The sequence below is a fragment of the Novosphingobium sp. genome (genome assembly GCF_036820275.1).
GTDB lineage: Bacteria > Pseudomonadota > Alphaproteobacteria > Sphingomonadales > Sphingomonadaceae > Novosphingobium.
The window spans coordinates 189,141-245,072 of sequence record NZ_DAISLT010000004.1; the positions used below are offsets into that span (position 1 = coordinate 189,141).

Sequence of the window (55,932 nt, forward strand, 5' to 3'; positions counted from 1 at the left end):
CGGGACGATCCTGCGCAACGCCGCCGGCGGGCTGATCCCGACGCTCGGCCGTGAGGGCACGCTGACCGCGTTCTACGGCAATCCGCGCCAGGTCTTCGTTACCGGGACGCTGGAATTCTGATCACGCCGGACGGGTCTCACCCGGGGAAGGTGAGGCCCGTCATCCGGTCTCTTGCGGGCCGAAAGGACAATGCTCGCCATGGAATATCGCCTCCATCGCTACCGCAGCGCCTGCGGGAGGCTCGATCTCGTCGCGCGCGACTATGCTGCGGCGGAGGCCGGGGTGCCGGTCCTGCTGATGATGCACGGGCTCACCCGCAATTCCGCCGATTTCGAGCCGCTCGCGGCGCATCTCGCGGGGCGCTACCGGCTCATCGTGCCAGATCAGCGGGGGCGGGGTCTGTCCGAATGGGACCCGGACCCGGCGCAGTACCGGCCCGATGTCTATGCGCAGGACATGCTGGCGCTGCTGGACGGCCTCGGCATTGCGCGGGTCTGCCTGATCGGCACCTCGATGGGCGGGCTGATGGCCATGGTGATGAATGCGCTCCGGCCGGACCTCGCCAGCGGCTTCGTGTTCAACGACATCGGCCCGGTGCTCGATCCTGCCGGTCTGGCGCGCATTCAGGGCTATGTCGGGCCGGGTGCGGTCATGGCTTCGTGGCAGGAGGCGGCGGCGCGCTGCCGGACGGTCAACGCGGCGGCTTTTCCGGACTTCGGCGAGGCGGACTGGCTGGCCTTCGCACGGCGCACCTGCCGGGAGAATGCGGATGGAACCGTGTCTTTCGCCTACGATCCGGCCATTGCGCAAAGCATCGGCGGTGATGCGCCGCAGACGGTTCCGGCCGACCTCTGGCCCTTGTGGGACCTTCTGGACGCAGCGCCGGTGCTGGTCGTGCGCGGGGCGCTGTCCGACCTCCTCTCCGCCGCAACGGTGCGGGAGATGGCCCAGCGCCATGCCGGGTTTTTCTCGGCGGTGGAGGTTCCCCGCGTGGGCCATGCGCCGATCCTCGACGAATTGCCCGCCGTGGCGGCGATTTCGGCCTTCCTGAGAGAGCATATGCCGTTATCCCGGACCTGATCCGGAACGACGCAATGGGGCGAATAGGATGAGTGATGCAAAGGTGACCGGATCGAGATCGCCCCGGCTGGTGCTGGCGATGCTGCTGCTGGTCTATATCTTCAACTTCGTGGACCGCCAGATACTCGCGATCCTGGCCGCGCCGATCCAGCAGGAACTGGGCCTTGACGATGCGCAGATGGGCATGCTGGGCGGCCTGGCCTTCGCGATGCTCTATTCGACGCTCGGCGTGCCGCTGGCCTGGGTGGCGGACCGGACCAGCCGCTCCTGGGTCATCACCGGGTCGCTGGTGGTCTGGAGCCTGTTCACCGCGCTCTGCGGCGCGGCGACGGGGTTCTGGCACATCTTCCTCGCACGGCTCGGCGTCGGCGTGGGGGAGGCGGGCGGCGTCGCGCCTTCCTATGCGGTGATCGGCGACCACTTCCCCAGCGAGCGGCGGGCTTTCGCGCTCTCGGTCTATTCGCTGGGCATTCCGCTCGGCTCGGCGGCAGGCGTGCTGGCGGGCGGCTATGTCGCGACGCGGGTGGACTGGCGCGCGGCTTTCGTTGTCGTGGGCCTCGCCGGACTGCTGATCGCGCCGCTGTTCAAGCTGGTGGTCAAGGACAAGTCCAAAGGGGGAGGGATCGGCCCCGCGACGACCGCCCCGACGATCCGCTTCGGCGAAGTCGCCGCGCTGCTCGCCCGCAAGCGCGCGTTCTGGCTGCTGAGCTTTGGTGCTGCGTCCAGTTCGATGCTGGGCTACGGTCTCGCCTTCTGGCTGCCGAGCCTGCTCCAGCGCAGCTTCAAGCTCGATCTCGTCGAGACATCCTGGTTCCTCGGTGCGGTGCTGCTGATCGGCGGGACCGTGGGCGTGCTGATGGGCGGGCTGCTGGCGGACCGTCTCGGCAAGGCCGACCGCGCTTGGTACGGCCGGGTCCCGGCCATGGCCTATGTCGTGGCCGTGCCGCTCTTCGCGGGCGGAATCTGGACCTCCAGCGTGCCGCTCGCCTTCCTGTTGTTCCTGGTTCCGCAGGCGCTTGCCTATGTCTGGCTGGGGCCGGTGACGAGCGCGGTCCAGCACTTGGTCGAGCCGCCCGCGCGGGCGACGGCTTCGGCGCTGTTCCTGCTCATCAACAACCTGATCGGGCTGGGCGGCGGCATCTATGCGCTGGGCGCGCTGTCGAAGGCATTGGCGCCGGTCTACGGCGCGGAATCGCTGCGCTATTCGATGCTGCTGGGGCTGGGCCTCTATCTGCTGGCGGCCTTGCTGATGAGCCTCGCCGGTCCTGCCCTGCGCCGCGAGTGGGTTGCGGAGCGTACCTAGCCGGGGGCAGATCAGGGAGATATTGCGCAGCCCCCGGCAATTGCCGATAGGACATGTCCCAGCCATCAGACGCTTCAGGGACGAACAGGACGCAATGCCGAGCCAGACCGAGACCGAACCGACGGGCCTGCTGGAACGCCGCTTCGCGCTGAGCGCACGCGGCACCGATGCCCGCACCGAAGTCCTCGCAGGCGCGACGACGTTTCTGACGATGGCCTACATCGTGCTGGTGAACCCGGCGATCCTCGGCGCGGCGGGGATGCCGGTGGCCTCGGTGGCGGCGGTGACCTGTTTCGCGGCCGCCTTTGCCTCGATCCTCATGGGTCTCGTCGCCAATACGCCGCTGGCACTGGCGCCGGGCATGGGTCTCAACGCCTATTTCAGCTTTACCGTCGTCCAGCAGATGGGCGTGCCCTGGCCGGTGGCGCTGGGCTGCGTGTTCCTTTCGGGCGTGGCCTTCCTGGCGCTGACGGTAACCGGCGTACGGCAGCTGATCATCTCCTCGATCCCGCAGTATCTCTTTGCGGCGGTCGCGGGCGGGATCGGGCTGTTCATCGGCTTCGTCGGCCTCAAGAGTGCCGGCATCGTCGTGGCCGATCCCGCCACGTTCGTCGCGCTGGGCAACCTCAAGGCCCCCGGCGCCGCATTGGCGCTGTTCGGGCTGGTGCTGATCGGCGCGCTTTCCGTGTGGAACGTGCGCGGGGCGATGCTGATCGGGATCCTCGCCACGACCGCGCTGGGCTGGCTCTGCGGTCTCGTCTCGGTGCATCCCGAGCCCTATTCGCTGGAGGCCCTGACCGGCACCGCCCTCAAGCTGGACCTTGCGGGCGTGTTCGGCCTCTCCGGCAGCCACGGCCTCGGCCTGTTCGAGATCCTCTTCGTGTTCCTGTTCGTCGACCTGTTCGACAATATCGGCACACTCGTCGCCGTCACCAAGCGGGCCGGGCTGATTGACCGGGACGGGAAGATCCCGCGCCTCAACCGCATTCTCGTGACCGACGCCGCCGCCACCATCGTCGGCTCGATGGCGGGCACCAGCACGGTGACCAGCTATGTCGAGAGCGCGGCGGGCGTGCAGGCGGGCGGCCGCACCGGCCTGACCGCGGTGGTTACCGGCCTGCTGTTCCTCGCGACCCTGTTCGTCGCGCCCTATGCCCAGATCATTCCGCTGGCGGCGACTGCCCCCGCGCTGATCGTCGTCGGCGGCCTGATGCTGCTGCCGCTGACCGAAGTGCAGTGGGAAGATCCGCTGGCGGCGATCCCGGCCTTCCTGACCGTGGCAATGATCCCCTTCACCTTCTCGATCGCCAACGGCCTCGCTTTCGGCATTACCGCCCATGCTTTGCTCAAGCTGGTGCGCGGCACGATCGAGCGGAAGGACTGGTTCCTGCTGGTGCTTGCGCTGGTCTTCGTCGCGCGCTTCGTGTGGCTCGCTGGCGGATGATCCACGCCTTTCGCGCCGAAATCCTCTCGGTTTCCCGCGATCCCACGGATGACCCCAAAGCGGTCCGCCACGAGCCGGACGGGCTGCTGGTCGTGGAAGACGGCATTATCGTCGCGCGCGGGCCTTATGCCGAACTTGCCGGACGCTTCCCGCAGGTCCCGGTGGAAACGCTGCCCGGCCTCGTCGTGCCCGGCTTCGTCGATGCCCATGTCCACTACCCCCAGACCGACCGCATCGCCGCACACGGCGAACAATTGCTCGACTGGCTGGAGCGGCACATCTTCCCCGCCGAGAAGGCCTTCGCCGACAAGGCCCACGCCGATGCCGTCGCCGCCTTCTTCCTTGACGAACTGCTGAGGAACGGCACGACCAGCGCGCTCGTCTTCCCGACCGTCCACGCGCAGTCGGTGGATGCCCTGTTCGAGGCGGCGCTGGCGCGGGACATGCGGGTGATCTCCGGCAAAGTGCTGATGGACCTCGGGCCGGAAGGGCTGAGCGACACCCCCGCCTCGGGCCGCGCCGAAAGCGAGGCGCTGATCCGCCGCTGGCGCGGCCGCGGCAGGCTCGGCTATGCGGTGACGCCGCGTTTCGCGCTTGCATCGTCGGATGCGCAACTGGCCGATGCCGGTGCGCTGCTGGCCGGGCATCCCGACGTGCTGATGCACACCCACCTTGCCGAAAACCGCCGCGAATGCGCCGCCGTGGCGGAGCGCTTTCCCGAAGCGGCGGACTACCTCGACGTCTACGACCGCTTCGGCCTCGTCACCCCCCGCTCGGTCTTCGCGCACGGCATCCATCTGCCGGACCGCTCCTGCCGGCGCCTGCACCAAACCGGCGCCGGGATCGCGGTATGCCCGAGTTCCAACTTCTTCCTCGGTTCCGGCTGCTTCGATTTCGCGCAGGCGCAGCGCCACGCCTTACGCCTCGGCCTCGGCACCGACGTCGGCGCGGGGACGACGTTCTCGCTGCTGCACACCCAGGGCCTCGCCTATCAGGCCGCGCAGCTGAAGGAACTGGCCCTCGATCCCTTCCGCGCGCTCTGGCTGGCGACGGCGGGCAGCGCAGATCTTCTGCACATCGGTGACCGGGTGGGCCGCCTCGAACCGGGGCAGGAGGCCGATTTCGTGGTGCTCGATACGGCCGCCACGCCGCTCCTCGCACGCCGCACCCGCGACACCGACCTTGCGCAGCGCCTCTTCGCGTTGCAGGTGCTGGGCGACGACCGCGCCGCGATGCGCACATATCTGCTGGGCAAATGCGCCTGGAACAGGAACATGACATGACCGACCTCGACACCTTCATCGCCGGCCTGCCCAAGGCGGAGCTTCACCTCCACATCGAAGGCAGCCTCGAACCCGAACTGATGTTCGCACTGGCGGAGCGCAATGGCGTCTCGATCCCCTTCGCCACGGTGGAAGAGGTGCGCGCGGCCTATGATTTCTCGAACCTCCAGGATTTCCTCGACATCTACTACGCCGGCGCAAACGTGCTGCTGACCCGGCAGGACTTCCACGACCTCGCCGCAGCCTACTTCGCGCGGGCCGCGGCGGACGGGGTTGTCCACGCGGAACTGATGTTCGATCCCCAGACCCACACCGATCGCGGCGTGCCGTTCTCCGAAGTGATCGAGGGCCTGCTCTCCGCCATGGAGGCCGCCCGCGCCGAGCACGGCATGTCGAGCAGCCTGATCCTCTCCTTCCTGCGCCACCTGTCCGAGGACGCCGCCTTCGCCACCCTGGCCGAAGCCGAACCCTGGCTCGACCGGATCGAGGCCGTGGGGCTGGACTCCTCCGAACTGGGCCATCCGCCCGAGAAGTTCGCCCGCGTCTTCGCCGCCGCGCGCGAAAAGGGCCTGCGCATCACCGCCCACGCCGGCGAGGAAGGCCCGCCCGAATATGTCCACCAGGCGCTCGACCTACTCGGCGTCCACCGCATCGATCACGGCAACCGCGCGCTCGAAGACCCGGCCCTGATCGAGCGGCTGGTGCGCGAGGAAATGACCCTCACCGTTTGCCCGCTCTCCAACCACAAGCTCTGCGTCGTGGACGACCTCGCCGACCACCCGATCGACGCGATGCTCGCGCAGGGCCTGAAAGCCACCGTCAACTCCGACGACCCCGCCTACTTCGGCGGCTACGTGGCCGACAACTACCGCGCCATCGCCGCCGCGCGCGGGCTGGACCGCGATGCCCTCGCCACTCTCGCGCGCAACAGCTTCACCGGCTCGTTCCTGCCCGCCGAAGCCGTGGCGGAGCACCTCGGCCGTCTAGACGCCTACCTTGAGACCCACCGCTGACCGACTGGCAGGCGGCACTGGCGGCGAGCGGCGTCCTGACGCGGCTCGCCCGCTTCGATCCCCATGTGGCCGGAACTTTCCCGCTCGGCCTTGCCGTGCCCGGAAGCGATATCGACGTGCTCTGCCACGCCCCCGATGCTCAGGTTTTCGCCGAGGCCCTGTGGGAGACCTGCCGCGACTTCGAACATTTCGCGATGTGGCAGTGGCAGAAGGCGGCTCGCCCGGTGGTCGCGGCGTTTTCGGTCGCGGGCACCCCGTTCGAGGTCTTCGGGCAGGCCCTGCCGGTGCAGGAGCAGCACGGCTGGCGGCACTTCGCGGTCGAGGCGCGGCTGCTGGAGCTGGGCGGTGAAGGGCTGCGCGCGGCAGTCATGACGGCGCGGCGGGCAGGGGCCAAGACGGAGCCTGCTTTCGCGCAGGTGCTCGGGCTTGAGGGAGATCCGTACCGGGCGATGCTGGCGCTCGCGGATCGAGATGATGAAGAGTTGAAAAGGATTTTGAAGAGAAGAGGAAGTCCTGGGGGATGATCCCCCAGACCCTCGGAATGTCGACCTCGCGCGCTACCTGGCCGGTGGTGCGCTCCCTGCGGCGCAGCCAATAAGTCTCCCGGCGCAGCCATGGGTGCGCAACGGCGTTGGTCCGCGTGACCTGGACGGTAATGGGGTGCAGGGGTGTTAACCCCTGCGTCTTTCCTTAAACTTCAAACCTTAAACCTTCAGGCCAACCGCTCCGGCACCGAAAGCGCCTCTTCGACGATGCTCTCGCGCGTGCCGACCGACTCCCACGGGAACACGAACCAGCGCTTGTCGTCGGCCCGGTCGATCACGTCTGCCCAGACATCGACTTCGACCTTGGAGCTCTTGTTGTTGATGACCACCGCGAAGCGCAGGTTGTCGTGATCGCCGCCGCCCTGGGTCAGCTGGCTGCGGATATATTCGATGGTGCCGCCGGTGTCGTTGATGTCGTCCACGAACAGCATGCGCGTGCCTTCCGCGCTCATCGCCGCGACTCTGGCCAGCAGTTCGTCGGCGAAGCCGGGGATCTTGGCGGAGTGGTCGATCGACAGCATCGGCAGCGAAAGCTGGTGCGAGATATAGACCGCCGGAACCAGTCCGCCGCGGCCCAGGCCGATGATGAAATCGGGCTGCCAGTCGTTATTCTGCACCTGCCGCGAGAGCTGGCGGACTTTGGCGAGGAAGTCTTCGTAGTATTCGAGAAAATGGAGCTGCGGCTCGGAAGCTTCACTCATAGCGGGCACGTCCTGAACGGGAATGTGGGGAGGAAGCGCCTCCGCTTATCGGTTTTGCCCGAAATCTGCAATTGCGCGAAGCGCGGGGGCGGATGCGTCCGGGCGCGCGTGGGGCTAAGTGCCTGAAACCGAATGACCGAGCTGGGCGAAGCCGGTCTCGAATTCGCCCAGTACCATGGCGGCGGCGTAGGACGGGGTTCGGGCCGTGGCGGTGCAGAGCGCCAGCGTCATGGGGCGCAGCAGCGAATCGGAGATGCGGGTGAAGGCGAGCAGGCCGCGCTGCACTTCGGTCCGCACGTCGAGCGAGGTTAGCACGCCGATCCCGGCGCCTTGCAGGACGAGGGCGGTGATCGTCTCGATATTGTCCGAACTGGCCCGCCGGTCGAGCGTCACCCCGGTCGCACCTTCGAGCACGGCGATCTGCTGGTGGACCGCGAGCGGCGCGGCGGGGACGATCATCGGCTCTTCGGCGCAGATCGAGAAGCGTGCGGCGGGCGCTTTTGCCAGCCGGTGATCGGGCGGGGTGACGAAGCCGAGCACGACTTCGGTGAAGGCGCGGACCGAAAGTTCGCGGTAGGACTGTGGCTCGAACAGAATGCCGAAATCGACTTCGCCGTCGATCACGGCGCGGCGCACCGCGTCGTTGCCGAGAACGCGCACGCCCATGGTGATGCCGGGATAGCGCTGCTGGATCGCGTGGATCGTGGCCGGGACGTGTCCGCGCGCCAGCGAATCGATCACGGCGATGTCGACATGACCGCGCTTGAGGCCGCGCAAGTCCTCCACCCGTGCCCGCAGTCCCGCGAGATCCTGCTGCCATTGCACGCCCGAGGCCATCATCATCTCCCCGGCGGCGGTGAGGCGCAGTCCGGTCGGCAGGCGCTCGAACAGGGGCAGGCCGAGCTGGGCTTCGGCATTGAGGATCTGGCGGTCGATCGCGGAGGCCGAGACGTTCAATTCGTCCGCCGCCCGGCGGATCGAGCCGAGGCGGCCGACGGCCAGGAAGTATCGAAGGAAGCGTGAGAATACCGGCATGAATCGGGCGCTCTGGACCTGCTCTAATTTTTGCAACGCTTCGGCGAATTCATTGCGTTTGCGCGTATCGTGTCAGGACTTTACGCATAGGGCAACGCCGAAACGTGCAATGCGATACCGGAAGCGATTTCTCCTCCCAACGAGGTCGCGGAAGGTTCGTCGTTGCATGACGGCTGGGGGCGCATTCCTGCGGACGGGTGTAAAAAGGGACCCCGCTCGCAGTGGCGCCCCCGCTTGCAGGATGGGGCCTGCAAGGGGTCATATTGACGGGGTTGCAAGACACTATCGGACTTGTCGCACCACCCACGAAGGGTGGGCGGCCGGATCGAATCTCGAGGTTCAGGGCCTGGGAAGGGAAAGGCTGGCAGCGACGATCTCCAGCGTCGTGGTCAGTCTTTCCTTTGCCTCTTCGGGCAAGGCCGTGTCGCGAACCACACCCAGTCTGCGTTTCAATCCATAACCGACGATCCCGGCCGTTGCCGTTCCCGCAGGCGCGAGCGAACGCGGTGCCACCGTCACGCCGAGGCCCGCCGCAACCATCCTCATGCAGCGGTCCTCGTTCTCGCTGCGCAGCGCAAAGCGCGGGCGCACTCCGGCATCGGTGAAGAAACGGCTGGTCCTTTGCAGCACCTCGCAGGACCGCCGCGCGATCATGATGTCTCCGGCGAGATCCTGCGGCGAAACCTCCTTCATTCCGGCAAAGCGGTGCGCGGCGGGCATGACGAGGACGTAAGGTTCCTCCAGCAGTGGATGGACGTTTTCGTCCCCGTCGCTGTCGTCCAGCAAAGTCAGCGCGAGCTGGATCTTGCCGCTGGCGAGTTGGCTGCGCAGATCCCGGTCGTCGCCTTCGACCAGCTCGATCCCGAAATCGCGCGAGAGTTCGCGGGCCACGCATTCCAGCATCGGCCCGGAAATCGTGGGGATCACCCCAAGTCTGAGGCCCGGCCACTGTTCCTGCACGGGGCGGCCGAACTGGTCTGCGCGGCGGAAACCGGCCTCGAGATCGCGGGCGATCGGCAGAAAGGCGCCGCCCGCCTCGGTCAGCCGCACATGGCGCCGGTCGCGCACGAACAGCGGGGAGCCGACCAGCTTTTCCAGTTCCGCGATGCTCGTCGAGACGGTCGGCTGGGTCACATGGAGCCGCGCCGCCGCCTGCTTGAAGCTGCCGGAATCGGCAACCGCCAGGAAATGCCGGATATGCGCGCGCTTTATCATTGGGAAAATCTATTCAAAGGTCGTGTAAGTTTCAATTTGTTTGCGTCATGGGGTTCCGATAATCTCTCCAGGAAAGGCCGCAGGAACGCGGGCCGTGCGTTTTGGGAAGAAGAGATGAAAGCCACCCCCGACTTCGATTTCGCACTGGGCGAAAGCGCCGAGATGATCCGCGAAAGCGTCGCCCGCTTCGCCGACGAGCAGATTGCCCCGCTCGCCGCCCGCGTGGACGCCGAGGACTGGTTCCCGCGCGAACTCTGGCCCGCCATGGGCGAACTCGGCCTCCACGGCCTGACGGTCGAGGAAGAGTGGGGCGGCACCGGCCTGGGCTATCTGGAGCATGTGATCGCGGTGGAGGAAGTAAGCCGCGCTTCGGCCTCGGTAGGGCTGTCCTACGGCGCGCACTCCAACCTCTGCGTCAACCAGATCCGCCGCTGGGGCAACGACGCGCAGAAAGCGAAGTATCTGCCGAAGCTGATTTCCGGCGAACACGTCGGCAGCCTCGCCATGTCCGAAGTCGGCGCAGGCTCCGATGTGGTCAGCATGAAACTGCGCGCGGATGCGGTCGAGGGCGGGTTCCGGCTCAACGGCACCAAGTTCTGGATCACCAACGGCACTTATGCGGAGGTGCTGGTCGTCTACGCCAAGACCGATGCCGAGGCCGGTTCGAAAGGTATCACTGCCTTCCTGATCGAAAAGGATATGCCCGGCTTCTCGATTGGCCAGAAGATCGACAAGATGGGCATGCGCGGATCGCCCACCTGCGAACTGGTGTTCGACGACTGCTTCGTGCCTGCGGAAAACGTGATGGGTCCGCTGCATGGCGGCGTGAAAGTGCTGATGAGCGGCCTCGACTACGAGCGCGTGGTGCTCGCAGGCTTGCAGATCGGCATCATGCAGGCCTGCCTCGACACCGTGATCCCCTATGTCCGCGAGCGCCGCCAGTTCGGCACCGCCATCGGCACGTTCCAACTGATGCAGGCCAAAGTGGCGGACATGTACGTCGCGCTGCAATCGGCGCGGGCCTATGTCTACGCGGTCGCGAGGGCCTGCGATGCCGGACAGACCACGCGCTTCGATGCGGCGGGGGCGATCCTGCTCGCCAGCGAGAACGCCTTCCGGGTCTCGGGCGAGGCGGTGCAGGCGCTCGGCGGCGCGGGCTATACCAAGGACTGGCCGGTCGAGCGCTATCTGCGCGACGCCAAGCTTCTCGATATCGGTGCGGGGACGAACGAGATCCGGCGGATGTTGATTGGGCGGGAGTTGATCGGGGCTTAAGACGAAGAGAAGATTCCGGGGGATGATCCCCCGGACCCTCGGAATGTCGACCTTGCGTGCCACCTACCCGGTGCGCATTCCTTGCGGCGCAGCCAATATGTCTTCCGACGCAGCCATGGGCGCACGAGGCTGCCGGTCCGCGTGACCTAGACGGTAACGGGGTGCAGGGGCGATGGCCCCTGCTTTTCCCTTGTCCTTCAATGCCGCAAATTCTTCGCCGCGACCGGCTCGCCCGGAAAGATTCCCGCAATCGCCATCGCCGCGCCGAGCTTGGAGAGCGTCTCCAGCATGTCGCCCACGCTGTCTTCCGAGATGACCATCTCCAGTGTGTCGCGTGTCTGCTGGGGGCCGCGGTCGCGCAGGGAGGTGATGAGTTCGAGAATCACCGCCTCGTGCTCGGATACGTGGCTGCATGCCATGGGGCAGAAGGCGAAGGTTTCCAGCGCGTCGCGGTTGAACAGCAGCATGGAGCGGTGGAAGGGCCGGAGTCCGCCGATCATCCGCCACTTGGCGAAAGCGGGCGCCAGCGCCTCCGCGGGGCACTGGCGGCGGCCCAGAGTCGTGACCCAGGCCCGCATGGACCAGACCAGGAAACGGCATCCCTCGTCGAGCGAATTAAGCGGGCGATCGACATATTGATACATGCCTGTTCTCCATGGGCTTGCACTTGAGAATGATTATCATTAGCTATGTCTACGCAGCTTGTCTTGCCCGTCAAGTCTGCACCAAGGACCTAGGGCCGGCGCTTGTCATGGGGCGCCGTCCTGCCCTTCCTGTCGACTGGGCCGGGGCGATCTCACGCTAAGCGCGAGAGAGCGCCCCGGCCCACTTTTTCCCCGAAAATCCAGTGGTTTTGCTGAGGTTATACCGGAGTTGTGCCGGATTTACCCACAGCGCTTGCGCGCCTGCGGGCCGGCGAACCGTGCAGAAAAAAGGGCGACATTTTTCCCCCGGAAAGGCGGTCGGCCATGGAATGACGGCCATCCGGACAGGATCGAATCGGGTCGATTCGAATCGGCGATTCGGAGGCTATCTCTGCCCGGCGAATCGCTCGGTGCGGGATTCAGCGGTAGTCGAACCCGCCTTTCGGCTGAATTTTCAGGGAATTCTGCTGCATCGCCGTCATCAGATAGGCGCCGACCAGCATCGGCACTTCAAGCATCTGCTTCTCGTTCCAGGTCCTCGCGAGGATATCCCAGGTCGAATCGCTCATGCAGTGGTCGGCCACGAGTTCCTCCACGGCGCGCAGCATCGCCGATTCGTGCTCGCTCCAGTCGGGCGCGGCGGAACCGGCGATCACCCGTTCGATTTCCTCGCCGGTAATGCCGAAGGCCTTGCCGATATCCACATGTTCGCACCACTCGAACGGCGCGCGGGCGAGGAGGGCGAGGCGCAGGATCATCAGTTCGCGCTCGCGCCCCGGAATCGCGCCTTTGGCGGCCAGTTCGATTCCCAGCACCATCTGGCCCTTGAACATGCCGGGATGGCGCAGGGTTATGAGGCTGACGTCGGGGAAGGGGCGGCTTTCGGGGATCTGAAAGGCGGCGCGAATCGCATCGACCTGTTCCTGGCCCTCGGGGCTTACTTCATCGAGGCGCAGCGGCGCATAGCGAGGGCCGCCCGCGATCGTCTGTGCCTCTCGCGCGGCCGTGTCGAACTTCACCGGGCCTGAAATTACCTCGATCATCGCCATTACCCCTCGTCCCGATAAGCGTCCGGCTTTGCGGATCCGAGGGCACTATGGTCGGCATGGCGAGGCTGGGCCAACCGCCTCGGCGATAAAACGCTTCCCGCTCAGCCTCTCGCCGCGCGTACGGCAGCGCCGCCCGCGAAAGGCGCGATGGCAAGCAGGACGAGGCTGGCGGCGGCGGTCAAGGCGAGGCCGCTCTCGCCGCCGGTGCCGAGGCTTCCGGCGCCGAAGATCAGGACTGGGACGGCCATCGGGATGACCAGCAGTCCGCCCAGCGCGGCGCCGCCGCGCAGCCCTGCCGTCAGCGCCGCCACCGTCACGCCGAGCGCGGCGAGGCCGGGGGTTCCCGCCAGCAGGCCGATCTCGACGGTGAGCAGGCTATGGCCGTCCAGCCCGAGCAGGGCGGCGGCGGGAAGGGCGGCCAGCATCAGCGGCGGACCGAAGCTCAGCCAGTGGGCGAGCACCCGCACCGTGATCACCAGTTCCTCGGAAATGCCGCGCAGGGTCCACTGATCGAACAGGCCGAGATCGATGTCGGGTTCGACGAGTCGGTCGAGTGGCAGGATCGCGGCGAGCAGTGCGGCCACCCAGATCACCCCGCCGCCGGTTCGGGCAAGCAGCGCTGCGTCGGGGCCGACTGCGAAGGGGTAGAGCATCGCCACGCAGAGGAAGAACAGGATCGGCAGCAGCGCCCCGCCGCCCCGTCCACCAAGCAGCAGGCGGGCAAGGTCGCGCTTCAGCAGCGGCCAGAATTGGCCGGTCATGCCGCGTGCTCCGCGAGCGCAAGCGTCTTCATGCCCGCCAGCGAGAAGGGCTGGTGCGAGGCGATCAGCGCGATACCGCCCTCGGCGCAGTGTTCGGCGGCCAGCGTTTCGGCGAGGGTCACGGCATGGGTGTCGAGGCCGTTGAGCGGTTCGTCCAGCAACCAGATGTCTGCCCTCTGTCCGAGCAGGCGGGCGAGCGCGGCGCGTTTCTTCTGTCCGGTCGAAAGGTAGCGCACGGGAACGTCGAGCAGGCCTTCGAGGCCGAGCCGGGCGAGATGGCGGTTCTCTTCCTCATCCCCGTCGATCCGGCGCCAGAATGCGAGCGCCCCACCCAGCGTCAGCGACGGATCGAGCGCCGGGCGTTCGTCCACGAGGCCGATCGCACCTTCGCTGGCCACGGTTCCGGCAAAGGCAGGGGCAAGACCGGCGACGATCCGCAGCAGGCTCGACTTGCCGATGCCGTTGCGGCCGGTGATCTGGAGGGCCTGTCCCGCTTCCAGTCGCAGCGAGACGCCGCGAAACAGCAGCCGGTCGCCGCGCCGACAGGCGAGATCGTCGATGGCGATGGAGGCCCCTTGCATGGGAGGAGGCGATAGTGGAAAGCCGCCGAGGTGCCAAGCTGGCCGCCGCTTTACGGAGTGATCCCATGTCGATAGCCCGCCTTACCGATGCCCAGCGCGCAGAAGCACTGGCCGCACTGCCCGCCTGGGACTTGCGCGAGGATGGCCTCGCCCTGGTGCGCAAGCTCAAGTTCGCGGACTTCAACGCGGCCTTCGGCTTCATGACCCGCGTGGCGATCCAGGCCGACAAGGTCGATCACCACCCCGAGTGGTTCAACGTCTACAACCGGGTCGAGATCACGCTGACCACGCACGATGCCGGTGGCGTCAGCCAACGCGACCTCGACATGGCCCGCTTCATCGACGCGATCGCGCCCGACGCCTGAAAACCGGAACCTGAAACCGGCGCGCCTCAGAGCGCGGGGTTGTTGTAGCAATGCCAGGTGAAGATCGCCGCCGCGCCGCGATAGGGGCGCCAGGGTTCGGCCAGATCCCGTGCTTCCTTCTCGCTGGGCCTTGCCTCCAGCGCGAAGATCTTGTGCAGCCCGGCCTGAACCGCGAGGTCTCCGGCAGGCCAGATGTCGGTCCGGCCTTCCGCGAACAGCAGATAGACCTCTGCCGACCATCGGCCGATGCCCTTGATCCGCACGAGCTGGGCGATTGCCTCCTCGTCGTCTTCGGGGAGATTTTCCAGGTCTAGCGTCCCGGCGGCCACCAGTTCGCAGAGGCTGCGGGCATAGCCCTGCTTCTGGCGCGACAGGCCGCAGCTGCGCAGGGCCTCGAATTCCGCGGCCAGCAGGGTCTCGGGCGCGATGCCCTCGCCAAGGAGGTCCTCCAGCCGCTTCCACACCGATGCCGCCGCCGCCACCGAGACCTGCTGGCCGACGATCGTGCGCAGCAGGGTGGCATAGCCGGTCGGCCTTATGCGCGGTTCGGGATAGCCTGCGGCATCCAGCGCACGGGCGATCGCGGGTTCCTTCGCGGCAATGGCGTCGAGGCCCAGTTTCAGTGCGTCAGCGCTCAAGCCCATATGTCGATTACCTTGCAAAAGGAGGTGCCAGCCATTAGCAGCCGGCGTCAAAAGCCATGACAAGCATGTTGTCCTGCATGCACTATCACCAAGGGGATCGACGAGAATGCCGCAGATCATCGTCATCAATCAATCGGGCGAAGAATCCACCGTAGAGGCCGTCGAAGGCCGCACCCTGATGGAAACGATCCGCGACGGCGGTTTCGACGAGCTTCTGGCCCTCTGCGGCGGCTGCTGCTCCTGCGCGACCTGCCACGTACATATCGATCCGGCCTTCGTCGACAAGCTTCCCGCAATGAGCGAGGACGAGAACGACCTGCTCGACAGCTCCGACCACCGCAACGAATTCTCGCGCCTGTCGTGCCAGGTTCCGGTGACCGCGGCGCTCGAAGGCTGCAAGGTCACGATCGCGCAGGAAGATTGATTTTTCGATGACCTGACGGTCACGCAAAACGGCTATCCGGCCGTTTTGCGTTGCACGCCATTCGCTCCGGTCGAATGGCGTGCTCAAAAAACTCTGCAAATCATTTGCGCCTTTCCGCCGGACTTCCTACCTGTGCGGCCATGACTGCACCCATCCCCCAGCGCGCCACTCTCGACCTCATCGGAAACACCCCGCTCGTCCTGCTCAAGGGCCCGAGCGAAGCGGCCGGCTGCGAGATCTGGGGCAAGTGCGAATTCGCGAATCCCGGCGCCTCGGTAAAGGACCGCGCAGCCCTGTGGATCGTGCGCGACGCCGAGGCGAAGGGCCTGCTCCAGCCCGGCGGCACCATCGTCGAGGGTACGGCGGGCAATACCGGCATCGGCATTGCGCTCGTCGCCAATGCGCTGGGCTACAAGACCATCATCGTCATGCCCGAGACCCAGTCGCGCGAAAAGATGGACACCCTGCGCGCGCTCGGCGCCGAGCTGGTGCTGGTTCCGGCCGCGCCGTTCTCGAACCCGGGCCACTTCGTCCATACCTCGCGCCGCCTCGCCGAAGAGACGCCGGGCGCGATCTGGGCCAACCAGTTCGACAATATCGCCAACCGCAAGGCGCATATCGAAAGCACCGCGCCGGAAATCTGGCAGCAGATGGAAGGCCGCATCGACGGCTTCACTTGCGCGGCGGGCACCGGCGGCACGATCGCGGGCACCGGTCTCGGCCTCAAGGCCTTCGACGAGAACATCACGATCGCGCTCACCGATCCGCACGGCGCCGCGCTTTACAACTATTACGCGCACGGCGAACTCAAGGCCGAGGGCAATTCGGTGGCCGAGGGTATCGGACAGGGCCGCATCACCGCCAATCTCGAAGGCGCACCGATCGATACTCAGTTCCGCATCTCGGACGAGGAAGGTCTCGAATGGGTGCGCCGCCTGCTGTCGGAAGAGGGGCTTTGCCTCGGCCTGTCCTCGGGCATCAATGTCGCGGGCGCGATCGCGCTGGGCCGCAAGCTGGTGGCCGAAGGCAAGAGTGACGCACGCGTGGCCACGATCCTGTGCGACACCGGTTTCCGCTACCTCTCGTCGCTGTACAATCCGGAATGGTTGAAGTCGAAGAACCTGCCCGTCTTCCCCTGGCTGCAATCCTGAGGTAAACGGTCTGTCGATGGCAGGACACATTCCGCCTAATTTGGCCGGGCATACGATGGTCGAACCGATCACCGCCCCGCAGCACTTCGTGCCGCCGACGGCGCGTGAGCTGCGGTCTCAGGCCGTCCACAGGTTGCAGGTCGGGCTGTTCGGCCTCTGCGCCATGCTCCTGATCGTGGGTCTCGCGAACATCATCAACGATCGCACACGTCTCATCGATACGGCCGACCCGATCCAGCAGGTCGTCGCGGTGGACGCCAAGCCGAAGAAGGCCGCCAGCGATCCGCTCGCGGATATCGGCGTAGTGCCCGCCTCCGATCCCAGTCCGACCCCGGCCCCTACTGCCGGATCTTCGACAGCTACAGATGCCGAAGCGAGCGGCGCGGCCGTTCAGTAAGCCAAGCGCTGCCCTGTTGCTGGCGAGTATCCTGGCGCTCGCCGGTTGCGGCGATTCGCAGCCTTCTGCCTCGCCCGGGCGCGAGATCGGCCTCTATACCAGCCTGCCGATCGTCTGGGGCGAGAGCGGCGACATCCGCGAACTGCTCGAAAAGGAGCGGCCCCGGCACTGGGCGCTGGCGGTCCTGTCGGCTGCCGGGGCGCTGCACCCGCTCGACACATTGACGGACAGGCTCCCGCGCGGTGCCTTGCTGGTGCTCGCGCAGCCCCGTCCGCTTTCGCCGCAGGAGAACGTCGCGCTGGACCGCTGGGTAAGGGCAGGGGGCAGGGTCCTGCTCTTCGCCGACCCGCTGCTGACCGCGCCGACCCGGTATGCCCTTGGCGATCCGCGCAGGCCGCAGGACACCGTGCTGCTATCGCCGATCCTCGCGCGCTGGGGCTTGCGGCTGGAATTCGACGAGGCCCAGCCTGCCGGTGAGCGCATGGTCGGGACCGTGCTAGGCACGATTCCGGTGAACCTTGCCGGACGTTTCCGTCTTTCGGGGAATTCCGGGGAGAGTGCATCGTCTCCGGGATTTTCGGGGAAGCACGGGACCGGTGGGGATCGCGGTGGCGATCCGGGAAAATCCGGGATCGTGGGGACGGTCGGGGATGAGCCCGGCCGCTGTCATCTGGAGGCGGAGGGGCTCCTTGCCCGTTGCACCGTCGAAAAGGGGCGGATTTTCGCCATTTCCGATGCCGCCGTGCTCGAAGAATCGGATGATCCCGCAGTGCTTGCCCTGCGGCGAAAAGTCCTCTCGGCGCTGATAGGCTGGACCGAAACCGGGGATTGAGCGGGGAAGTCCCGGGATCGGTCTCAATTACGGGAAAACCCGTTAAAAATCAGACATCTTCGTAGTTACGCGGCGATCAGCCCGCCCACCTGCGGGACGACCCGTGCCGAAAATCCGAAGAAATCCGCCGATTTATTCCCGCCGATCCCCACATTTCCCTTTAATCCCCAAAATTCCCGTTATAAAAGCAATCTCAATCGGAATGGCTGAGTCTCGTCGTGTCCTCTTTGCAGGGTGCGGACCTCATCGCGCGACTGCGCGGCGGGGCGGGGTTCTCTCATGCCCGAGAGGCGAGCTTAGGGGCGAAACAGGGATATCATGGCTGGGCAGCCATTCATCTACAACGGACAGGGCTTCTCGCTGCTACGCGACAAGAACCGTTTCGTGCTGCCCAATGCATTTCGCGGCACTGTGCGCGAATCGAGCGGCAAGGACCTGCTCTGCCTGACCACCCATGACCGTTGGCCCTGCCTTGTCGCCTTCGGTCTCTCCCGCATCCAGGACTTCGAGCAGGAAATCCGCGAACAGCAGGACCTGGCCGTTCGCGCGGGCAAGGACTTCGACGCGGAAAAGCGCGCGGCGGACATCTACGCCTCCTACGAAGTGCCGTTCGACGGCAGCGGCCGTTTCGTCCTGCCCGAGGACTTGGCCGCGCTCGCAAACGTAACCGACCAGCTCTACTTCCGCGGCAACGGCCGCTTCTTCACGGTGTGGAGCCCGGAAAACCTCAACGAAATGGACGATGGCTGGAAGGCGGCGCAGACCGCCTGCCGCAGCCTGGCCGCCAAGGAACTTCAGAAAGCGTCGAAGAAATGAGCGCCTCTCGCACCATACCCGAGGGCGTTCCCCACGTTCCGGTGCTCCTTGAGGAGGTCGTCGCCGCCCTGAACCCCCAGGGCGGCGACGTCATCGTTGACGGCACTCTGGGCGCGGGCGGCTATACCCGCCGCCTGCTCGACGCTGGCGCGACCGTGCATGCGTTCGACCGCGATCCCGATGCCATCGCTGCGATCGAGGCGAATCGCGGCAAGTGGCCGGAACTGGACACGGTTCCGCCCCGCCTCGTGCTGCACGCCCGCCGTTTCTCGGAAATGGTCGCGGGGCTGGAGGAAGTCGGCGTCGCGGAGGTCGACGGCGTCGTCATGGATATCGGCGTTTCCTCGATGCAGCTCGACCAGGCGGAGCGCGGCTTCGCCTTCGGGGCCGACGGTCCGCTCGACATGCGCATGAGCCAGGCCGGGATGTCCGCCGCCGATTTCGTGAACGAGGCCGACGAGGCCCAGATCGCCGACGTGCTCTACCTCTATGGCGAGGAGCGCCAGTCGCGCCGAGTGGCGCGGGCGATCGTGGCCGCGCGTCCGATCGAGACCACCGGCGAACTCGCCCGCGTGGTCCGCAAGGCCGTGGGCTACAATCCCAATTACAAGGGGGCTGCCGCGCCGAAGGATCCGGCGACACGCAGCTTCCAGGCGATCCGTATCCATGTGAACGGAGAGCTGGACGAACTCGATGCCGGGATGGAAGGGGCCGAAACCCTGCTGCGCGCTGGGGGGCGGCTGGCGGTGGTGACCTTCCATAGCCTTGAGGACCGCAAGGTGAAGCGCTTCCTGCGCGACGCCGCCGGGCAGGCGCAGAGCACTTCGCGGCACTTGCCGCAAGTCGGCTCCGGCCCGCAGGCGACGTTCGAACAGGTGGCCAAGGCCGTGCGGCCGGGGGAGGCGGAACTCGCCGCCAATCCCCGTTCCCGATCCGCAACCCTGCGCGCCGCCGTGCGAACGCAAGCCCCCCCCAAAGTGTCTGGCCCAAGAACAGCGGCCCACGATGGCCGTAAAGACCCCAGGAGTGCCCCATGAACCTCACTCGCGATCGCGTCCATTCGATTGGATGGATTTCCGTGCTGCTGGTCTGCGGGGCGCTGACGATCGGCCTCACCTTGCGCGTCAACGCGGTGAAGAGTCAGGTCCACGATACCGAGAAGCGGATCGTCTGGGTGCAGCAGGACATCAACTTCCTGGAAACCGAGTTCCAGACCCGCTCGAACCAGCAGGCGCTCAAGGAACTCAACGACGTCGAGTTCGGCTACAAGGCGCCGACCGCGGGCCAGTACATCGAGGGCGAGCGCCAGCTTGCCGCGCTGGGCATGCCGGTGGGGCCGGGCGCCCCGGCGCCGATCCGCTATGCCAATGCCGACAAGACCGGCGAGGATGGCGCGGCCGACAACGGCGGTCTGCTGGCGATGGTCTCGCCGGTGGCCGGTGCCGCTGCCTCGCAGCCTGAGCCCAAGGGCACGGGCGGTAAGAACCGCGATCCCGAGCGTGACCAGATGGCTCGCGACGCCGCGGCGCTGGGCAGCCGCCTGGCGCGCATCGAAGTGGCGGAGGCCGCCCAGCAGTGAACGCTCCGGCCTTCCCGATCGGAGCGGTCCCCACCACGGTCTCGACCGGCAGGCGCAAGCTTTTCAACGTCCGGCAGCAATCGCTGCTGACGGCGAAGATGCGCACGCTGTGGATTCTGGGGGTGTTCACGCTCATCGGGATGCTGGCGTTCTTCCGCATCGTCTATCTCGGCGTAACCGGCCCGTCGGTGCGCGGCGGCGACCTGTCGGACCTGCTGGTGCCCCAGCGCGGCGAGATCGTCGATCGCAACGGCGTGCCGCTCGCCCGCGAATTCCGTACCTATTCGCTGTGGTTCAACCCCAAGGCGATGAGCGAAGGCTCGTCGCTGATCCACACGCCCGCCGAAGTCGCCGACGGCCTGATCCGCATCTTCCCCGATCTCGACCGGGCCGAGCTGATCGCCAAGCTCTCCTCGGACAAGCCCGGCTATCTGCGCAAGTCGATCCTTCCCGAGGATGCCAACAAGGTCCACGCCTTGGGTGAACCGGCGCTGGAATACCCGCAGGAAGCCACGCGCTTCTATCCGCAGGGTTCGATGGCGGCCTCGGTGCTCGGCTATGTCGATACGTTCGGCAAGGGCCAGGTCGGCATGGAGCAGGCCTTCGACAAGCAGCTCACCAGCCCCGAAGGCCGTGCGCAGCCCGCCACGCTCTCGATCGATTTCCGCGTGCAGAGCGCGCTGGAGGACGAACTGGGCAAGGGCATGGCGCTCAGCAAGGCCAAGGGCGCGGCGGGCGTCATCCTCGACGTCGATACCGGCGAAATCCTGGCGCTGGCCTCGCTGCCCTCGTTCGATCCCAACCATGTCCAGCCCAGCGACCTGGTGATCACCGAGGAGCAGGCCAAGGCGGGCGACGTGCCGCGCGGCTTCAACCGCGTGACCAACCAGGTCTACGAACTCGGCTCGACCTTCAAGCCGATCACCGTCGCTGCCGCGCTCGACGCCGGGACGATCACCGACTTGCGCCGCCGTTGGCCCGCCACGCCGCTCCATGTCGGCAAGTTCACGATCCACGACCTGCACAACTACGGCAGCTCGCTGAACGTGCTGGAAACGCTGATCCACTCCTCGAACACGGTCACCGCCCACATTGCCGACGAACTCGGCGGCGAGCGGCTGAAGAAGACGATGGAATCGCTGGCGATGAACCAGCGTCCCTACGTCGAGCTGCCCGCGCGTGGTTTCCCGCTCTGGCCGCGCGGCGAATGGCCGCGCCTGCGCACGATGACGGTTGCCTATGGCCACGGTATCGCCGTGACCCCGCTGCACCTCGCTTCCGCTTATGCGTCGCTGGTCAACGGCGGCATCTGGCGCCCGGCGACGCTCAAGAAGCTGGAGCCTTCGCAGGTTCCGGCCGGGCGCCGGGTGTTCACCGCCGCGACCAGCGCCCGCATGCGCCAGCTCCTGCGCATGATCGTGTCCTACGGCACCGGTCGCAAGGCCGATGCGCCGGGCTTCCGCGTCGGCGGCAAGACCGGTTCGGCCGAAAAGCCCGGCGTCGGCGGCTATCGCAAGCACTCGCTGGTGGCGACGTTTGCCGCGGCCTTCCCGATGGACCGTCCGCGCTATGTCGTCATCGCGATGATGGACGAGCCACAGGGCACCGAGGCGACCTCGTTCCAGCGCACCGCCGCGTGGAATTCGGCGCCGGTGATCCAGCGCGTCGTCCCGCGCATCGGGCCGCTGCTCGGCATCATGCCCGACGAGACCCGCGATATCGACATTTCCGATCTCAAGCCGCTGATCCCGGCCGGAACCGCTGAAGAGTGAGCCTGGAAGAATGAAATTGACTGCCCTCTGCGCTGCTGCCGATGTTCCCTTCGCGGGCAGTGCAGAAGATGCCAACGTGACCGGCTTTGCCATCGATCATCGCAAGGTCGCGCCCGGCACGGTGTTCGGCGCGTTTCGCGGCGCGAAGTTCAACGGCGAGGACTACATCGCCGCGGCCGTCGAGGCTGGCGCGGTGGCCGTGGTCGCCCATCCGGATGCCAAGGTCGAAGGCGCGGTCCATTTTGCCGATCCCGAGCCGCGCCGCCTTTTCGCCCGTCTCGCTGCGCCGTTCTTCCAGCCGGTGCCCGAGACGCTGGTGGCGGTCACCGGCACCAACGGCAAGACCTCGACGGTCGAGCTGACCCGTCAGATCTGGCGCATGGCGGGCCAGCGCGCCGCCTCGATCGGTACGCTGGGCGTGACCACCAGCGACGAGACGGTCTCCACCGGCCTCACCACGCCGGATATCGTGACGTTCCTCGCCAATCTCACCGGCCTTGCCCGTGAGGGCGTGACCCATGTGGCTTACGAAGCGTCGAGCCACGGTCTTTCGCAGTTCCGCATCGAAGGGCCGCGCGTTGCAGCGGGCGCCTTCACCAATCTCTCGCGCGACCATCTCGATTACCATGCCGACATGGACGACTATTTCGCGGCGAAGATGCGCCTGTTCGACGAAGTGGTCGTCGATGGCGGCACCGCCGTGATCTGGGCCGACGATGTCTGGTCCGACAAGGCCATTGCCCATGCCGAAAAGCGCGGGCTGAAGACTTTCACCGTTGGTGCCAAGGGCACCGGCATCCGCCTCTCGGGTCGCAAGCCGGGCGGACTCGGCCAGAAGCTGGAGCTCGAGCACGAGGGCAAAGCCTACGTGCTCGAGCTTCCGCTGATCGGCGCCTATCAGGCCGCCAATTCGCTGGTGGCCGCTGGGCTGGTGCTGGCCAGCGGCGGTGACGCGCATCGGACGTTCGATGCGCTGAAGCGGCTCGTCACGGTGCGCGGGCGACTGGAACGCGCGGCGATTTCTTCGGTAGGCGCGCCGGTCTATGTCGACTATGCGCATACGCCCGATGCGCTGGAGGCGGCGATCGCGGCGCTCCGTCCGCATGTGGAAGGGCGCCTGATCGTCGTGTTCGGCGCGGGCGGCGACCGCGACCAGGGCAAGCGGCCGGAAATGGGCCGGGTAGCCAGCGAGGGTGCGGACGTGGCGATCGTCACCGACGACAACCCGCGCGGCGAGGACCCGGCGGCGATTCGCGCCATGGTCCTCGCGGGCATGGGGGAAGGTGCGAAGGAGATCGGCGACCGTCGCGAGGCGATCGGTGCAGCCATCGCAGAGGCCGGACGTGGGGACATCGTCCTCATCGCCGGCAAGGGGCATGAACAGGGGCAGATCATCGGCAGCGGCGACTCCGTGCGCGTCCTGCCATTCGACGACGTCACCGTGGCCAGGGAAATGTCTGGTCCGCAGGGAAGGTAGTGCGATGAATGCTGTAGCCCGGATCCTCGAATGGCCCATCGATGAGGCCGAGGAACACCCGCTCTCGCTGTGGGACTCTGCCACGCTTGCCCGGGTACTCAAGGGCACGGCGAATGGTTCCGGCGGCGCCGACTTCACCGTTTCCGGCGTTGAGATCGATAGCCGCGATGTCCAGCCCGGCGACCTGTTCTTCGCGCTCAAGGGCGAGGCCATGGACGGCCATCGCTTCGTCGAAGGCGCTTTCGCCAAGGGCGCGGCGGCCGTGGTGGTCGATCGCCCGGTCGATGGTCCGCATATCCTGGTCGAGAACACCACCGAGGCGCTGGAACTGCTGGGCGCCGCCGCGCGCCTGCGTTCGCGTGGGCCGATCATCGGCGTGACCGGCTCGGTCGGCAAGACCGGCGTGAAGGAGGCGATCTTCGACGCGCTCGACCGTGCGAGCCGGGGCGATGCCCACCGTTCGGTGAAGAGCTACAACAACCACGTCGGCGTCCCGCTCAGCCTGGCGCGGATGCCGGCGCGCGCCCGTTTCGGCATTTTCGAGATGGGCATGAACCATGCGGGCGAGATCGCCGCGCTGACCCGGCAGGTCCGCCCCGACGTGGCCGTCATCACCACTATCGCGCCCGCCCACATCGAGATGCTGGGTTCGATGGAGGCGATTGCCGACGCCAAGGCGGAAATCTTCGAAGGGCTGGAAGCGGGCGGCACCGCCGTGATTCCGGCTGACAGCCCCTATTTCAACCGGCTGAAGGAAGCGGCTCTCGCTGCCGGGGCGCATGTCGTCTCCTTCGGCAAGGCGCGTGATGCCGACGTGCGGTTGCTTGACGCGGTTCCGGCGATCGGCGGCGGCTCGCTGGTGACGATCGACATGGGCGACCGGCGGGTCTGCTACACGGTCGCCGCCCCCGGAGAGCACCATGTGATCAACTCGCTCGCGGTCATGGCCGCGGTGCGCGGGGTGAAGGGCGACCTCGGCGCCGCAGGCGTGGCGCTGGCCGAAATGGGCGGACTGCCGGGCCGCGGCGCGCGGCTCCAGATCGACGTGCCCTCCGGCAAGGCGCTGCTGATCGACGAGAGCTACAATGCCAATCCCGCCTCGATGCGCGCGACGCTGGAGCAGCTCGGCCGCACGCCCGCGCATCGCCGGATCGCGGTGCTCGGCGCGATGAAGGAACTGGGCAGCCACGGCCCCGATTACCACGCGGGCCTTGCCGGTCCGATCGGCGAGGCGGGCGTCGATTACGCCGTGCTGGTCGGCGAGGAGATGGCCCCACTCGCTCAGGCCCTTGAAGCGGGCCGAAATTCAGGGGAACTGGGGAAATCCGCCGGTCTTCCGCTTGGCAAGACGGTGCCCTTCGCGCATTGCCTCACTGTGCGGGAAGCTATCGATGCACTGCGCGAATTCGGGCTCGAACAGGATGACGTCATCTTGGTCAAGGGTTCGAATTCGGTGGGCCTGGCTTCCCTGGTGAACGCGCTCGACAAACAGGAAGGGTAGGGGGAAACCCCGCAAGATGCTGTATCTCATCGCAGAATGGTTCCACTACGAGGGACTGTCGAACCTCTTCCGTTATCAGTCGTTCCGTTCGGGCGCGGCGCTGATGACCGCGCTCGGCCTCGGCCTGCTGATCGGGCCGCGCTTCATCAACATGCTGCGCGTGCGCCAGGGCAAGGGCCAACCGATCCGCGAGGACGGCCCGCAGAGCCACCTCGCCAAGCGCGGCACCCCGACGATGGGCGGACTGATGATCCTGACCGCGCTGGTCAGTTCGATGGTCCTGTTCATGGATGTGACCAACCCCTTCGTCTGGGCCTGCGTGGCCGTGACGGTGGGCTTCGGGATCATCGGTTTCCTCGACGACTACGACAAGGTTTCCAAGCGCAGCACGGCCGGTCTTTCGAGCAAGCTGCGTCTGGCGCTGGAATTCGTGGTGGCGGGAATCGCCTCGTACATCATCGTCAGCCAGCTCAACACCAACCTCTATGTGCCGTTCCTCTCGGGCCGCTACATCCCGCTCGGGCCGTTCTATTACGTCTTCGCCGCCGTGGTGATCGTGGGTGCGGGCAATGCGGTGAACCTGACCGACGGCCTCGACGGCCTGGCGACGATGCCGGTCATCATCGCGGCGGGTACTTTCGCGATCATCTGCTACCTTGCAGGCCGCGTCGACTACGCCAACTACCTCGGCATTCCGCACGTTCCGCGCGCGGGTGAACTGGCCGTGTTCTGCGCCGGGATCATCGGCGCCTGCCTGGCCTTCCTGTGGTTCAACGCGCCGCCCGCCGCCGTCTTCATGGGCGATACCGGCAGCCTTGCCCTCGGCGGCGCACTCGGCGCCATCGCCGTTGCCGCGCATCACGAGATCGTGCTGGCCATCGTCGGCGGTCTCTTCGTGCTGGAAGCGGCCTCGGTCATCATCCAGGTCTTCTGGTTCAAGCGCACAGGCCGTCGCGTGTTCCGCATGGCCCCGATCCATCACCACTTCGAGCAGAAGGGCTGGAAGGAATCGACCGTCGTGATCCGCTTCTGGATCATCTCGATCGTCCTCGCCGTCCTCGGCCTCTCCACCCTCAAGCTGCGATAAGGGGCGCTCGGCCGTGATCGTCTCCTCCGCCTTTGCCGCAAAGCGCTACGCGGTTCTCGGACTTGCGCGCTCCGGCCTCACTGCGGTCGAGACGCTGCTCGCCAGCGGCGCCCATGTCATGGCCTGGGATTCGCGCGAGGAGCCGCGCCAGGCTTTCTGCGCCCGGCGCCATGAGGAAAGCATCGAGCTGGCGGACCCCGTCACGGCGGACCTGACCGGCTACGACGGCCTCGTCGTATCACCCGGCGTTCCGCTCAACACGCACCCGATCGCCGAGGCTGCCCGCCGGTACGGCGTGCCGGTGATCGGCGATATCGAACTCTTCGCGCTCGCCCGTGAAAGCCTGCCCGCGCACCGCGTGGTCGGCATCACCGGCACCAACGGCAAGTCGACCACGACCTCGCTGGTCCATCACCTGCTCGAAAGCGTCGGGGTGCCCACCCGCGTCGGCGGCAATATCGGCGTGCCGGTGCTGGGCGAGGATCCGCTGCCGGAAGGCGGTGTCTATGTGCTCGAACTGTCGAGCTACCAGATCGACCTCACCCGCAGCCTCGACTGCGACGTGGCCGCGCTGCTCAACATCACCCCCGACCACCTCGACCGCTACGACGGTTTCGCGGCCTATGCCGCCTCCAAGGCGCGCCTGTTCGCGATGCAGGCAGCGGACCGTCCGGCGGTGTTCGGCACCGGCGACCGCGAGACCGCCGATATCGCCGAGGCAGAGGAAGCGCGCCGCGCGCCGGGTGCGGTGCGCCGGGTGGACGGTAGCGATCTGGCGGCGCTCCAGCAGGATTGGCCCTCGCTGCAAGGCCCGCACAACCTCCAGAACGCCGCCGTCGCGGTCGCGATCGTCGAGGCACTGGGGATTTCCGCCGCGCAATGGCAACCGGCGCTGCGCACCTTCAGCGGCCTGCCGCACCGCATGGAGCGCGTGGCCGAGGCAGGCGGCGTGCTCTACATCAACGACAGCAAGGCGACCAATCCGGCTTCGACCGCGCCCGCGCTGGCGGCGTACCCGCCAAGCCCGGCGCCGCGCATCCACTGGATTCTCGGCGGTCTTCCCAAGGGCGACAACCTCGACGAGTGCGTTCCGTTCTTCGGCAATGTCGCCGCCGCCTATACGATCGGCGATGCCGGAGCGCGCTTCGCGGAAATCCTTGCTCCCTATACCGAAGTGCACCGCAGCGAGATGATGGCCGAGGCCATCCGCGAGGCGATGACCCGCGCCGTCCCCGGCGACGTCATCATGCTTTCGCCCGCCTGTGCCAGCTTCGACCAGTTCCGCGACTATGAAGCGCGCGGGCTGGCCTTCCGCCAGATCGTCGAAGCCCTTCTGGAATCACAGGGGCTAGAATCGCAGGGTAGCGATGCCGAAGGGATGAAGCACTGATGGCCACCCTAGCGCCCGGCACCGGGGCGTCTCCCGCCAATGTCCGCTACAACGGCAACCGTCGCGGCCAGTTGGCGATCTGGTGGCAGGAGATCGACCGCACCGTGCTGGCCATCGTCCTGATCCTCATGGGGATCGGGGCCGTGGCGGTTGCCGCCGGTTCTCCGGCCAGTGCCCGGCGCCTGTCGACCGCGCACGAGAAGCTCTCGCAGCTGCACTTCTTCTGGTTGCACTTGCGCTGGCAGTTCGTGGGGCTCTGCGCGATGTTCTGGGCCTCCAGCCTGTCGAAGGACAGCGCGCGCCGCGTGGGCATCCTGATCGCCGCGGTCATGCTGGTGGGGCTGGTCCTGGTGCCGGTGGTCGGTTCCGAAGTGAACGGCGCGCGGCGTTGGCTCAAGCTCGGTTTCTCGATCCAGCCTTCGCAGTTCCTCGGCTCCGGCTTCCCGATCCTGCTGGCCTGGATCCTGTCCTGGCGCGCGCGCGATCCGAATATTCCGGTGGTGGCGATCTGCTTCTGCCTCATGGGCCTGCTCGGCGCGCTGCTGATGGCGCAGCCGGACTTCGGCTCGACGATGCTGTTCTCCGGCACGTTCTTCGTGATGATCCTGCTGGCGGGCATTCCATTGAAGCGCATCGGCATGTTCGCCGGGCTGGGCGTCGCGGGCATCGTCCTGATGTACTTCACCTACGACAACGGCCGGAACCGCATCGACTCGTTCCTTTCGGGCGGCAATGCCTTCGACCAGGTGGACCTTGCCCAGCGCACGCTGCTCAACGGGGGATGGTTCGGGCAGGGCTTCTGGATGGGCGCGCGCAAGATGGCGCTGCCCGAGGCCCATACCGACTACATCTTCTCGGTCATCGGTGAGGAATTCGGGCTGATCGCCTGCATCATCATCGTCATTATCTATCTCGCGCTGCTGACGCGGGTGATGCTGCGGCTGACCGAGGAAGAGGACCTCTTCACCGTGCTGGCCGCTTCCGGCATCGCTTCGCAGTTCGGCGGGCAGGCCTTCATCAATATCCTGGTCAACCTCCAGCTCTTCCCCTCGAAGGGCATGACCCTGCCGCTGATCAGCTACGGCGGTTCGTCCACGGTCGCCATGTGCATGACCGTGGGCCTGCTGCTGGCGATCACGCGCCGCAACCCGTTCATCAAGCGCGAGAAGTTCTCGCTTCGCGCCGTTGGAGACTTTTCTTCATGAGTTCGGCCGTAAAAGGCTCGGTAAGCCGTCACTACGTCCTCGCCGCGGGCGGGACCGGCGGACACCTCATTCCCGCGTTCGCGCTCGCCGCCGAACTCGACCGGCGCGGGCACCACGTCGCGCTCATCACCGACGAGCGCGGCGCGGCGATTCCCGGCAAGCCCGACTATCTGCCCGCCCATGTCCTGCCGCAGGGCCGCATCGCCGGAAAGAACCCGCTGAACTGGCTCAAGGGCCTGAAGGGCATCCTGTCGGGCCGCGCCATGGCGCTGCGGCTGTTCGAGAGCTTCGAGCCGACCGCCGTGGTCGGCTTCGGCGGCTATCCCGCGCTGCCGACGATGCTGGCGGCGAACGCCGCGAAAATCCCGACGATCCTGCATGAGCAGAACTCGGTACTCGGCCGCGTGAACCGCTATTTCGCGAGCAAGGTGAACGCCATCGCCACGGCCTTTGCGCAAGTGGACCGGCTCGATGCGAAGTATGCCGACAAGGTCACGCTCGTCGGCAATCCGGTGCGAGACGAAGTCCTGGCCCTGCGCGAGGCGCCGTTCCCCGAATTCGGCGAGGACAGCCTGCTGCGCATCCTCGTGACCGGCGGCAGCCAGGGCGCGCGCGTCCTGTCCGAAGTCGTGCCCGATGGTCTCGCCATGCTGCCCCCGGCGCTGCGCTCGCGTCTTCAGGTGATCCAGCAGTGCCGCCCCGAGGATATCGAGGCCGTGCGCGCCCGCTATGCCGGTCACGGCATCCCCGCCGAACTCGCGACCTACTTCGAGGACATGGCGGAACGTCTTGCCGGTGCGCATCTCTTCATCGGCCGCTCCGGCGCCTCGACGATCGCGGAACTTACTGCCGTCGGCCGTCCGGCGATCCTGATCCCGCTGCCGATCGCCACCGACGACCACCAGGCCGCCAACACGCGCGAGATCGTCGTGGCAGGCGGCGCCCGCGCGATCCGTCAGGAAAGCTTCACCGCGACCACGCTCGCGAAACAGATACAGGCCATGGCCCAGCACCCCGAAACCCTTGCCAACGCCGCCCACGCCTCGTGGAACTGCGGTTATCCCAATGCCGCCAGCGATCTTGCCGATCTCGTCGAGAGTTTCGGCGCCGCGCCGATCATGGACGTGATCCGCATGGAGAAGTCTATGTCCGCCAAGGGCGGCGAAGCCCTCGCCAAGAGCAAGCTCGCGAAGGAATCCGCACAGTGAGGGGCGTCGGCACCGACATCGGCACGATCCACTTCGTCGGCATCGGCGGCATCGGCATGTCCGGCATCGCCGAAGTGATGCACAACCTCGGCTATTCGGTGCAGGGCTCCGACATTGCCGAGGGCTATGTGGTCGAAGGCCTGCGCGAACGCGGGATCAAGGTCATGATCGGCCAGGCCGCGGAGAACGTCGAGGGCGTGGCCGTGGTCGTCACTTCGACCGCCGTGAAGCGCGACAATCCCGAAGTCGTCTACGCGCTCGAAAACCGCATTCCCGTGGTCCGCCGCGCCGAGATGCTGGCCGAGCTGATGCGGCTCAAGAACACCGTGGCCGTGGCCGGCACCCACGGCAAGACCACCACGACCTCGATGGTCGCGGCACTGCTCGATGCGGGCGGGGTCGACCCCACCGTGATCAACGGCGGCATCATCAATTCCTACGGTTCGAACGCGCGTCTCGGTGCGTCGGACTGGATGGTGGTGGAAGCCGACGAGAGCGACGGCTCGTTCCTGCGTCTCGACGGCACGATCGCCGTCGTCACCAACATCGATCCCGAGCACCTCGACCACTACGGCTCGTTCGACAAGGTGAAGGACTCCTTCGTCGAATTCATCGAGAACGTACCGTTCTACGGCGCGGCGATGCTCTGCATCGATCACCCGGAAGTGCAGGCGATCATCCCCAAGGTCCGTGACCGCCGCGTGGTGACTTACGGCTTCTCCGCCCAGGCCGACATTCGCGGCGAGAACGTCACCCCGATCCCCGGCGGCAACCGCTTCGACGTGGCCCTGCGCCAGCGCGACGGTTCGTTCCGCCGGATCGAAGGGATCGAGCTTCCCATGCCCGGCCGCCACAATGTCCAGAACGCGCTCGCCGCCGTCGGCGTCGCGGTGGAGATGGGCTGCTCGGACGATTGCATCCAGACCGGCTTCTCGAAGTTCGGCGGCGTGAAGCGCCGGTTCACCAAAGTCGGTGAAGTCGAAGTCGAGGGCGGTGTCGTCACCGTGATCGACGATTACGGCCACCACCCGGTCGAGATCCGCGCCGTGCTGGCCGCCGCGCGCGAGGGCGTGCGCAACCGCGTCATCGCCGTGGTCCAGCCGCACCGCTTCACGCGCCTGCGCGATCACATGGAAGACTTCGAAGGCGCCTTCAACGACGCCGACGTGGTCTATGCCGCGCCGGTCTATGCCGCGGGTGAGAAGCCGATCGAAGGTGTCGATTCCGAGCACATGGTCTCGGGCATGAAGGCGCGCGGCCACCGCTCGGCGCAAGTCATTGCCGGGCCGGACGCCCTGGCCGAGGCGCTCGCGACCTCGATCCAGCCGGGCGACATGGTCGTCTGCCTCGGTGCGGGGGACATCACCAAGTGGGCGGCGGGCCTTGCCGACGCGATCGTCAAGCGGAGGGCCGCTTGAGCGAAGCCGCGCATCTTCCGCAGGTTTCCGGCAAGCTGAAAGCCGATGCGCCGCTGGCGCCGCTCGTCTGGTTCAAGTCCGGCGGCGCGGCCGAGTGGCTGTTCGAGCCGAAGGACCTGGCCGACCTGCAAGGCTTCCTGCGCGATCTCGATCCCTCGGTTCCGGTCATGGCGCTGGGTCTCGGCTCGAACATGATCGTGCGCGACGGCGGCGTGCCCGGCGTGGTGATCCGCCTTGGCAAGGCTTTCGCCAAAGTCACCCGCGTCGATGACGTCACGCTGGAATGCGGCGGCGGCGCCAGCGGCATTCTCGTCTCCTCGACCGCGCGCGACAACGGCATTGCCGGTGTCGAATTCCTGCGCTCGATCCCCGGCACCGTCGGCGGCTTCGTGCGCATGAACGGCGGTGCTTACGGCGGCGAGGTCAAGGATATCCTCATCGACTGCGACGTGGTCCTGCGCGACGGTTCGCTGGTCACGCTGAACAACGCCGATCTCGGCTACACCTATCGCCATTCCGAACTGCCCGAAGGCGCGGTGGTCGTCGCCGCGCGCTTCAAGGGCCGCGCGGGCGAACCTGACGCGATTCAGGCCGAGATGGACCGCATTTCCGCCAGCCGCGAAGCCAGCCAGCCGCTGCGTAGCAAGACCGGCGGCTCGACCTTCAAGAACCCCGAAGGCCACAAGGCCTGGCAACTCGTGGACGAAGCCGGATGCCGCGGCCTGACCCTTGGCGGCGCGCAAGTGAGCGAGAAGCACACCAACTTCCTGCTCAACGTTGCCGAGGCTACCAGCAGCGATATCGAGGCCCTTGGCGAGGAAGTCCGCCGCCGGGTCAAGGAAAACTCGGGCGTCACGCTCGAATGGGAAATCCAGCGGGTGGGCAAGCCGTGAACGGACCAGTTCCTCTCAGCGAATTCGAGCAGGAGATTGTCGGCATCGTGCGTCAGCACGGGTGCATGGTCATGAACGTGTTCGATCCCGAACAGCAGGAACCTGACTTCAGTTACTCTATCGGATTTCCTGAGACTGCCGGACAGGCGGAGGTCATCGTCTTCACTTTGCCCAAATCCTTGCGGGCGAACATGATCAACGAAATTCTCCGACAGATGACGGAAGAAGGCCTCAAGCTGGAAGATGGCGCTCGTATCGGCGGCTTGATCGAAGGTTTCGAATGTGTCGCTCGCCGCATCACTTCGCGAGAAGCTCTGGACGAACATTTCGGTTCGGCAATCTGGTATCATCGCAGCCAGCGTGAAATCGAGATCGTCGATGCTTTTCAGATCGTATGGCCCGGAGCGCGTCAGGGTCTTTTCCCGTGGGAAGACGGCTGCGTTCAGGACGTGATTGACGATCAACCTGCCCTTTACCAAACGAGTATTCATTGATGTCCCTCTCCAAACTCCACGTCGCAGTCCTGATGGGCGGTTGGTCGAACGAACGGCCGGTCTCGCTGATGAGCGGCGAGGGCGTGGCCAAGGCGCTCGAGTCCAAGGGCCACAAGGTCACCCGCATCGACATGGACCGCGATGTCGCGCTGCGCCTGTCGGAGGCGAAGCCGGACGTGGTGTTCAACGCGCTCCACGGCGCGCCGGGCGAGGACGGCACGGTGCAGGGCATGATGGACCTGATGGGCCTCACCTATACCCACTCGGGCCTCGCCACCTCGGTGATCGCCATCGACAAGGAACTGACCAAGCAGGCACTCGTGCCCCACGGCATTCCCATGCCGGGCGGTCGCATCGTCGAGAGCGCCACGATCCACGAGCGCGATCCGCTGCCGCGTCCCTATGTGTTGAAGCCCGTCAACGAAGGGTCTTCGGTCGGCGTCGCCATCGTCACCGAGGAAGGCAACTACGGCAATCCGATCGCGCCGGACGCCAAGGGCCCGTGGCAGGAATTCGACCGCCTGCTCGCCGAACCGTTCATTCGCGGGCGCGAACTGACCACCGCCGTGATCGGTGACCGGGCCCTGCTCGTCACCGAACTCAAGCCCAAGTCCGGCTTCTACGACTTCGACGCCAAGTACACCGACGGCATGACCGAGCACGTCTGCCCGGCGGAAATCCCCGATGAGATTACGGTGGCCTGCAAGGATCTCGCGCTGCGCTCGCACCAGTTGCTCGGCTGCAAGGGCACCAGCCGCGCCGACTTCCGCTGGGACGACACGCAGGGCATCGAGGGCCTGTTCCTGCTGGAGGTCAACACCCAGCCGGGCATGACCCCGCTCAGCCTCGTCCCCGAGCAGGCGCGCGCCTGCGGCATGGAATACCCCGATCTCGTGGAGGCCATCATCGCCGAAGCGCTTGCCGACGCCGGAAAGGTCGCCAAGGGGGGCAAATGAGCCAGACGATCCGGCGCAAGCCGAAGACAGCGCGAAAGGCCGCAGCGGCCCGGAACACCAAGGCCAAGGTGCGCCAGGCCAAGGCGACGAGCGGCACGGCCGTCGACACGGTGATGAGCTGGCTGCCCTTCACCGAGGAGCAGCTTCACAAGATCTTCCTCGTCGCCATCCTCGGCGGCGCGGGGCTGCTCATCTGGGTCGTCGCCAATGCGGCGGGCGTGCCGATGCTGGCGGGCAAGCAGTTCGCGCAAGTGGCTGCCGATGCCGGGTTCGAGGTGAAGCGGGTCGAAGTGCGCGGGGTGAAGAACCTCAACGAGCTGAAAGTCTACGAAAAGGCTCTGGCGGAGCGGGACCGGGCGATGACCCAGGTCGATCTCGACGGGCTGCGCGGCGAATTGCTGGAGCTGTCGTGGGTCAAGGATGCGCGCGTCTCGCGCCAGCTTCCCGATACGCTGGTGATCGACATCGTCGAGCGCGCGCCGCACGCGGTGCTGCGCAAGGCCGACCGCTTCATGCTGATCGACGAGACCGGGCAGGAACTCGAAGCGATCAACCGCAAGGACGCCAAGGGCAAGCTGATCGTCTCCGGTCCCGGCGCGGGGCAGCAGGTGACGCAACTCGGGCACTTGCTCGAAGCCGCGCCCGCGCTTCAGCCGAAAGTGCAGGAAGCCGAATGGATCGGCAACCGCCGCTGGAATCTGACGTTTCAGACCGGGCAGGTGCTGGCTCTTCCCGAAGGCGACACGGAATCGGCGAGCGCGCTCGTCACTTTCGCGCGGCTCGACGGCACCAACCGGCTGATCGGCGGCAAGGTGACGGCCATCGACATGCGGGCGAAAGACCGCATCTACTTGCGGGTGCCGGACGGCGAAGGACAGGAATTGGCGATGAAGGCGGGGGCAGTGCCGCATACCGGTGCAGAAGCGAGCGGAACGACGGCGACGACGACGGCGGCCGTCGCGGCGGAGGAGCAGTAATGGCGCCGCCCCGCATCACCCGCGTGTTCGGCGCGGTCAACATCGGCTCGTTCCGTATTTCCGCGATCGTCGCGGGCATGTCGGAAATGGGCGACATGATCGTGCTCGGCTCCGGCCATCGCGCCAGCCAGGGCATCAAGCGCGGCTACGTCACTGACATGGCCGCGGCGACTTATGCCGTGCGCGACGCCATCGACCGAGCCGAGAAGATGGCCGACACCAGTGTGTCGAAAGTCTGGATCGGCTGCTCGGGAGCGGGCCTCGCCAGCCGCATCGACCAGTTCGATGCCGAGATCGGCGGCCGCCGGATCGAGCAGGAGGATATCGACCAGCTGCTGATCTCCGCCCGCGAGGTGATCCAGCCGGACGGGCGCATGGTGCTTCATGCGCAGCCCGCGCAATATCGCCTCGACGGCGCCCACGGGGTCGGCAATCCCACCGGCCTCCATGCCGAGCGGCTTGGTGTCGACATCCACATCGTGCTGGCCGACGGCGCGCCGATCCGCAATCTCACCGAGGCGGTGCAGTGCGCGCATCTGGAGGTCGAGGCGGTGGTCGGCTCGCCGATCGCGGCGGGGCAAGCCTGCCTCTCGCCCGAGGAGCGCGATCTTGGCGTGGCGCTCGTGGAATTCGGGGCGGAAGTCACCAATGTCGCGGTCTATTCGCATGGCCTGCTGATCGACATGATCTCGATCCCGATGGGCTCGGCAGACATTACCGACGCGGTCGCCTCGGCCTTCGGCATCCGCCGCTTCCAGGCCGAGCGCCTCAAGTGCGTGAACGGCTCGGCCATCGCCAGCCCGCACGACCACCGCGAGATGATTCCCGTCAACGCCCCCGGCGAGGAGGGCACCGGCCCGATCGCCCGCCATGCCGACGACAAGAACCGCATCCCTCGCGCCGAACTGATCGGGGTGATTACCGGCCAGCTCGGCATCCTGATGGAAGAGATCAACAAGGCGCTCAAGCTGATGCGTTTCAACGCCCAGCGCGGCAAGCAGGTGGTCTTCACCGGCGGCGGCGCGGAACTGGTGGGACTGGCCGACTATGCGCAGGCCGCGCTCGGCAAGCCGGTGCGCATCGGCCGGGTGCCGCATCTCGCGGGACTGGCCGAAGCCCACGTGAAACCGGGCTTCTCGACGCTGGCGGGCCTCGTCCTCTATGCCGCTGCGGATCCCATCGACATCCGCACGTTCGGCAAGAACCGTCAGGGTACAGTACGTTACAGCGGACTGGGCGTAGTCAATCGCGTCTATAGAGCCTTGAGGGAATACTTTTGAGTGATTTGGTCAGTCGTGCAATCCCTGCGACAGGGGCGGCAAGATTGGCTGGAATTGGCGGTTTCGCCTGTGGACAACAGGCTCGCGCGCTTTGCCTTGACAGAGGCAGGCGTGCAATCAGGCTAGTCAAGATAATTTTCTTCGCGCACGTGCCTGCCAGGAGAACGAAATGAGCATCAACATCGGACCGCCGGCGATCGAAGAGCTTCGTCCGCGGATTGTCGTCATCGGCGTAGGCGGTGCGGGCGGCAACGCCATCGCCAACATGATCCAGGCCCAGATAGAGGGCGTGGACTTCGTCGTCGCCAATACCGACGCCCAGGCGCTCAACAATTCGATCGCGGAAACGCGCATCCAGCTCGGTCCGGAAATCACGCAGGGCCTTGGCGCCGGTGCGCGTCCGGAAGTGGGCCGCGCCGCCGCCGAGGAAACCATCGAGGACATCGAGCGTCTGCTCGAAGGCGTCCACATGGTGTTCATCGCCGCCGGCATGGGCGGCGGCACCGGCACCGGCGCCGCGCCGATCATCGCACAGGCCGCGCGCGCCAAGGGCGTGCTGACGGTTGGCGTGGTTTCCAAGCCGTTCATGTTCGAAGGCACGCGCCGCATGCGCTCGGCCGACGCGGGTATCGAGGAGCTGCAGAAGCACGTCGATACGCTGATCGTCATCCCGAACCAGAACCTGTTCCTGGTCGCCAAGGCGGACACGACCTTCAAGGAAGCCTTCTCGCTGGCCGACGAAGTGCTCCAGCAGGGCGTGCGCTCGATCACCGACCTGATGATCATGCCGGGCCTCATCAACCTCGACTTCGCAGACGTCCGCTCGGTCATGGGCGAGATGGGCAAGGCGATGATGGGCACGGGCGAGGGCGAAGGCCCGAACCGCGCACTGGAAGCGGCCGAACGCGCCATCGCCAACCCGCTGCTCGACGGCGTGTCGATGCAGGGTGCCAAGGGCGTCATCATCTCGATCATCGGCGGCGACGACATGAAGCTGCTCGAAGTCGACGAAGCCGCGAACCACATCCGCGAACTGGTCGATCCCGATGCGAACATCATCTGGGGTTCGGCGTTCAACCCGGATCTCCAGGGCAAGATCCGCGTCTCGGTGGTCGCCACCGGCATCGAACAGACCACCGAAATGGCCGAGATCGCGGCGCGTCCGCTGAACCTCAGCGCCTCGCGCGGTCCGGTCCGTCCGATGGTTTCGCGCCCGGTGCCCAGCGCGCCTGCACCGCTCGTCACCCCGGCTCCGGCCGTGGCGATCCCGCAAGCGCCCGCCGCTTCGGTCTCCGAGCCGTTCGAACTCTCGACCCCCGCGTCCGAGGCGGCCGAGCAGCCGTTCGAACTCGAACTCGGCGCCAGCGAAGAAGTCGAGCCGGAAGCCCCCGTCACGTATGCGGGCCTGCGCAGCAGCCAGCCGCTCGATCTCGGTGCGCCCCAGCAGCCTGCAGCCCGTCCGCAGGACGAACTGCTCCTGAACGGCAGCCAGCACGCCGAGCCGGAAGCGCCGGTGCGCGCGCCTGCGCCCAGCCAGCCTGCCCCCGCTCCGGCCCGTCCGGTCGGCGGCGGCTCCACGCTGTTCGAGCGCATGACCAGCCTCTCGCGCCCCAAGCCCGCTCCGGCGGAGCCGGCCGGTGACGACGACGACGGCGGTTCGATCAGCATCCCGCGCTTTCTCGGGCGGCAGAACAATCAGTAAGTGAGACGGGCGGAGGTGCGCGCATCTTCGCCCGTTTTCGCAAGGTTCAGGATCGGCGCGCCATAGGCGCGACCGGTCGATTTCCAGCAAAGGCCCGATCCATTCGGGCCTTTGTCTGTTTGAAGAGGTTTTTCGGTTCGTGCGGCTACGTCAGAGGGTTTCGAGCAAGTGGCTGGCTTCGGCGGCGGCCCATGTTGCGCTCGCCGTTCCTGCCGCAGGTTTCGCGGTCGCTTTCGTCGCGACACCGGCCTCGGCCGCGCCCGTGGTTCAGGCGTTGCCCAGTGCGGACCAGACGAAGCTGAATGCGGCGCTCGCCCGTCTCGGCCGCGATCCGCGTGACGTTTCCGCTCTCATCGATGCCGGTGATGCGGCCCGCAGGCTCGGCGATTTCGACGCCGCGATCGGCTTCTATCGCCGCGCCGACGAGATTTCCGCCGGAAATGCCCGAGTGAAGGCCGGTCTCGCCGCCTCGCTGGCGCAGAGCGGCGATCCGGTGGCGGCGCTGCCGCTCTTCGCCGAAGCCGAACGGGCAGGGGCCAGCCCCACAAGTCTGGCCGCCGATCGCGGCCTCGCCTACGACCTTGTCGGCGATAACGTCACGGCGCAGCGCTACTACGCGATGGCGCTCGGCGGTGCGAGCGACGAGGACGTGAGGATGCGTCTGGCCATCAGCCAGGCGATTGCCGGGGATGCCCAGGCTTCCGAAACCACGATCATGCCGCTGCTGCGCAAGCAGGACAAGCCGGGCTGGCGCACCCGCGCCTTCTCGCTGGCGATCGCGGGCGACACCAAACAGGCGGTCGACGTGTCCAACACGATCCTGCCGCCGGCACTCGCCCAGAACATCGCGCCCTATTTGCGCTACATGCCGCGCCTCACCCGCGCGCAGCAGGCGGCAGCGGCGAATCTCGGCAAGTTCCCGCGCGCCTCCGAGATCGGCCATGACGACACCCGCATCGCCGCCTACAAGCCGGTGCAGGTCGCCAGCGCGGATGCGAATCTCGTCCCGCGCGGCGAAGCGCTGGGCAGCGGCAAGGCGCCCGAACGCCCCTCCCGCACGACCCGGACCGGGACCGGCGGCAAGGTCGGGCCGAAGACCGGCGGCGTCGCGGTGGCAGCGGCCGATCCCTATCGCCTTGGCGGCACGCGGACGACGCGCTCCACGCCGAGTGCAGGCAAGTCGCCGGAACCTGCGCGCGTCGCTCCGCCCGAGCCCAAGCCGACGATCGAACGGGACGGGGTGACCGGCGAACTGCCCGCGCTTGCGAGCGCCGCGCCCGCCACGTCATCGGTTTCTTCGGGGCCTGCTTCGTCGCCCCCCGTTTCGTCATCCGTCGCTGCGAAACCTGCGGCTACCACGCAAGTCGCCGCTTCGTCGCTGCCGCCGGGCTTCGACCCCAGGGCGGTCGGTGCAGCACCGGCGCAGGCTGCGACTCCGCAACCGGTGCAAAGTTCCGCTGCGCCCTTGGCGCAGACCGCAGGTACGGCACCGGGCTTCGATCTGGCGCGCTCCGTTCCCGCTTCAGGCAATCCGGCAGCAGCCGCATCTCCGGCAACCGTGCCGACGCCGGTTCAGGCCACTCCCGCCGAAACGCCGCCCGAGCCGGGTGCGCAGCAACTCTCGCTGGCACAAATCTTCGCCGATATCGGCAAGCCGACCATGCAGAGCATGCCTGCCTCCGGCGCGGTCGATATTCGCCAGATCGAGCCTGCTCGCCCGGCGCCGCCGAAGATCGTGCTGCCTAAACCGGAACCGGAAGCGCCCAAGGTCGCCGAGAAGTCTCCCGCCAAGGCCGATCCCAAGGCGAAGCCGGCCCTCAAGGGCAAGGCCGCAGCCGATGACGAGGACAAGCCCGTCGGTAAGGCTGGCCCCAAGACCAAGGCGGAAATCGCCAAGGCCAAGGCCGAGGCCGCCAAGGCGAAGAAGCCCGCTCCCCCGTCGCATCCCAGCCGCATCTGGGTGCAGATCGGCGTCGGGCGGGACAAGGCCGCGATCGCCTTCGACTGGCGTCGCTACACCAAGCAGGCCCCGGCGCTGCTCAAGGGGCATGAGCCTTACGTCAGCGAGATGGGGCGGACCAACCGCATCCTGATCGGTCCGTTCGCGACGCAGAAGGCGGCGAGCAGCTTCATGGCCGATGCCCGCAAGCAGGGCTTTTCCGATGCTCTGCCGTGGACCAGCCCCGCCGGGCAGGTCGTGGACGCGCTTTCCGCGAAGTGAGGCAAGGTCGGCCTGGCCCGATTGCGGCCCGTCTGGCCTTATCCACATCCTGTTAACAGGCTAGTGGAGTTTTGCGCAGGCGATCGCAGGTCGCGGATTGTGCTTGCCCCCCTTGGCAAAGCATCCATGCCCCGTCGCGTCGCGGAGGGCAAATGTCGGAAATCATGAGAACGGTACAGGACGACATTGGCCGGGAGGAGGAATCCGCTCCGATCGAGATGCTGGCGTCGCTGTTCGAAGCGCGCGACTGGGCCTTCGAATATGCGGGCGAGGACGAAATCTCCGCCGAAGTGAAGGGCGCCTGGGCGACCTACCAGATCCAGGCGATCTGGCGGCGGGAGGACCGCGTCCTGCAATTGCTCTGCCTGCCCGACATTCGCATCGCCGACAGCAAGCGGCAGGCGATGTTCGAGGCGCTGGCGCTCATCAACGAGCAGATCTGGGTCGGCCATTTCGATACCTGGTCGAGCAGCGGCGTGGTGCTCTATCGCCACGGGCTGATGCTCGGAGAAGAGGGGCTGCTCGGCCCCGGCCAGGCGCAGACCGTGGTCGAGGCCGCGATCGAGGAATGCGATCGCTTCTACCCGGTGTTCCAGTTCATCCTCTGGGGCGACAAGACGCCCACCGAGGCGCTGGCCGCCGCCATGATCGACGCTGCCGGCGAAGCCTGACGAGCTCCTTTCGGGGCCCGGTTCATTGGGCCTTGGCAGCTTTCGAGCGCTCCCCTATGCGCGTGGGCGAATACGAATTCGCGCAAGGGGAATGACATGAACCGCTTTGGAAACATCCTTCTGGTCGGCTGCGGCAACATGGCAGGCGCCATGCTCGAAGGCTGGCTGAAGGGCGGCATGGCGCCTTCGGCATTCACCGTCGTCGATCCCCGCCGCGAGGGCGTGCCCGAAGGCGTCACCCTGCTGCGCGAACTGCCGCGGGAAGGGCGCTTCGATGCCGTCATGCTTGGCATCAAGCCGCAGGGACTGGACGAGGCGGCGCCTGCCATCGCCCCGCTCGTCGGCCCGGGCGCGGCGCTGTTCTCGATCCTTGCAGGCGTCGAATTCGACAGCCTCGCCGCCCGCTTCCCCGATGCGGGGGCGATCGTGCGGATCATGCCCAATCTCGCCGCCGCCATCGGCAAGTCGCCGATCGCGCTGGATTCGCGGGGTCTCGATGAGACCGGCCGCGCGGCGGTCACGGCGATGATGGCGCATCTCGGCACGCCCGAGTGGCTGGCGCGCGAGGACCTGTTCGATTCCGTGACCGCGCTGGCCGGTTGCGGCCCGGCTTTCGTCTACCGCTTCATCGATGCGCTGGCGGCGGGCGGGGTCGCGCTGGGACTGGAAGAGGGGCAATCGCAGCGTCTGGCCGTGGCCATGGTGGAAGGCGCGGCGCAATTGGCGTCGGCCTCGCCGTACTCGCCGGGCGAACTGGCGGACAAAGTCGCCAGCCCCGGCGGCTCGACCCGCGCGGGCATGAACGTGCTCGATGCCGACGAGGCGCTCGCCCGACTGATCGCCGCGACGATGGCCGCTTCGCGCGACCGGAATGCCGAAATGGCGGCCGAAGCGCGCAAGGTCTGATAGCGCGGCGCCGCGATTTTCGGCATTTTTACATTTTGACACAAAGACGAGCTTCCGGTTTTTCTTGAAATCGGGGGCTTGCAGGGCGATATTCGTCGTGTCCGGGCACCGCATTTCGCAGGTGCCCGCCAAAGGAGTTTGAAATGGCGAATTGGAACGACCCCCAGCCCCGCACGGGCTTCGGTGCGTCTCCGAGCCTTGACGGACGCGAAGCCGGCCGGGCCACGTATGACGCGGGTCTGCGCAGCTACATGCTGTCCATCTACAACTACATGGCCTCGGGCGTGCTGCTGTCGGGCATTGTTGCTGTGCTCTTCGCGAATTCCGGCATGGCGGCGCAAGTGCTCAGCACCCCGCTGCGCTGGGTCATCATGCTGGCCCCGCTGGGCTTCGTGCTGGCGATGAACTTCGGCCTGAACCGCATGAAGACCTCGACCGTCCAGATGCTCTACTGGGGCTTCTGCGTGGTCATGGGCCTGTCGCTCTCCGCGATCTTCCTCGTCTTCACCGCGACCTCGATCGCGACGACGTTCTTCGCGACCGCTGCGGCCTTCGCGGGCCTGAGCCTCTACGGCTACACCACGAAGAAGGACCTGTCGGGCTTCGGCACCTTCCTCATCATGGGCCTGGTCGGCATTCTGGTGGCCATGGTCGTCAACATCTTCGTGGGCTCGACGGTCCTTCAGCTGGCGATCTCGGTGCTCGGCGTGCTGATCTTCGCAGGTCTGACCGCCTACGACACCCAGATGCTCAAGAACCAGTACTTCCAGCTTCGCGGCACCGAGTTCCTCGGCAAGGCCGTGGTGATGGGTGCGCTCAGCCTCTACCTGGACTTCATCAACATGTTCCAGTTCCTGCTGAGCTTCCTGGGCGATCGCCGTTAATCCACGGTTTTTTGATCGGGAAACCAGAAATGCCCGGTGCGATTCGTCGCACCGGGCATTTTCATTGGCGTCCGGACAAGATAGAATCCCGGCCATTGTCAAGAACTGGGCTGAGAACCGGCCTGAGCACTGGAGTTCCCGGGGTGGTAAACCTGAAGAATAGAGGCCTGCTGCGCGGTCTCTCGCTGATGACGGGCTCGCTCGTCGCCCTGCTTTCGGGTTGCGGCCCCAAGGAAGTCGCCGTGGCGCCGCCGCCGCCGCCGCCCGTGGTGGTGATCCCGCCGCGGCCGATGCCGCCGCTCGGCGCTTCGCCCAACATGATCGTTCCCGCGCTGGCGGTCGACGGTTCGCGTCGCACCGTGAACACCGGCGTTTCTTCGGCCCAGACGGTCTGGAACCTGCGCTCCGCCTACAATGTCGCGGCGCTGAACTGCGTCGGGCCGCAGTACGAGCCGATCCTGGCCGGCTACAAGGACTTCCTGAAGAAGCACCTGAAATCGCTGACTGCGGCGAACAAGGCCTTGGATAAGGAATTCAAGACCCGCTACGGCGCCAAGTCGGTGCGCGAGCGTGAATCCTACCAGACGCAGGTCTACAACTTCTTCGCGCTGCCGCCGGTGGTTCCCGCGCTTTGCAACGCGGCGATGGGCCTGTCGGTCGATCTCCAGGCGGTGCCTGCGGGCCAGCTCGACGGTTTCGCCGTGACCGGCCTTGCCAAGGCGGAGGCTCCGTTCAAGGAGTTCTTCAACAGCTACGACCAGTACCGCGCCGATCTCGCGGCCTGGGAATCCCGCTACGGTGCCGGCGCCACGGCCGGCGCGCCCGCGCCGACGACGCCGGTGGCGGTCGGCCCGGCCGTCAATCAGCAGGCTTCTTCGCGTTAAGGAGGGCGCGCGGGAATGCCCTCATCGGCATTCCCGCGCGCCCCCGCGAATCTTCAGACACCTTCATTTTTGCTCTTTCATGCCGAAGAGCAGTTCGCTAAGGGAGCGCCTCGCAGAGCGCTTGCGCCTTGCGAATATACTGGAACGGGGCCGTAGCTCAGATGGGAGAGCGCGTCGTTCGCAATGACGAGGTCAGGGGTTCGATCCCCCTCGGCTCCACCAGTATTCAGGATTGATGCGTGTCCGGTCTCGCGCCGGGCATCACCCGGCCCGAGACACGGCCGGGTTTTTTGTTTATCTGCGAAGCGGGCTTTTCCGTGCCGAGAGGCACCGGGAAGCGCCCGCCTCGCAAGGCACTGGAAGAGAGCCGGTGCCGCCCCGGCGGAAGCTCCGCCAGACCACATCAGCTCTCAGGATTGCCGGAAACAAGACTCATGCATTTTCTCGACCAGGCCAAGATCTACATCCGTTCGGGCGGCGGCGGTCCGGGTGCGGTTTCCTTCCGGCGCGAGAAGTACGTCGAATACGGCGGCCCCGACGGCGGCAACGGCGGCAAGGGCGGCGACGTGATCTTCGAGGCCGTGGCCGGACTCAACACGCTGATCGACTTCCGCTACACCCAGCACTTCAAGGCCCCGCGCGGCGGCCACGGCATGGGCAAGAACCGTAACGGTGCAGCGGGCAAGGATCTTGTCATCAAGGTTCCGGTCGGCACCCAGATCATCGACGACGAGGACCGCGAGACCGTCCTGGCCGACCTCACCGAGGCAGGCCAGCAGGTCGTGCTGCTCGAAGGCGGCATGGGCGGTCGCGGCAACGCCAGCTACAAGACCAGCACCAACCGCGCGCCGCGCCAGCACCAGCCGGGCATCTCGCCGCAGGAGCTGTGGGTCTGGTTGCGCCTCAAACTGCTGGCCGACGTCGGCCTCGTCGGCATGCCCAATGCGGGCAAGTCGACCTTCATCAACAAGCTGTCGAACACCAAGGCCAAAGTCGGTGACTATGCCTTCACCACGCTGCGCCCGCAGCTGGGCGTCGTCACCCACAAGAACCGCGAGTTCGTGCTGGCCGACATTCCCGGCCTGATCGCCGGCGCCGCGGATGGTGCGGGCATCGGCGACCGCTTCCTCGGCCATATCGAGCGCTGCCGCGTGCTCGTCCACCTCATCGACATTTCCAGCACCGACCCGGTGGAGGCGATGCAGATCGTCGAGGAAGAGCTGGAAGCCTACGGCGAAGGGCTTGAGGACAAGCCGCGCCTCGTCGCGCTCAACAAGATCGATCTCGTGGACGACGCCCTGGCGGCGGACTACGCGAAGGAACTGCTCAAGGCCGGTGCCGACGAAGTGTTCCCGATCTCGGGCGCGACCGGCAAGGGCATGTCGAAGCTGCTCGATGCGGTGATCGACTATCTTCCCGCCGCCACCGTGACCGAACGTCCGGAAGGCGAGCGCGAGGAAGCCGACGACAAGCCCTGGTCGCCGATCTGAGCTGATAAGTACGCGCGGGCGGCGGAGCCGTCGCTCGCCTTTATTCGGTTGCGTTTCAAAGCCATGTTGGCAGGGCCAGTGGTCCTCGCTAGACCATGGCGATGACGCTCCTGAAGACGCTTCTCGGCCCCGGACTATTTGCTGGCGCGCTGCTCCTGTCCCCGGCCGCTGCTTTCGCGCAGGACGCGCCGCTGCGGGAGGTTTCCAGCCGGCCCATCGCGCTCGGCACCAGCTACCAGCTTCATTCGGCCGTTCTGGACGACGAGCGCGAGCTGAACGTCTGGCTGCCGACCGGCTACGAGAAGTCTAAGGATCGTTATCCGGTCGTCTACCTGCTGGACGGCGGGCTGGACCAGGACTTCGTCCATATCGCCGGTCTCGGCAATCTCGCCTCGCTCAGCTGGACATACGGCCCGATGATCGTGGTCGGCGTGCAGACGAAGAACCGCCGCGCCGAACTGACTGCGCGACCCACCGATCCGCGCTACCTTTCCGCCTTCCCCGAAAGCGGCGGCGCCGACAAGTTCCGCCGCTTCCTGCGGCAGGAAGTCGTGCCTTTCGTGGAGGCGCGCTTCCGTACCGGAGAGCGGCGCGCGATTATGGGCGAATCGCTGGCGGGGCTTTTCGTCGTCGACACTCTCCTCAACGATCCCACCCTGTTCGGGGACTATGTGGCGATCAGCCCCAGCCTCTGGTGGGACGATCGCCGCCCGCTCGCCTATCTCGATCGGACGGCGCACCTGAAGGACATGACCAAGGCACGGCTCTATCTTGCGGTGGGGGATGAAGGCGGAACGATGCAGGACGGGATCGACCGTCTCCGCACCTTCCTTGCCGCGCAGTCGCCCGAACGGATCGCGGTGCGTTACGACGATTTCAGCAAGAGCGCCTCCCACGCCACCGTCTATCACCACGCGGCGGAAGACGCGCTGCGTTGGCTTTACCCGGCACCGCCCTATGAAGGCGATGGCACGCCGTGGTTCATGATCGAGGGGGCTTCCCCGCCGCCGCGAAAATAGCACTGCCACGCGGTCGCTGCCGTCGCTATGGGGCGGGAGATGGACAGGAACTCAATCCCTCTGCGCAAGCCGGTCGACGGCAAGGCCGCGCTTCTGATGATCGGTCTCTGCGCGATCTGGGGCATGCAACAGACCGCGCTGAAGGCCGTCGCCTCGGACATGGCGCCGGTCCTGCAGATCAGCCTGCGTTCCGGGATTGCGGCGCTGTTCATTGCCGCCTTGGTCTTTGCGCGGGGCGAGAGCCATGCCCTGCGCGGCGGCACCTGGAAGCCGGGCGCGGCGATCGGCGCGCTCTTCGCGCTCGAATACCTGTTCATGGGCGAGGGGCTGCGCTTCACCAATGCCTCGCACATGGGGATTTTCCTTTATACGGCCCCGATCTTCACCGCGCTGGGCCTCCATTTCGGCGTGCCCGAAGAGCGCCTGAGTCCGCTGCAATGGCTGGGCATCGTCACTGCGTTTGGCGGGGTGGCGGTCTCTTTTCTTGGCGGCGCGGGCAGCGGGCCTGCGCGCAGCGCGGCCTGGATCGGCGACCTCATGGGCATCGGCGCCGGGGCGGCCTGGGGCGCGACGACGCTGACCTTGCGCTTCTCCCGGCTTTCGCAGGCGCCCAGCACGGTGACGACGCTCTACCAGTTGCTCGGCGCCTTCGTGCTGCTCGGCCTGCTTGCGCTTGCCACCGGGCAGACCGGGGTGACGGTCACGCCGCTGCTGGCATTGAGCATGACGTTCCAGATCGTCTTCGTATCGCTGATCAGCCTGCTGGTCTGGTTCGGGATGTTGCGGGTCTATCTGGCCTCGCGGCTCGGCGTGCTCTCGTTCATGACGCCGCTGTTCGGCGTCGTCTTCGGCGTCGTCTTGCTGAACGAGCGGCTTGAACCGGCCTTCATCGGCGGCGCGCTCATGGTCATTGCCGGTATCCTGCTGGTCAGCGGGCACGAGATGTTTCGTGCCCGGCAGGCGAAGCGGGTCGCTTCGACGGGATAAGCGGGACGTCCTCCCGTTCCCTGCGCGGGACGGGGAGGAAACGCTTTCTTGCGCAAGTGCTTTCCACGAATCGGCAACTGTCTTACAGGCCTGCGTCGATGCCCATATCGCGCCTTTCCGATCTCTCCGACAGAGCTCTCGCACCCCGCCTCGTCATCAAGGTCGGCTCGGCGCTGCTCGTCGGCAAGGAAGGCGCCCGGCGTGCCTGGCTGACCGCATTGGTCGCCGAGATCGCCGAAGCGCGCGCGCGCGGACAGGACGTGATCGTCGTTTCCTCGGGCGCCATCGCGCTGGGCGCGGCCACTTTGGGGCTGGAGAAGGGCGGACGCGGCTCGCTCGCCGATGCGCAGGCTTCCGCCGCTGTCGGCCAGATCGCGCTGTCCGGCCTCTGGGCCGAACTGCTCGGCAGCCATGGCCTGACCGCCGCGCAGATGCTGCTGACGCTGGACGACCTTGAAGATCGCCGCCGCTACCTCAACGTCACTGCCACGCTCACGCGCCTGCTCGATGCGGGCGCGGTGCCGGTCATCAACGAGAACGATTCGGTCGCGACGCAGGAAATCCGCTTCGGCGACAACGACCGTCTCGCCGCCCGCGTCGCCCAGGCCGCGCAGGCGAGCGCCGTGCTGCTGCTCTCCGACATCGACGGCCTCTACGACCGTCACCCGAAGGAGCCGGGTGCGAAGATGATCCCGGTGGTCGAGGGCGTGACGAGCGAGGTCCACGCCATGGCCAGCACCGAATCGAACTCGGGCATGGGTTCGGGCGGCATGGTTTCGAAATTGCAGGCGGCCGAGATCGCCGAACTGGCGGGCATCTGCCTCGTCATCGGCAATGGCCAGCACGAGCGTCCGGTGGAACGCATCATCGCGCAGGGTATCGGCACGCTGTTCCTCCCCCGCCGAAAGGCCGGCGCGCGCAAGGCCTGGCTCGGCGGACGGCTGCGGCTCAAGGGCAGCATCCATGTCGATGCCGGTGCCGCCGCGGCGCTGGTGCGGGGATCGAGCCTGCTCGCCAAGGGCGTTACCGGGGTGGAAGGCCACTTCGAGCGCGGCGATCCCGTCGCCATCGTCGATGCCGAGGCGCGCGTCGTCGCCCATGGGCTGTCCGAATATCACGCCGGGGAATGCGATGCGATCCGGGGGCTGCACTCCAGCGAGCAGGCCGAAGTGCTCGGTTATTCGCCCCGTTCATCCGTGGTGCATCGCGACCAGCTTGTTCTGAAATGATGGAATTCGATCGCCCCACCATCGCGCTGACCGGAGCCACTGGCTTCGTCGGCCAGTCGCTGCTCGATGAAGCCGTCGCCGCCGGATACAACGTCCGCGCGCTCACCCGCCGCGAGCAGGAGCCGCGCGAGAACGTCACCTGGGTTCGTGGCGAGCTGCGGGACACCGCCTCGCTCTCCGAACTGACGCGCGGGGCCGAGGCGATCCTGCATGTGGCGGGCGTGGTCAGCGCCCCCGACGCCGCGGGTTACGAGGCGGGCAACGTCACCGGCACGCTCAACGTGATCGAGACGGCGGTGGCCAAAGGTATCCGCCGCCTCGTCTTCGTCTCCTCGCTCTCCGCCCGCGAGCCGGGGCTTTCCGCCTATGGCGCCTCCAAGGCCAAGGCCGAGAAGTACCTGCGCGCCAGCCCGCTCGACTGGACGATCGTGCGTCCGCCCGCGATCTACGGCCCGCGCGACAGGGAGATGTTCGAACTGTTCCGCGTAGCGCGCTGGGGCGTGGTGCCGGTGCCCAGGGGCGGCTCGTCCTCGATGATCCACGTCGAGGACCTCGCCCGCCTGCTCGTGGCGCTGGTGCCGGGCGGCGAGGATGTGACCGGCAAACTCTTCGAACCGGACGACGGCAAGCCGCTCGGCTGGGACAATGTCGAGATGGCGCGCGCCATCGGTGCCGCCGTGGGGCGCCGCGTGCGGGTGCTCTCCCTGTCGGCGGGCGCTCTGAGCAAGGCTGCGAAAGTGGACCAGTTCCTGCGCGGTGACAGCGCCAAGATGACGGCCGATCGCGCCGGTTACATGAGCCACCCGGATTGGGTCGTCAGTGCGGAGGCTGCGGTGCCGGCTTCGATCTGGGAGCCGCGGATCGATACGCGCGATGGGCTGCGGGCCACTGCCGAGTGGTATCGGGCGAACGAGTGGCTTTGAAGAACCAGTAGGAAGTTCTGGGGCCCTTCGACAAGCTCAGGAGATCCCCCAGACCCTCGGAATGTCGGCGCCGCGCGCCGCCTATCCGTGGTGCGCTCCCTGCGGCGCAGCCAATAAGTCTCCCGACGCAGCCATGGGCGCGCGACGCAGTTGGTCCGCGTGACCTCGACAGTAACGGGGTGCAGGGGTGATAACCCCTGCTTTGCCCCTTTCTACTTAAAAGAAACCGCCGCCTGCACGACGCCCGCGCAAGGCCCGAACCCGATCGAAACCGCGCCTTCCGCCACGAAGCGGCCCGAAAGCGCCAGCTCGTCGCCGTCCTGAAGGAACGTGCGCGTCTCGCCGGTCGGCAGCGTTACCTTTTTCCGGCCGGATCGGGTGATCTCCATCAGGCTGCCTTGCGAGCCGTCCTCCGGGCCGGAGATCGTGCCGGTGCCGAGCAGGTCTCCGGGGTTCATCTCGCAGCCGTTGGAGGCGTGGTGCGTCACCATCTGCGCGATGGTCCAGTACATGTTGCTGGCCGGGCCGTTGCTGAGGCGCTGGACGGGCAGGCCTTCGCCGCGCATCTTTTCGGTGCTGAGGCTCACTTCGAGATCGAGCGAGAGCGCGCCTTCGCGCTGGTCGGCCTCGTCCCAGAGGTAGGGCAGGGGCTTGGGGTCGCCTTCGGGGCGCGGGGCCTGCGCGATGCGGAACGGCGCGAGCGCTTCCATCGTCACGATCCAGGGCGAGACGGTGGTGAGGAAGTTCTTCGCGAGGAACGGCCCGAGCGGCTGGTATTCCCAGGCCTGGACGTCGCGCGCGGACCAGTCGTTGAGCAGGGTCACGCCGGCGACGTGATCGAGCGCCTCGCCGATGGGGATCGGCTGGCCGAGTTCGTTGCCCTGCGCCATCCACACGCCGAGTTCCAGTTCGTAGTCCAGCCTTCCGATCGGGCCGAACGAGGGACCTTCCGCGTCGGGGGCCTTGGTCTGGCCGTTGGGGCGGATCACCGGAGCGCCGCTCGGGCGCACGGTGGAGGCGCGGCCGTGGTAGCCGATGGGGACGTGCTTGTAGTTCGGCAGCAGCGGATTGTCGGGGCGGAACAGCGTGCCGATGTTGGTGGCGTGATGGATGCCGACGTAGAAGTCGGTGTAGTCCGCGATTCTTGCGGGCAGGTGGAGCGTGGCGTCCGATATCGCCACCAGCAACGGCTCGACTTGCGCGCGCTCGGCGGCGCCTTCGGCCAGCAGTGCGGAAAGGCGGCGGCGCAGGGCGCGACGCGGGGCCGCGCCGAGGGCGAGCAGCGGGTTTAGCGTATCGCCCGAACCGGCGCGGGCGGCTTCCAGCGCCTCGCCTTCGAGCAGGCCGGACCCGGCGAGCGCGGCGAGGTCGAGAATGTGATCCCCGATGGCGACGCCGCCGCGCGCGGTTTCGCCGGGGCGCGAGAACACGCCCAACGGCAGGTTCTGGATCGGGAAATCGCCGTGGCCATTCGCGCTGTCCACCCAGGAGCGCAGTGCGGCGTCATGGGTTTCGTCGATCAGGGCCATGGGATTCTCCTCTTCCGTTTATGCTTGGAGCGCTTCCCTACCCGGTTGAAATGACGGCGTCACGGCTCCTCTTCGACCCCGTCACCCGGATTGTCCCAGCCTTGGGTCTCGGTCATGACGAAGGGCACCGGATTGCCGCGCGCATCGCGGGCGGGGCGGAAGCGGAAGCGTTCGGTGATGGCGCGGCAGGTCTCGCTGTCCACGTCCGGCCTGCCGCTGGAAGCGACGACGGTGCAGCCGCTGACCCGGCCGTCCGCGCCGATGCGGTAGCGCACGGTGATCTGCGCGCCGCTGCGGGACTTGCGCAAGTCCGCCGGAAGGTCGGAAAAACGGATGCGTCCGGCGGTCTGGCGCGGATATGTGGCGACACCGGCGTTGCGACCGGCCCCGTCGCCGTTCCGGCCGCCGCCGCCGGTCCCCTCGCCATCACCGCCCGCGCCGCTGCCGGCCCCCGCCGCGCCCGCGCCTTGGGCGGACTGCGCGCCTTCGCCGGGGCGCGGTGCTGCGAGGATCGGTGGAGTGATCGGCAGGATCACCACCGGCGGCGGCGCGACGATGGGTGAGGCCTCGGCCTTGCGGCCTTCCGGCGCGGCATTGTTCCTGGGGGTAGGCGCGGATTTTTCCGTAAGGGGCCGCTCGGGAGGAGGCGGCGGCGGCCTGTCCGGCACTGCCGTGACGGCGGTCAGCACCGCGCGGGCGGGAAGGAGCGGCAGGTTCGCGCGCAGCCCGATTGCCAGCGCGATAACGCCGGCGCCGACGATCGCCGCCGAAGCGAGGGCGGACAGCAGCCGGTCTCGTCGGGGCACCTGCAAGCCTGCGTTCTCCTGTACCGCATCCTGTCCCTTCCGAAAAAACAAGTGGAGACCACGAAGGCTCCCGGCCGGTTCAAAGGCGGGCAGGTCGGGGCGAGCTGCGATAAATGGTTAGGGCCACTGCGGAACCTTGGGTTCGTAACGTCGTTACTCTGCCAACGACACAATTTGCGGAGAAACGGCAATGACTCTACTTCTCATTCTCCTCGTCGGCGGTGTCATCGGCTGGCTGGCTTCGATCGTGATGCGCACCGATGCGCAACAGGGTATTTTCCTGAACGTGGTTGTCGGCGTGGTCGGCGCGCTGATCGCGGGCCTGCTCATCACCCCGCTGATCGGCGGCGCGCCCATCACCAGCGGCGCCTTCGACATCATGTCGCTGTTCGCCTCGTTCCTGGGTGCGGTTGTCCTGCTGGCGATCGTCAACCTGTTCCGTCGCGGCTCGATCCGGTAAAAGGACGGTTCGCGGCACCATTCGGGGTCGCCAAGGAGGCTGGCGCGTCCTCCAAACCCAAACGCGCCCTTTTTAACAGGGATAAGGATGCCTGACATGAAAGCCATGAACACTTCGCGTCTTGCCATGATAGCAGTCGTCGCCGCCGGTTCGCTGGGCCTTGCGGCCTGCAACAACAAGGCCGACGACGCGACCGAGAAGCAGGCCGATGCCGTGGAACAGTCGTCCGACGCGGCCGCAGACGCCCTGCGCGACCAGGCGGACACGATGACCGGTTCCGCTTCCGAAGCCGTGGATCAAAAGGCCGATGCCGTGGAAGCGGCAGGCAAGGCCAAGTCGGACGCACTGGAAAACAAGGCGGACGAAATCAAGAAGCAGAATTGATCGTTCGCCTGCAATCCCCTTGCAGCGAAACCCGGAAGGATGGCGGTCTCCGCCATCCTTCTTGCGTTGTGGGCAGGCTTCGGGGCAACGAAGCGGCTCACCGAGCGGGCGGATGGCACCGGCAAGCTGCGCTATCGCATTTACAATCAAAATCCCGCCGATAGATGCTTGAATTGTCGGGCAAGAGGGCAGACATAGCCCCGGAAACAAGATGCATCCGTTCGATGCGCTCTCCGCATGCCTGCGGGGCGTGCAGTCCAAGCCTTTGATAACCTGAAACAGGAAGACAGCCATGACCATTTCGCTGATGCCGCTGCCCTATGCGCAGGATGCGCTCGAACCGCACATCTCGTCCAAGACCCTGGAAATCCACCACGGCGCCCACCACAAGACTTACGTCGACAAGCTGAACGCTGCCATCGAAGGCACCGACAACGCCGACAAGTCGGTCGAGGAAATCGCCAAGCTCGCCTCGGGCCCGCTGTTCAACAACGCCGCGCAGACCTGGAACCACGGTTTCTACTGGCACTCGCTGAACCCCGCCAAGACCGCGCCGAGCGCTGCCCTGCTGGCCGCGATCGAAGCCGACTTCGGTTCGCTCGACGCCCTGCTGGAAGCGCTCTCGAACGAAGCCGTCAACCACTTCGCTTCGGGCTGGGCATGGCTCGTCGTCGACGGCGGCAAGCTCAAGGTCATCTCGACCCATGACGCGGGCACCCCGATCACCACCGACGTCAACCCGCTCATCACCATCGACGTCTGGGAGCACGCCTACTACATCGACCAGATGAACAAGCGTCCGGTCTATGTGAAGACGGTTCTCGAAAACCTCATCAACTGGGACTTCGCCTCGGAGAACTTCGAGCGCGGCACGGCTTGGACCTACCCGGCCTGATTTCCGGCAGCCGCAAGGCTGACATGACACGCTGAATCGGGCCGGGTCGCCGCTGCAAAGCGCGATCCGGCCCGCAGCATTTCCGGCATCTTTTTTTTCAGGACATTCAATATGGATATCGGCTTCATCGGTCTCGGCGCGATGGGCAGCGCCATGGCGCGCAACCTCGCGGCGGCAGGGCACAGGGTACGCGCGTGGAACCGCTCGGGCGGCACGGTGGAAGGCGTCGAGATGGTCGCCACCCCCGCCGAAGCCTTCGCCGGCGACGCGGTGCTGACGATGCTCTCGGAAGACGGTGCGATCCGCGAGGTCCTGCTCGACAGCGGCGTGCTGGACGCGGCGCCCAAGGGCGTGGTCCATCTCGTCTGCTCGACGATCTCGGTCGCCTTCGCGCGCGAACTGGTGGAGCGGCACGCGGCGGCTGGCGTCGGCTATCTCTCGACCCCGGTGCTCGGTCGTCCCGACGTGGCGGCAGCGGGCCAGCTCAACGTGATCCTGGGCGGTCCGGCCGAGCATGCGGCACGGCTGGAGCCGGTCTTCGCCGCGATCGCCGGGAAGGTCTGGGACATGGGCGAGGACGCCACCGTCGCCAATGCCGCCAAGATCGCCTGCAACATGATGATCACCATGGCCATCGAAGGCATGGCCGAGGCGGTCGTGCTGACGGAAGGCAAGGGCCTGCCGCGCGAAAAGTTCTTCGAGCTGATGCTGGGCACCCTGTTTGGCAGCCGCGTCTACCAGAACTATTCGGGCATCATCGCCGAGCGCAAGTACGAGCCGGGCTTCAAGGCCGTGCTCGGCCTCAAGGACTTGCGTCTCGCCCGCGAACTGGCCGCCGAAACGGCGCCGGGAACGCAAGGCAGCCTGCCGATGCTCGACGCCATCCACGCGCGGATGGGCGAGGCGATCGCGGCGGGCCACGCGGACCGCGACTGGGGCGTGATGGCGGAATATACTATCGACACGGCTAAAGGCTGAGTCGGGGGTATCGGTTTCGGGGGCTTAAGCTTCCGGTCTTTCCGGGGATGTCCGCGCGGACGTCCCCGGAAAAGACATCAGCGCGAGCGGTGCTCGCCGACTTCCAGCAGTTCCGCCTCGCCGTTGAGCATACGCGCCAGGTCGGCGCGAGCGCGGGCGACGCGGCTTTTCATGGTCCCGATCGGACAACCGGCGATATCCGCCGCTTCCTCGTAGCTGAAGCCCGAGGCGCCGACGAGCAGCACGGCCTCGCGCCGTTCGGGGGCGAGCTTCTGCAAGGCGGTTTCCATGTCGCCGAGGTGCAGGGGGCCTTCCTGGTCCGCCTCCATCACTAGCATGCGTTCCACCGCGCCTTCGTCGAGGTCGGTCTGGCGCTTGCTCTTGCGCAGTTCGGACAAGTAGTGGTTGCGCAGGATCGCGAAAGTCCAGGCGCGCATGTTGGTGCCCGCCGTGTAGCGGTCGCGCGCGGTCCAGGCCTTGATCGCGGCTTCCTGCACGAGATCGTCGGCGAAATCCGGTCGGCCGGACAGGCCGCGGGCGAAAGCGCGCAAGTGGGGAAGCACGGTCAGCAGTTCGCGGCGGAACGATTCGTCCTCGGGGCGGGGGATGCTGGGATCGGGGCGCTCGGCAGCGCCAGTGCCGGAAGCTTTCGCGTCAGGCATCGTCCGCCCCGTCCAGCTTCTTGAGAAGATCCCTGAAGCTGTCCGGAAGCGGTTCGTCCACCACGGAGTTGTAGAGCTTCCTCAATCCTCCGGCCCAGCCCGGTTCTCCGTCCCTGCGCACTTCGGGCGGCAGGCCTGGATTCGCCGAATCGCCCCCTCCCTGAGCGCTCAGGCGTTCCGCGCCATGTCCTTTGGATTGATTCAACTTAGACTCCATCGCAACTTGGACACTTGCTTGCTGGCCGGGAGCGGGTCAAGAGTCATGCTGCAACCGCGTTGCAGCGCCGTCGAAGGCAGACCGATCCACTGTCCTATCGCCGGCAAGGCAACCGAACGTCGTTTTCGTTGGAACAATTGAGGTCGGTCTTGGTTCCCTCAGCTACAAAGTCTTGTCCCGGCCTGCCTCGCAATCTGTCTCGCGAAGGGTCCGGGGCATGGCGATGCTCCTGAGAAAAGATGCGGCTCGGCTGAAATGGCGTGGATTTCCGGTGATTGACCAGGCTCTGCTCGACAGGGTGCAGAAGCAGGCGTGGTTCCACAAGTATCCGCGCGGCTGGCCGTTCCTGCTGTTCATCATCGCGTCGATAACCACGGCCGTCTCGGTCATGGCGATCGAGCGGGCGGACCGCCAGACCCGCCAGGTCGAGCTGGACCGCAACCTCACCGAGATATCTTCCGCATTGCAGCGCCGCGCGACCGAGAACATCGCGCTGCTGCGCGCAGGCGCCGCCCTCTTCGCCACGCAGGAACAGGTCAGCGCCGCGCAGTTCCGCTCCTTTGCCGAGGATCTCCAGGGCAAGGGCGATCTCTACGGCTCGCTGGGCATGGGCTGGGCGCCGCTGGTGCAGGTCGACCGGGTGACCAATCTGGAACTGTCGATCCAGGGCACCGAGCGCCCCGATTTCCTCGTCTATCCGCGGCCCGACTATTCCCGGCGCTACGTTGCGCCGATCGTCTACCTCGAACCCGACGACGGCACGAACCGCGCGGCGGTCGGCTACGACATGCTGTCCGAAGACGTCCGCCGCGCCGCGATGGAGCGGGCGATGAAGGTCGGCAAGCCGGTCGCCTCCGGCAAGGTCCATCTCGTGCAGGACGTGGGAAACAAGCAGCAGACGCCGGGTTTCCTGATCTACATGCCGGTGATCGCGCCGCGTTCGGGCGGGGAGGTGAAGGGCTTCGTATTCAGTCCTTTCCGCGCCGAGACTTTCCTGGAATCGGCCAGCGAACTCTATCGCAACAACAATATCGACGTGGCGGTCTATGACGGTTCGGTGGAGCCGGACAGGCTGCTGGCCGAGCGCCACGCCGAAGGCTCCGCCGGGCCGCAGATGGAGCGGCGCATCGACCTCGGCAGCCACACTTGGGTGGTCGTCATCAGCGACCGCAAGAGCGGGATGCTCTCCACCGCCTCGCGCATAACCCTGTTCTTCGGCGCGCTCGCCTCGCTGATGGTCATGGCGATCGGGCGGCTCATCACCCGCCGCGCCGCCGAGGACCGCATGG

General features: G+C 66.6%; 56 protein-coding genes and 1 tRNA gene (1 of these 57 cut by a window edge). 45 read left to right on the forward strand and 12 right to left on the reverse strand.

All coding sequences use genetic code 11. The annotated features are described in order from the left end of the window. Positions 1-199: 199 nt before the first annotated feature. The 6 genes from V7066_RS05070 (at position 200) to V7066_RS05095 (ending at position 6,648) form a co-directional block, all read left to right on the forward strand. The gene (locus V7066_RS05070) at positions 200-1,081 is read left to right on the forward strand and encodes an alpha/beta fold hydrolase (RefSeq protein WP_334182158.1); all 882 of its coding nucleotides are present in this window, start codon (positions 200-202) and stop codon (positions 1,079-1,081) included. Between the two features lie 28 nt (positions 1,082-1,109). Further along, positions 1,110-2,384 carry a spinster family MFS transporter gene (locus V7066_RS05075; protein WP_334182159.1) on the forward strand — a complete coding sequence of 425 codons (1,275 nt, stop codon included), beginning with the start codon at positions 1,110-1,112 and terminating at the stop codon, positions 2,382-2,384. 94 nt (positions 2,385-2,478) lie between these two features. After that, on the forward strand, positions 2,479-3,828 hold the full coding sequence (locus tag V7066_RS05080) for an NCS2 family permease (protein WP_334182160.1): 1,350 nt from the start codon (positions 2,479-2,481) through the stop codon (positions 3,826-3,828). Then, positions 3,825-5,111: a guanine deaminase gene (guaD, locus tag V7066_RS05085; RefSeq protein WP_334182161.1), complete on the forward strand. Its 1,287-nt coding sequence runs from the start codon at positions 3,825-3,827 to the stop codon at positions 5,109-5,111. Before V7066_RS05080 ends, guaD begins: the two co-directional genes overlap by 4 nt. Further along, positions 5,108-6,124 (forward strand): adenosine deaminase, encoded by a 1,017-nt coding sequence (locus tag V7066_RS05090; RefSeq protein ID WP_334182162.1) that lies wholly within the window; start codon positions 5,108-5,110, stop codon positions 6,122-6,124. Before guaD ends, V7066_RS05090 begins: the two co-directional genes overlap by 4 nt. Before the next feature lie 17 nt (positions 6,125-6,141). Further along, positions 6,142-6,648: a DUF4269 domain-containing protein gene (locus V7066_RS05095; protein WP_334182224.1), complete on the forward strand. Its 507-nt coding sequence runs from the start codon at positions 6,142-6,144 to the stop codon at positions 6,646-6,648. Between the two features lie 188 nt (positions 6,649-6,836). On the opposite strand, the gene V7066_RS05100 is transcribed toward V7066_RS05095, so the two are convergent. The 3 genes from V7066_RS05100 to V7066_RS05110 all read right to left on the reverse strand — a co-directional run bounded on the left by V7066_RS05100 (position 6,837) and on the right by V7066_RS05110 (position 9,620). Continuing rightward, on the reverse strand, positions 6,837-7,370 hold the full coding sequence (locus V7066_RS05100) for a phosphoribosyltransferase (RefSeq protein WP_334182163.1): 534 nt from the start codon (positions 7,368-7,370) through the stop codon (positions 6,837-6,839). Between the two features lie 114 nt (positions 7,371-7,484). After that, entirely contained in the window at positions 7,485-8,405 is a 921-nt protein-coding gene (locus V7066_RS05105) for a LysR family transcriptional regulator (RefSeq protein ID WP_334182164.1), read from the reverse strand. A 339-nt stretch (positions 8,406-8,744) separates the two neighbouring features. Then, on the reverse strand, positions 8,745-9,620 hold the full coding sequence (locus tag V7066_RS05110) for a LysR family transcriptional regulator (RefSeq protein ID WP_334182165.1): 876 nt from the start codon (positions 9,618-9,620) through the stop codon (positions 8,745-8,747). Positions 9,621-9,734: 114 nt separating this feature from the next. Between V7066_RS05110 and V7066_RS05115 the strand changes: the two genes are divergently transcribed. Further along, positions 9,735-10,895 (forward strand): isovaleryl-CoA dehydrogenase, encoded by a 1,161-nt coding sequence (locus V7066_RS05115; RefSeq protein ID WP_334182166.1) that lies wholly within the window; start codon positions 9,735-9,737, stop codon positions 10,893-10,895. 197 nt (positions 10,896-11,092) lie between these two features. On the opposite strand, the gene V7066_RS05120 is transcribed toward V7066_RS05115, so the two are convergent. From V7066_RS05120 to ccmA, 4 genes are all read right to left on the reverse strand, one after another. Beyond that, a complete protein-coding gene (locus V7066_RS05120; protein ID WP_334182167.1) occupies positions 11,093-11,539 on the reverse strand; it encodes a hypothetical protein in 447 nt (148 codons plus the stop codon). 419 nt (positions 11,540-11,958) lie between these two features. Further along, positions 11,959-12,582, reverse strand: coding sequence for a carboxymuconolactone decarboxylase family protein (locus V7066_RS05125; RefSeq protein WP_334182168.1), 624 nt, complete (start codon positions 12,580-12,582; stop codon positions 11,959-11,961). A gap of 107 nt (positions 12,583-12,689) precedes the next feature. Further along, complete coding sequence (locus V7066_RS05130; protein WP_334182169.1) at positions 12,690-13,349, reverse strand: heme exporter protein CcmB; 660 nt, start codon at positions 13,347-13,349, stop codon at positions 12,690-12,692. Then, on the reverse strand, positions 13,346-13,930 hold the full coding sequence (gene ccmA / locus V7066_RS05135; protein ID WP_334182170.1) for a heme ABC exporter ATP-binding protein CcmA: 585 nt from the start codon (positions 13,928-13,930) through the stop codon (positions 13,346-13,348). The genes V7066_RS05130 and ccmA overlap by 4 nt, the downstream gene beginning before the upstream one ends. A 65-nt stretch (positions 13,931-13,995) precedes the next feature. Here ccmA and V7066_RS05140 point away from each other — a divergent pair, with 65 nt between their 5' ends. Then, entirely contained in the window at positions 13,996-14,295 is a 300-nt protein-coding gene (locus V7066_RS05140; protein WP_334182171.1) for a 4a-hydroxytetrahydrobiopterin dehydratase, read from the forward strand. A 26-nt stretch (positions 14,296-14,321) separates the two neighbouring features. On the opposite strand, the gene V7066_RS05145 is transcribed toward V7066_RS05140, so the two are convergent. After that, positions 14,322-14,939 carry a DNA-3-methyladenine glycosylase family protein gene (locus V7066_RS05145; protein ID WP_334182172.1) on the reverse strand — a complete coding sequence of 206 codons (618 nt, stop codon included), beginning with the start codon at positions 14,937-14,939 and terminating at the stop codon, positions 14,322-14,324. A gap of 106 nt (positions 14,940-15,045) precedes the next feature. Between V7066_RS05145 and V7066_RS05150 the strand changes: the two genes are divergently transcribed. From V7066_RS05150 to V7066_RS05305, 32 genes are all read left to right on the forward strand, one after another. Next, positions 15,046-15,363, forward strand: coding sequence for a 2Fe-2S iron-sulfur cluster-binding protein (locus V7066_RS05150; protein ID WP_334182173.1), 318 nt, complete (start codon positions 15,046-15,048; stop codon positions 15,361-15,363). A 140-nt stretch (positions 15,364-15,503) separates the two neighbouring features. Next, positions 15,504-16,514, forward strand: coding sequence for a cysteine synthase A (locus V7066_RS05155; protein ID WP_334182174.1), 1,011 nt, complete (start codon positions 15,504-15,506; stop codon positions 16,512-16,514). Between the two features lie 55 nt (positions 16,515-16,569). Next, positions 16,570-16,911, forward strand: a complete 342-nt coding sequence (locus V7066_RS05160) for a hypothetical protein (protein WP_334182175.1) — start codon at positions 16,570-16,572, stop codon at positions 16,909-16,911. Between the two features lie 16 nt (positions 16,912-16,927). After that, positions 16,928-17,743 (forward strand): DUF4350 domain-containing protein, encoded by an 816-nt coding sequence (locus V7066_RS05165; protein WP_334182176.1) that lies wholly within the window; start codon positions 16,928-16,930, stop codon positions 17,741-17,743. Between the two features lie 318 nt (positions 17,744-18,061). Further along, the gene (locus V7066_RS05170; RefSeq protein WP_334182177.1) at positions 18,062-18,559 is read left to right on the forward strand and encodes a division/cell wall cluster transcriptional repressor MraZ; all 498 of its coding nucleotides are present in this window, start codon (positions 18,062-18,064) and stop codon (positions 18,557-18,559) included. Continuing rightward, positions 18,556-19,596 carry a 16S rRNA (cytosine(1402)-N(4))-methyltransferase RsmH gene (gene rsmH, locus V7066_RS05175; RefSeq protein WP_334182178.1) on the forward strand — a complete coding sequence of 347 codons (1,041 nt, stop codon included), beginning with the start codon at positions 18,556-18,558 and terminating at the stop codon, positions 19,594-19,596. Before V7066_RS05170 ends, rsmH begins: the two co-directional genes overlap by 4 nt. Beyond that, positions 19,593-20,138, forward strand: coding sequence for a hypothetical protein (locus V7066_RS05180; protein ID WP_334182179.1), 546 nt, complete (start codon positions 19,593-19,595; stop codon positions 20,136-20,138). Before rsmH ends, V7066_RS05180 begins: the two co-directional genes overlap by 4 nt. Before the next feature lie 98 nt (positions 20,139-20,236). Then, the gene (locus tag V7066_RS05185) at positions 20,237-21,910 is read left to right on the forward strand and encodes a peptidoglycan D,D-transpeptidase FtsI family protein (protein ID WP_442947306.1); all 1,674 of its coding nucleotides are present in this window, start codon (positions 20,237-20,239) and stop codon (positions 21,908-21,910) included. 10 nt (positions 21,911-21,920) lie between these two features. After that, entirely contained in the window at positions 21,921-23,387 is a 1,467-nt protein-coding gene (locus tag V7066_RS05190; RefSeq protein ID WP_334182181.1) for a UDP-N-acetylmuramoyl-L-alanyl-D-glutamate--2,6-diaminopimelate ligase, read from the forward strand. A gap of 4 nt (positions 23,388-23,391) precedes the next feature. After that, positions 23,392-24,888, forward strand: a complete 1,497-nt coding sequence (locus V7066_RS05195; RefSeq protein WP_334182182.1) for a UDP-N-acetylmuramoyl-tripeptide--D-alanyl-D-alanine ligase — start codon at positions 23,392-23,394, stop codon at positions 24,886-24,888. Between the two features lie 16 nt (positions 24,889-24,904). After that, positions 24,905-25,975, forward strand: coding sequence for a phospho-N-acetylmuramoyl-pentapeptide-transferase (mraY, locus tag V7066_RS05200; protein ID WP_334182183.1), 1,071 nt, complete (start codon positions 24,905-24,907; stop codon positions 25,973-25,975). A gap of 13 nt (positions 25,976-25,988) precedes the next feature. Next, positions 25,989-27,365, forward strand: coding sequence for a UDP-N-acetylmuramoyl-L-alanine--D-glutamate ligase (gene murD / locus V7066_RS05205; protein WP_334182184.1), 1,377 nt, complete (start codon positions 25,989-25,991; stop codon positions 27,363-27,365). After that, positions 27,365-28,570: an FtsW/RodA/SpoVE family cell cycle protein gene (locus tag V7066_RS05210; RefSeq protein ID WP_334182185.1), complete on the forward strand. Its 1,206-nt coding sequence runs from the start codon at positions 27,365-27,367 to the stop codon at positions 28,568-28,570. The genes murD and V7066_RS05210 overlap by 1 nt, the downstream gene beginning before the upstream one ends. Then, positions 28,567-29,778 carry an undecaprenyldiphospho-muramoylpentapeptide beta-N-acetylglucosaminyltransferase gene (murG, locus tag V7066_RS05215; RefSeq protein WP_334182186.1) on the forward strand — a complete coding sequence of 404 codons (1,212 nt, stop codon included), beginning with the start codon at positions 28,567-28,569 and terminating at the stop codon, positions 29,776-29,778. The genes V7066_RS05210 and murG overlap by 4 nt, the downstream gene beginning before the upstream one ends. After that, the gene (murC, locus tag V7066_RS05220; RefSeq protein WP_334182187.1) at positions 29,775-31,196 is read left to right on the forward strand and encodes a UDP-N-acetylmuramate--L-alanine ligase; all 1,422 of its coding nucleotides are present in this window, start codon (positions 29,775-29,777) and stop codon (positions 31,194-31,196) included. The genes murG and murC overlap by 4 nt, the downstream gene beginning before the upstream one ends. Further along, a complete protein-coding gene (murB, locus tag V7066_RS05225; protein WP_334182188.1) occupies positions 31,193-32,089 on the forward strand; it encodes a UDP-N-acetylmuramate dehydrogenase in 897 nt (298 codons plus the stop codon). Before murC ends, murB begins: the two co-directional genes overlap by 4 nt. Beyond that, a complete protein-coding gene (locus V7066_RS05230; RefSeq protein ID WP_334182189.1) occupies positions 32,086-32,583 on the forward strand; it encodes a DUF4262 domain-containing protein in 498 nt (165 codons plus the stop codon). The genes murB and V7066_RS05230 overlap by 4 nt, the downstream gene beginning before the upstream one ends. Continuing rightward, entirely contained in the window at positions 32,583-33,539 is a 957-nt protein-coding gene (locus V7066_RS05235; protein WP_334182190.1) for a D-alanine--D-alanine ligase, read from the forward strand. Before V7066_RS05230 ends, V7066_RS05235 begins: the two co-directional genes overlap by 1 nt. After that, complete coding sequence (locus V7066_RS05240) at positions 33,536-34,516, forward strand: cell division protein FtsQ/DivIB (protein WP_334182191.1); 981 nt, start codon at positions 33,536-33,538, stop codon at positions 34,514-34,516. The genes V7066_RS05235 and V7066_RS05240 overlap by 4 nt, the downstream gene beginning before the upstream one ends. Continuing rightward, positions 34,516-35,796, forward strand: coding sequence for a cell division protein FtsA (gene ftsA / locus V7066_RS05245; protein ID WP_334182192.1), 1,281 nt, complete (start codon positions 34,516-34,518; stop codon positions 35,794-35,796). Before V7066_RS05240 ends, ftsA begins: the two co-directional genes overlap by 1 nt. Positions 35,797-35,965: 169 nt before the next feature. Next, positions 35,966-37,498, forward strand: a complete 1,533-nt coding sequence (gene ftsZ, locus V7066_RS05250; protein ID WP_334182193.1) for a cell division protein FtsZ — start codon at positions 35,966-35,968, stop codon at positions 37,496-37,498. 139 nt (positions 37,499-37,637) lie between these two features. Beyond that, on the forward strand, positions 37,638-39,719 hold the full coding sequence (locus tag V7066_RS05255) for an SPOR domain-containing protein (protein ID WP_334182194.1): 2,082 nt from the start codon (positions 37,638-37,640) through the stop codon (positions 39,717-39,719). Positions 39,720-39,883: 164 nt separating this feature from the next. Next, entirely contained in the window at positions 39,884-40,390 is a 507-nt protein-coding gene (locus V7066_RS05260) for a YbjN domain-containing protein (protein WP_334182195.1), read from the forward strand. A 96-nt stretch (positions 40,391-40,486) separates the two neighbouring features. Then, positions 40,487-41,296, forward strand: coding sequence for a pyrroline-5-carboxylate reductase family protein (locus tag V7066_RS05265; protein ID WP_334182196.1), 810 nt, complete (start codon positions 40,487-40,489; stop codon positions 41,294-41,296). A gap of 143 nt (positions 41,297-41,439) precedes the next feature. After that, positions 41,440-42,180 carry a Bax inhibitor-1/YccA family protein gene (locus V7066_RS05270; protein ID WP_334182197.1) on the forward strand — a complete coding sequence of 247 codons (741 nt, stop codon included), beginning with the start codon at positions 41,440-41,442 and terminating at the stop codon, positions 42,178-42,180. A gap of 143 nt (positions 42,181-42,323) precedes the next feature. Beyond that, positions 42,324-43,064, forward strand: coding sequence for a hypothetical protein (locus V7066_RS05275; RefSeq protein ID WP_334182198.1), 741 nt, complete (start codon positions 42,324-42,326; stop codon positions 43,062-43,064). Positions 43,065-43,210: 146 nt separating this feature from the next. Continuing rightward, positions 43,211-43,286 (forward strand) — tRNA-Ala (locus tag V7066_RS05280). Between the two features lie 212 nt (positions 43,287-43,498). After that, positions 43,499-44,554, forward strand: a complete 1,056-nt coding sequence (gene obgE, locus V7066_RS05285; protein WP_334182199.1) for a GTPase ObgE — start codon at positions 43,499-43,501, stop codon at positions 44,552-44,554. Positions 44,555-44,655: 101 nt separating this feature from the next. After that, the gene (locus V7066_RS05290; RefSeq protein WP_334182200.1) at positions 44,656-45,573 is read left to right on the forward strand and encodes an alpha/beta hydrolase; all 918 of its coding nucleotides are present in this window, start codon (positions 44,656-44,658) and stop codon (positions 45,571-45,573) included. 39 nt (positions 45,574-45,612) lie between these two features. Beyond that, positions 45,613-46,560, forward strand: a complete 948-nt coding sequence (locus V7066_RS05295) for a DMT family transporter (protein WP_334182201.1) — start codon at positions 45,613-45,615, stop codon at positions 46,558-46,560. Positions 46,561-46,658: 98 nt separating this feature from the next. Beyond that, positions 46,659-47,789 carry a glutamate 5-kinase gene (gene proB, locus V7066_RS05300; protein ID WP_334182202.1) on the forward strand — a complete coding sequence of 377 codons (1,131 nt, stop codon included), beginning with the start codon at positions 46,659-46,661 and terminating at the stop codon, positions 47,787-47,789. Beyond that, positions 47,786-48,712, forward strand: coding sequence for an NAD-dependent epimerase/dehydratase family protein (locus V7066_RS05305; protein WP_334182203.1), 927 nt, complete (start codon positions 47,786-47,788; stop codon positions 48,710-48,712). The genes proB and V7066_RS05305 overlap by 4 nt, the downstream gene beginning before the upstream one ends. Before the next feature lie 212 nt (positions 48,713-48,924). Here the strand turns inward: V7066_RS05305 and fahA are convergent, their stop codons facing one another. Then, positions 48,925-50,241 (reverse strand): fumarylacetoacetase, encoded by a 1,317-nt coding sequence (gene fahA / locus V7066_RS05310; protein WP_334182204.1) that lies wholly within the window; start codon positions 50,239-50,241, stop codon positions 48,925-48,927. A gap of 59 nt (positions 50,242-50,300) precedes the next feature. Further along, the gene (locus V7066_RS05315; RefSeq protein WP_334182225.1) at positions 50,301-51,047 is read right to left on the reverse strand and encodes a TonB family protein; all 747 of its coding nucleotides are present in this window, start codon (positions 51,045-51,047) and stop codon (positions 50,301-50,303) included. A gap of 190 nt (positions 51,048-51,237) precedes the next feature. On the opposite strand from V7066_RS05315, the gene V7066_RS05320 reads away from it, so the two are divergent. The 4 genes from V7066_RS05320 (at position 51,238) to V7066_RS05335 (ending at position 53,764) form a co-directional block, all read left to right on the forward strand. After that, entirely contained in the window at positions 51,238-51,507 is a 270-nt protein-coding gene (locus V7066_RS05320; protein WP_147218884.1) for a GlsB/YeaQ/YmgE family stress response membrane protein, read from the forward strand. A 96-nt stretch (positions 51,508-51,603) separates the two neighbouring features. Beyond that, the gene (locus V7066_RS05325) at positions 51,604-51,891 is read left to right on the forward strand and encodes a hypothetical protein (protein ID WP_334182205.1); all 288 of its coding nucleotides are present in this window, start codon (positions 51,604-51,606) and stop codon (positions 51,889-51,891) included. Positions 51,892-52,183: 292 nt separating this feature from the next. After that, a complete protein-coding gene (locus V7066_RS05330; RefSeq protein ID WP_334182206.1) occupies positions 52,184-52,786 on the forward strand; it encodes a superoxide dismutase in 603 nt (200 codons plus the stop codon). Positions 52,787-52,897: 111 nt separating this feature from the next. Then, positions 52,898-53,764: an NAD(P)-dependent oxidoreductase gene (locus tag V7066_RS05335; RefSeq protein WP_334182207.1), complete on the forward strand. Its 867-nt coding sequence runs from the start codon at positions 52,898-52,900 to the stop codon at positions 53,762-53,764. A gap of 77 nt (positions 53,765-53,841) precedes the next feature. Here the strand turns inward: V7066_RS05335 and V7066_RS05340 are convergent, their stop codons facing one another. Next, the gene (locus tag V7066_RS05340) at positions 53,842-54,426 is read right to left on the reverse strand and encodes a sigma-70 family RNA polymerase sigma factor (RefSeq protein ID WP_334182208.1); all 585 of its coding nucleotides are present in this window, start codon (positions 54,424-54,426) and stop codon (positions 53,842-53,844) included. Next, positions 54,419-54,631, reverse strand: coding sequence for a NepR family anti-sigma factor (locus V7066_RS05345; protein ID WP_334182209.1), 213 nt, complete (start codon positions 54,629-54,631; stop codon positions 54,419-54,421). The genes V7066_RS05340 and V7066_RS05345 overlap by 8 nt, the downstream gene beginning before the upstream one ends. Before the next feature lie 283 nt (positions 54,632-54,914). On the opposite strand from V7066_RS05345, the gene V7066_RS05350 reads away from it, so the two are divergent. Continuing rightward, a protein-coding gene (locus V7066_RS05350; protein WP_334182210.1) for a CHASE domain-containing protein crosses the window boundary here: on the forward strand, positions 54,915-55,932 show its 5' portion. Its footprint extends 644 nt past the window's final position; 1,018 of the gene's 1,662 nt are visible here — the first part of the coding sequence; its start codon is at positions 54,915-54,917; its stop codon lies off the right edge, out of view.

What these genes read in the sequence shown, in the direction of transcription:
- V7066_RS05070 (WP_334182158.1), top strand. Translation starts at nt 200, where the DNA reads ATGGAATATCGCCTCCATCGCTACCGCAGCGCCTGCGGGAGGCTCGAT.
- V7066_RS05075 (WP_334182159.1), top strand. Translation starts at nt 1,110, where the DNA reads ATGAGTGATGCAAAGGTGACCGGATCGAGATCGCCCCGGCTGGTGCTG.
- V7066_RS05080 (WP_334182160.1), top strand. Translation starts at nt 2,479, where the DNA reads ATGCCGAGCCAGACCGAGACCGAACCGACGGGCCTGCTGGAACGCCGC.
- guaD (WP_334182161.1), top strand. Translation starts at nt 3,825, where the DNA reads ATGATCCACGCCTTTCGCGCCGAAATCCTCTCGGTTTCCCGCGATCCC.
- V7066_RS05090 (WP_334182162.1), top strand. Translation starts at nt 5,108, where the DNA reads ATGACCGACCTCGACACCTTCATCGCCGGCCTGCCCAAGGCGGAGCTT.
- V7066_RS05100 (WP_334182163.1), bottom strand. Translation starts at nt 7,370, where the DNA reads ATGAGTGAAGCTTCCGAGCCGCAGCTCCATTTTCTCGAATACTACGAA.
- V7066_RS05105 (WP_334182164.1), bottom strand. Translation starts at nt 8,405, where the DNA reads ATGCCGGTATTCTCACGCTTCCTTCGATACTTCCTGGCCGTCGGCCGC.
- V7066_RS05110 (WP_334182165.1), bottom strand. Translation starts at nt 9,620, where the DNA reads ATGATAAAGCGCGCGCATATCCGGCATTTCCTGGCGGTTGCCGATTCC.
- V7066_RS05115 (WP_334182166.1), top strand. Translation starts at nt 9,735, where the DNA reads ATGAAAGCCACCCCCGACTTCGATTTCGCACTGGGCGAAAGCGCCGAG.
- V7066_RS05120 (WP_334182167.1), bottom strand. Translation starts at nt 11,539, where the DNA reads ATGTATCAATATGTCGATCGCCCGCTTAATTCGCTCGACGAGGGATGC.
- V7066_RS05125 (WP_334182168.1), bottom strand. Translation starts at nt 12,582, where the DNA reads ATGATCGAGGTAATTTCAGGCCCGGTGAAGTTCGACACGGCCGCGCGA.
- V7066_RS05130 (WP_334182169.1), bottom strand. Translation starts at nt 13,349, where the DNA reads ATGACCGGCCAATTCTGGCCGCTGCTGAAGCGCGACCTTGCCCGCCTG.
- ccmA (WP_334182170.1), bottom strand. Translation starts at nt 13,930, where the DNA reads ATGCAAGGGGCCTCCATCGCCATCGACGATCTCGCCTGTCGGCGCGGC.
- V7066_RS05140 (WP_334182171.1), top strand. Translation starts at nt 13,996, where the DNA reads ATGTCGATAGCCCGCCTTACCGATGCCCAGCGCGCAGAAGCACTGGCC.
- V7066_RS05145 (WP_334182172.1), bottom strand. Translation starts at nt 14,939, where the DNA reads ATGGGCTTGAGCGCTGACGCACTGAAACTGGGCCTCGACGCCATTGCC.
- V7066_RS05150 (WP_334182173.1), top strand. Translation starts at nt 15,046, where the DNA reads ATGCCGCAGATCATCGTCATCAATCAATCGGGCGAAGAATCCACCGTA.
- V7066_RS05155 (WP_334182174.1), top strand. Translation starts at nt 15,504, where the DNA reads ATGACTGCACCCATCCCCCAGCGCGCCACTCTCGACCTCATCGGAAAC.
- V7066_RS05160 (WP_334182175.1), top strand. Translation starts at nt 16,570, where the DNA reads ATGGTCGAACCGATCACCGCCCCGCAGCACTTCGTGCCGCCGACGGCG.
- V7066_RS05170 (WP_334182177.1), top strand. Translation starts at nt 18,062, where the DNA reads ATGGCTGGGCAGCCATTCATCTACAACGGACAGGGCTTCTCGCTGCTA.
- rsmH (WP_334182178.1), top strand. Translation starts at nt 18,556, where the DNA reads ATGAGCGCCTCTCGCACCATACCCGAGGGCGTTCCCCACGTTCCGGTG.
- V7066_RS05180 (WP_334182179.1), top strand. Translation starts at nt 19,593, where the DNA reads ATGAACCTCACTCGCGATCGCGTCCATTCGATTGGATGGATTTCCGTG.
- V7066_RS05185 (WP_442947306.1), top strand. Translation starts at nt 20,237, where the DNA reads ATGCGCACGCTGTGGATTCTGGGGGTGTTCACGCTCATCGGGATGCTG.
- V7066_RS05190 (WP_334182181.1), top strand. Translation starts at nt 21,921, where the DNA reads ATGAAATTGACTGCCCTCTGCGCTGCTGCCGATGTTCCCTTCGCGGGC.
- V7066_RS05195 (WP_334182182.1), top strand. Translation starts at nt 23,392, where the DNA reads ATGAATGCTGTAGCCCGGATCCTCGAATGGCCCATCGATGAGGCCGAG.
- mraY (WP_334182183.1), top strand. Translation starts at nt 24,905, where the DNA reads ATGCTGTATCTCATCGCAGAATGGTTCCACTACGAGGGACTGTCGAAC.
- V7066_RS05210 (WP_334182185.1), top strand. Translation starts at nt 27,365, where the DNA reads ATGGCCACCCTAGCGCCCGGCACCGGGGCGTCTCCCGCCAATGTCCGC.
- murG (WP_334182186.1), top strand. Translation starts at nt 28,567, where the DNA reads ATGAGTTCGGCCGTAAAAGGCTCGGTAAGCCGTCACTACGTCCTCGCC.
- V7066_RS05235 (WP_334182190.1), top strand. Translation starts at nt 32,583, where the DNA reads ATGTCCCTCTCCAAACTCCACGTCGCAGTCCTGATGGGCGGTTGGTCG.
- V7066_RS05240 (WP_334182191.1), top strand. Translation starts at nt 33,536, where the DNA reads ATGAGCCAGACGATCCGGCGCAAGCCGAAGACAGCGCGAAAGGCCGCA.
- ftsA (WP_334182192.1), top strand. Translation starts at nt 34,516, where the DNA reads ATGGCGCCGCCCCGCATCACCCGCGTGTTCGGCGCGGTCAACATCGGC.
- ftsZ (WP_334182193.1), top strand. Translation starts at nt 35,966, where the DNA reads ATGAGCATCAACATCGGACCGCCGGCGATCGAAGAGCTTCGTCCGCGG.
- V7066_RS05260 (WP_334182195.1), top strand. Translation starts at nt 39,884, where the DNA reads ATGAGAACGGTACAGGACGACATTGGCCGGGAGGAGGAATCCGCTCCG.
- V7066_RS05265 (WP_334182196.1), top strand. Translation starts at nt 40,487, where the DNA reads ATGAACCGCTTTGGAAACATCCTTCTGGTCGGCTGCGGCAACATGGCA.
- V7066_RS05270 (WP_334182197.1), top strand. Translation starts at nt 41,440, where the DNA reads ATGGCGAATTGGAACGACCCCCAGCCCCGCACGGGCTTCGGTGCGTCT.
- obgE (WP_334182199.1), top strand. Translation starts at nt 43,499, where the DNA reads ATGCATTTTCTCGACCAGGCCAAGATCTACATCCGTTCGGGCGGCGGC.
- V7066_RS05290 (WP_334182200.1), top strand. Translation starts at nt 44,656, where the DNA reads ATGACGCTCCTGAAGACGCTTCTCGGCCCCGGACTATTTGCTGGCGCG.
- V7066_RS05295 (WP_334182201.1), top strand. Translation starts at nt 45,613, where the DNA reads ATGGACAGGAACTCAATCCCTCTGCGCAAGCCGGTCGACGGCAAGGCC.
- proB (WP_334182202.1), top strand. Translation starts at nt 46,659, where the DNA reads ATGCCCATATCGCGCCTTTCCGATCTCTCCGACAGAGCTCTCGCACCC.
- V7066_RS05305 (WP_334182203.1), top strand. Translation starts at nt 47,786, where the DNA reads ATGATGGAATTCGATCGCCCCACCATCGCGCTGACCGGAGCCACTGGC.
- fahA (WP_334182204.1), bottom strand. Translation starts at nt 50,241, where the DNA reads ATGGCCCTGATCGACGAAACCCATGACGCCGCACTGCGCTCCTGGGTG.
- V7066_RS05320 (WP_147218884.1), top strand. Translation starts at nt 51,238, where the DNA reads ATGACTCTACTTCTCATTCTCCTCGTCGGCGGTGTCATCGGCTGGCTG.
- V7066_RS05325 (WP_334182205.1), top strand. Translation starts at nt 51,604, where the DNA reads ATGAAAGCCATGAACACTTCGCGTCTTGCCATGATAGCAGTCGTCGCC.
- V7066_RS05330 (WP_334182206.1), top strand. Translation starts at nt 52,184, where the DNA reads ATGACCATTTCGCTGATGCCGCTGCCCTATGCGCAGGATGCGCTCGAA.
- V7066_RS05335 (WP_334182207.1), top strand. Translation starts at nt 52,898, where the DNA reads ATGGATATCGGCTTCATCGGTCTCGGCGCGATGGGCAGCGCCATGGCG.
- V7066_RS05340 (WP_334182208.1), bottom strand. Translation starts at nt 54,426, where the DNA reads ATGCCTGACGCGAAAGCTTCCGGCACTGGCGCTGCCGAGCGCCCCGAT.